At 58.9% G+C, this 54,652-nt stretch carries 67 protein-coding genes, 1 tRNA gene and 2 pseudogenes; 51 read left to right on the top strand and 19 right to left on the bottom strand.

What is annotated here, in order from left to right:
* The first annotated feature begins 234 nt into the window (after positions 1-234).
* A complete protein-coding gene (locus tag CJU94_RS19670) occupies positions 235-453 on the top strand; it encodes a hypothetical protein (RefSeq protein ID WP_095420124.1) in 219 nt (72 codons plus the stop codon).
* Positions 454-1,465: 1,012 nt separating this feature from the next.
* Here the strand turns inward: CJU94_RS19670 and CJU94_RS19655 are convergent.
* The 5 genes from CJU94_RS19655 to CJU94_RS19640 form a co-directional block, all read right to left on the bottom strand.
* The gene (locus CJU94_RS19655; protein WP_095420122.1) at positions 1,466-1,744 is read right to left on the bottom strand and encodes a hypothetical protein; all 279 of its coding nucleotides are present in this window, start codon (positions 1,742-1,744) and stop codon (positions 1,466-1,468) included.
* Positions 1,745-2,769: 1,025 nt separating this feature from the next.
* On the bottom strand, positions 2,770-3,153 hold the full coding sequence (locus CJU94_RS40945) for a hypothetical protein (protein ID WP_157763783.1): 384 nt from the start codon (positions 3,151-3,153) through the stop codon (positions 2,770-2,772).
* Positions 3,150-3,923 carry a hypothetical protein gene (locus tag CJU94_RS19650; protein ID WP_095420121.1) on the bottom strand — a complete coding sequence of 258 codons (774 nt, stop codon included), beginning with the start codon at positions 3,921-3,923 and terminating at the stop codon, positions 3,150-3,152. The genes CJU94_RS40945 and CJU94_RS19650 overlap by 4 nt, the downstream gene beginning before the upstream one ends.
* Positions 3,924-4,621: 698 nt before the next feature.
* Entirely contained in the window at positions 4,622-5,290 is a 669-nt protein-coding gene (locus CJU94_RS19645) for a hypothetical protein (protein ID WP_095420120.1), read from the bottom strand.
* Between the two features lie 89 nt (positions 5,291-5,379).
* Entirely contained in the window at positions 5,380-5,658 is a 279-nt protein-coding gene (locus CJU94_RS19640; RefSeq protein ID WP_095420119.1) for a hypothetical protein, read from the bottom strand.
* A gap of 102 nt (positions 5,659-5,760) precedes the next feature.
* Here CJU94_RS19640 and CJU94_RS19635 point away from each other — a divergent pair, with 102 nt between their 5' ends.
* The 4 genes from CJU94_RS19635 (at position 5,761) to CJU94_RS19620 (ending at position 7,307) form a co-directional block, all read left to right on the top strand.
* A complete protein-coding gene (locus CJU94_RS19635; RefSeq protein WP_095420118.1) occupies positions 5,761-5,958 on the top strand; it encodes an excisionase in 198 nt (65 codons plus the stop codon).
* Positions 5,959-5,975: 17 nt separating this feature from the next.
* The gene (locus tag CJU94_RS19630; RefSeq protein ID WP_095420117.1) at positions 5,976-6,188 is read left to right on the top strand and encodes a helix-turn-helix domain-containing protein; all 213 of its coding nucleotides are present in this window, start codon (positions 5,976-5,978) and stop codon (positions 6,186-6,188) included.
* A gap of 13 nt (positions 6,189-6,201) precedes the next feature.
* Positions 6,202-6,462: a DUF4224 domain-containing protein gene (locus CJU94_RS19625; RefSeq protein ID WP_095420116.1), complete on the top strand. Its 261-nt coding sequence runs from the start codon at positions 6,202-6,204 to the stop codon at positions 6,460-6,462.
* Between the two features lie 68 nt (positions 6,463-6,530).
* Positions 6,531-7,307, top strand: a complete 777-nt coding sequence (locus tag CJU94_RS19620) for a hypothetical protein (protein WP_157763782.1) — start codon at positions 6,531-6,533, stop codon at positions 7,305-7,307.
* 6 nt (positions 7,308-7,313) lie between these two features.
* Here the strand turns inward: CJU94_RS19620 and CJU94_RS41825 are convergent, their stop codons facing one another.
* Positions 7,314-7,862, bottom strand: coding sequence for an excisionase (locus tag CJU94_RS41825; protein ID WP_244220884.1), 549 nt, complete (start codon positions 7,860-7,862; stop codon positions 7,314-7,316).
* A 65-nt stretch (positions 7,863-7,927) separates the two neighbouring features.
* Here CJU94_RS41825 and CJU94_RS19610 point away from each other — a divergent pair, with 65 nt between their 5' ends.
* The 4 genes from CJU94_RS19610 to CJU94_RS19600 all read left to right on the top strand — a co-directional run bounded on the left by CJU94_RS19610 (position 7,928) and on the right by CJU94_RS19600 (position 9,462).
* A complete protein-coding gene (locus tag CJU94_RS19610; protein WP_095420114.1) occupies positions 7,928-8,263 on the top strand; it encodes a helix-turn-helix transcriptional regulator in 336 nt (111 codons plus the stop codon).
* A gap of 294 nt (positions 8,264-8,557) precedes the next feature.
* Entirely contained in the window at positions 8,558-8,731 is a 174-nt protein-coding gene (locus tag CJU94_RS40940; RefSeq protein ID WP_157763781.1) for a hypothetical protein, read from the top strand.
* A complete protein-coding gene (locus CJU94_RS19605; protein ID WP_095420113.1) occupies positions 8,718-9,224 on the top strand; it encodes a hypothetical protein in 507 nt (168 codons plus the stop codon). Before CJU94_RS40940 ends, CJU94_RS19605 begins: the two co-directional genes overlap by 14 nt.
* Entirely contained in the window at positions 9,217-9,462 is a 246-nt protein-coding gene (locus CJU94_RS19600; protein ID WP_095420112.1) for a hypothetical protein, read from the top strand. The genes CJU94_RS19605 and CJU94_RS19600 overlap by 8 nt, the downstream gene beginning before the upstream one ends.
* Before the next feature lie 215 nt (positions 9,463-9,677).
* On the opposite strand, the gene CJU94_RS19595 is transcribed toward CJU94_RS19600, so the two are convergent.
* Positions 9,678-10,058 carry an Arc family DNA-binding protein gene (locus CJU94_RS19595; protein WP_208645336.1) on the bottom strand — a complete coding sequence of 127 codons (381 nt, stop codon included), beginning with the start codon at positions 10,056-10,058 and terminating at the stop codon, positions 9,678-9,680.
* A 251-nt stretch (positions 10,059-10,309) separates the two neighbouring features.
* Between CJU94_RS19595 and CJU94_RS19590 the strand changes: the two genes are divergently transcribed.
* The 8 genes and pseudogenes from CJU94_RS19590 to CJU94_RS41585 all read left to right on the top strand — a co-directional run bounded on the left by CJU94_RS19590 (position 10,310) and on the right by CJU94_RS41585 (position 17,351).
* Positions 10,310-10,516 carry a helix-turn-helix transcriptional regulator gene (locus CJU94_RS19590; protein WP_244220883.1) on the top strand — a complete coding sequence of 69 codons (207 nt, stop codon included), beginning with the start codon at positions 10,310-10,312 and terminating at the stop codon, positions 10,514-10,516.
* 29 nt (positions 10,517-10,545) lie between these two features.
* Positions 10,546-11,123, top strand: a pseudogene (locus tag CJU94_RS19585) (MFS transporter); the annotation flags it as partial.
* A gap of 616 nt (positions 11,124-11,739) precedes the next feature.
* Positions 11,740-12,645 (top strand): replication protein, encoded by a 906-nt coding sequence (locus CJU94_RS19580; protein WP_095420109.1) that lies wholly within the window; start codon positions 11,740-11,742, stop codon positions 12,643-12,645.
* Positions 12,642-14,429: a toprim domain-containing protein gene (locus CJU94_RS19575; protein ID WP_095420108.1), complete on the top strand. Its 1,788-nt coding sequence runs from the start codon at positions 12,642-12,644 to the stop codon at positions 14,427-14,429. The genes CJU94_RS19580 and CJU94_RS19575 overlap by 4 nt, the downstream gene beginning before the upstream one ends.
* Positions 14,426-15,028, top strand: coding sequence for a hypothetical protein (locus CJU94_RS19570; RefSeq protein ID WP_095420107.1), 603 nt, complete (start codon positions 14,426-14,428; stop codon positions 15,026-15,028). The genes CJU94_RS19575 and CJU94_RS19570 overlap by 4 nt, the downstream gene beginning before the upstream one ends.
* Positions 15,029-15,042: 14 nt before the next feature.
* Positions 15,043-15,495 carry a hypothetical protein gene (locus CJU94_RS19565; protein WP_208645335.1) on the top strand — a complete coding sequence of 151 codons (453 nt, stop codon included), beginning with the start codon at positions 15,043-15,045 and terminating at the stop codon, positions 15,493-15,495.
* Positions 15,468-16,472 (top strand): hypothetical protein, encoded by a 1,005-nt coding sequence (locus CJU94_RS19560; RefSeq protein WP_157763780.1) that lies wholly within the window; start codon positions 15,468-15,470, stop codon positions 16,470-16,472. The genes CJU94_RS19565 and CJU94_RS19560 overlap by 28 nt, the downstream gene beginning before the upstream one ends.
* Before the next feature lie 615 nt (positions 16,473-17,087).
* On the top strand, positions 17,088-17,351 hold the full coding sequence (locus CJU94_RS41585; RefSeq protein WP_208645334.1) for a hypothetical protein: 264 nt from the start codon (positions 17,088-17,090) through the stop codon (positions 17,349-17,351).
* An 86-nt stretch (positions 17,352-17,437) separates the two neighbouring features.
* On the opposite strand, the gene CJU94_RS19550 is transcribed toward CJU94_RS41585, so the two are convergent.
* Positions 17,438-18,034, bottom strand: coding sequence for a hypothetical protein (locus CJU94_RS19550; RefSeq protein ID WP_157763779.1), 597 nt, complete (start codon positions 18,032-18,034; stop codon positions 17,438-17,440).
* A gap of 107 nt (positions 18,035-18,141) precedes the next feature.
* Here CJU94_RS19550 and CJU94_RS19545 point away from each other — a divergent pair, with 107 nt between their 5' ends.
* The 24 genes from CJU94_RS19545 to CJU94_RS19430 all read left to right on the top strand — a co-directional run bounded on the left by CJU94_RS19545 (position 18,142) and on the right by CJU94_RS19430 (position 38,832).
* Positions 18,142-18,762 carry a hypothetical protein gene (locus CJU94_RS19545; RefSeq protein ID WP_095420103.1) on the top strand — a complete coding sequence of 207 codons (621 nt, stop codon included), beginning with the start codon at positions 18,142-18,144 and terminating at the stop codon, positions 18,760-18,762.
* 112 nt (positions 18,763-18,874) lie between these two features.
* Positions 18,875-19,453 (top strand): hypothetical protein, encoded by a 579-nt coding sequence (locus CJU94_RS19540; protein WP_095420102.1) that lies wholly within the window; start codon positions 18,875-18,877, stop codon positions 19,451-19,453.
* Positions 19,454-19,571: 118 nt separating this feature from the next.
* Positions 19,572-21,419 carry a phage terminase large subunit family protein gene (locus CJU94_RS19535; RefSeq protein WP_208645333.1) on the top strand — a complete coding sequence of 616 codons (1,848 nt, stop codon included), beginning with the start codon at positions 19,572-19,574 and terminating at the stop codon, positions 21,417-21,419.
* A gap of 8 nt (positions 21,420-21,427) precedes the next feature.
* Complete coding sequence (gene gpW, locus CJU94_RS19530; RefSeq protein ID WP_244220882.1) at positions 21,428-21,697, top strand: gpW family protein; 270 nt, start codon at positions 21,428-21,430, stop codon at positions 21,695-21,697.
* Between the two features lie 11 nt (positions 21,698-21,708).
* Positions 21,709-23,331 carry a phage portal protein gene (locus tag CJU94_RS19525; RefSeq protein ID WP_244220881.1) on the top strand — a complete coding sequence of 541 codons (1,623 nt, stop codon included), beginning with the start codon at positions 21,709-21,711 and terminating at the stop codon, positions 23,329-23,331.
* The gene (locus CJU94_RS19520; RefSeq protein ID WP_095420101.1) at positions 23,328-24,215 is read left to right on the top strand and encodes a S49 family peptidase; all 888 of its coding nucleotides are present in this window, start codon (positions 23,328-23,330) and stop codon (positions 24,213-24,215) included. The genes CJU94_RS19525 and CJU94_RS19520 overlap by 4 nt, the downstream gene beginning before the upstream one ends.
* A gap of 24 nt (positions 24,216-24,239) precedes the next feature.
* Positions 24,240-24,881, top strand: coding sequence for a hypothetical protein (locus tag CJU94_RS19515; RefSeq protein ID WP_095420100.1), 642 nt, complete (start codon positions 24,240-24,242; stop codon positions 24,879-24,881).
* Between the two features lie 29 nt (positions 24,882-24,910).
* On the top strand, positions 24,911-25,597 hold the full coding sequence (locus CJU94_RS19510) for a head decoration protein (RefSeq protein WP_095420099.1): 687 nt from the start codon (positions 24,911-24,913) through the stop codon (positions 25,595-25,597).
* Between the two features lie 77 nt (positions 25,598-25,674).
* Positions 25,675-26,733 carry a major capsid protein gene (locus CJU94_RS19505; RefSeq protein ID WP_095420098.1) on the top strand — a complete coding sequence of 353 codons (1,059 nt, stop codon included), beginning with the start codon at positions 25,675-25,677 and terminating at the stop codon, positions 26,731-26,733.
* Complete coding sequence (locus CJU94_RS19500) at positions 26,733-27,014, top strand: hypothetical protein (RefSeq protein ID WP_095420097.1); 282 nt, start codon at positions 26,733-26,735, stop codon at positions 27,012-27,014. The genes CJU94_RS19505 and CJU94_RS19500 overlap by 1 nt, the downstream gene beginning before the upstream one ends.
* Entirely contained in the window at positions 27,015-27,347 is a 333-nt protein-coding gene (locus CJU94_RS19495; protein ID WP_095420096.1) for a head-tail joining protein, read from the top strand. It begins immediately after the preceding gene.
* Positions 27,348-27,376: 29 nt separating this feature from the next.
* On the top strand, positions 27,377-27,916 hold the full coding sequence (locus CJU94_RS19490) for an ABC transporter permease (RefSeq protein WP_244220880.1): 540 nt from the start codon (positions 27,377-27,379) through the stop codon (positions 27,914-27,916).
* Between the two features lie 9 nt (positions 27,917-27,925).
* Positions 27,926-28,105, top strand: a complete 180-nt coding sequence (locus CJU94_RS19485; protein WP_095420094.1) for a DUF2635 domain-containing protein — start codon at positions 27,926-27,928, stop codon at positions 28,103-28,105.
* On the top strand, positions 28,102-29,586 hold the full coding sequence (locus CJU94_RS19480) for a phage tail sheath subtilisin-like domain-containing protein (protein WP_095420093.1): 1,485 nt from the start codon (positions 28,102-28,104) through the stop codon (positions 29,584-29,586). Before CJU94_RS19485 ends, CJU94_RS19480 begins: the two co-directional genes overlap by 4 nt.
* 62 nt (positions 29,587-29,648) lie before the next feature.
* Complete coding sequence (locus tag CJU94_RS19475) at positions 29,649-30,026, top strand: phage tail tube protein (protein ID WP_095420092.1); 378 nt, start codon at positions 29,649-29,651, stop codon at positions 30,024-30,026.
* Positions 30,027-30,029: 3 nt separating this feature from the next.
* On the top strand, positions 30,030-30,374 hold the full coding sequence (locus CJU94_RS19470) for a phage tail assembly protein (protein WP_095420091.1): 345 nt from the start codon (positions 30,030-30,032) through the stop codon (positions 30,372-30,374).
* Positions 30,375-30,504: 130 nt separating this feature from the next.
* A complete protein-coding gene (locus CJU94_RS19465; RefSeq protein WP_095420090.1) occupies positions 30,505-32,430 on the top strand; it encodes a hypothetical protein in 1,926 nt (641 codons plus the stop codon).
* A gap of 134 nt (positions 32,431-32,564) precedes the next feature.
* Positions 32,565-33,863 (top strand): DNA circularization protein, encoded by a 1,299-nt coding sequence (locus tag CJU94_RS19460; protein WP_157763778.1) that lies wholly within the window; start codon positions 32,565-32,567, stop codon positions 33,861-33,863.
* Positions 33,863-34,981 carry a phage baseplate assembly protein gene (locus tag CJU94_RS19455; protein ID WP_341868354.1) on the top strand — a complete coding sequence of 373 codons (1,119 nt, stop codon included), beginning with the start codon at positions 33,863-33,865 and terminating at the stop codon, positions 34,979-34,981. The genes CJU94_RS19460 and CJU94_RS19455 overlap by 1 nt, the downstream gene beginning before the upstream one ends.
* Positions 34,981-35,598, top strand: coding sequence for a phage baseplate assembly protein V (locus CJU94_RS19450; protein WP_208645330.1), 618 nt, complete (start codon positions 34,981-34,983; stop codon positions 35,596-35,598). The genes CJU94_RS19455 and CJU94_RS19450 overlap by 1 nt, the downstream gene beginning before the upstream one ends.
* 57 nt (positions 35,599-35,655) lie before the next feature.
* Positions 35,656-36,099, top strand: coding sequence for a phage GP46 family protein (locus CJU94_RS19445; RefSeq protein WP_095420087.1), 444 nt, complete (start codon positions 35,656-35,658; stop codon positions 36,097-36,099).
* Positions 36,100-36,130: 31 nt separating this feature from the next.
* On the top strand, positions 36,131-37,258 hold the full coding sequence (locus tag CJU94_RS19440) for a baseplate J/gp47 family protein (protein WP_244220879.1): 1,128 nt from the start codon (positions 36,131-36,133) through the stop codon (positions 37,256-37,258).
* On the top strand, positions 37,259-37,861 hold the full coding sequence (locus CJU94_RS19435; protein ID WP_095420085.1) for a YmfQ family protein: 603 nt from the start codon (positions 37,259-37,261) through the stop codon (positions 37,859-37,861). It abuts the gene before it with no gap.
* A gap of 8 nt (positions 37,862-37,869) precedes the next feature.
* Positions 37,870-38,832: a hypothetical protein gene (locus tag CJU94_RS19430; protein WP_095420084.1), complete on the top strand. Its 963-nt coding sequence runs from the start codon at positions 37,870-37,872 to the stop codon at positions 38,830-38,832.
* A 198-nt stretch (positions 38,833-39,030) separates the two neighbouring features.
* On the opposite strand, the gene CJU94_RS19420 is transcribed toward CJU94_RS19430, so the two are convergent.
* The 4 genes from CJU94_RS19420 to CJU94_RS19405 all read right to left on the bottom strand — a co-directional run bounded on the left by CJU94_RS19420 (position 39,031) and on the right by CJU94_RS19405 (position 42,341).
* Complete coding sequence (locus CJU94_RS19420; protein ID WP_095420082.1) at positions 39,031-39,744, bottom strand: SGNH/GDSL hydrolase family protein; 714 nt, start codon at positions 39,742-39,744, stop codon at positions 39,031-39,033.
* Between the two features lie 53 nt (positions 39,745-39,797).
* Complete coding sequence (locus CJU94_RS19415; protein WP_095420081.1) at positions 39,798-40,103, bottom strand: transcriptional regulator; 306 nt, start codon at positions 40,101-40,103, stop codon at positions 39,798-39,800.
* 176 nt (positions 40,104-40,279) lie between these two features.
* Positions 40,280-41,371 (bottom strand): acyltransferase family protein, encoded by a 1,092-nt coding sequence (locus CJU94_RS19410; protein WP_095420080.1) that lies wholly within the window; start codon positions 41,369-41,371, stop codon positions 40,280-40,282.
* 158 nt (positions 41,372-41,529) lie between these two features.
* Positions 41,530-42,341 (bottom strand): IS5 family transposase gene (locus tag CJU94_RS19405; RefSeq protein WP_095417314.1). Its coding sequence is split into 2 segments (ribosomal slippage): positions 41,530-42,002 and positions 42,002-42,341, totalling 813 coding nucleotides; the frame shifts between segments, so codons are not numbered across the junction.
* 573 nt (positions 42,342-42,914) lie between these two features.
* Between CJU94_RS19405 and CJU94_RS19400 the strand changes: the two genes are divergently transcribed.
* From CJU94_RS19400 to CJU94_RS19375, 7 genes are all read left to right on the top strand, one after another.
* Positions 42,915-44,315: a transposase gene (locus CJU94_RS19400; protein ID WP_095417514.1), complete on the top strand. Its 1,401-nt coding sequence runs from the start codon at positions 42,915-42,917 to the stop codon at positions 44,313-44,315.
* A 126-nt stretch (positions 44,316-44,441) separates the two neighbouring features.
* Positions 44,442-44,771 (top strand): hypothetical protein, encoded by a 330-nt coding sequence (locus CJU94_RS19395; RefSeq protein ID WP_157763776.1) that lies wholly within the window; start codon positions 44,442-44,444, stop codon positions 44,769-44,771.
* Entirely contained in the window at positions 44,768-45,340 is a 573-nt protein-coding gene (locus CJU94_RS19390; protein WP_095420078.1) for a glycoside hydrolase family 19 protein, read from the top strand. Before CJU94_RS19395 ends, CJU94_RS19390 begins: the two co-directional genes overlap by 4 nt.
* A gap of 56 nt (positions 45,341-45,396) precedes the next feature.
* Positions 45,397-45,882 carry an HNH endonuclease gene (locus tag CJU94_RS19385; RefSeq protein WP_095420077.1) on the top strand — a complete coding sequence of 162 codons (486 nt, stop codon included), beginning with the start codon at positions 45,397-45,399 and terminating at the stop codon, positions 45,880-45,882.
* Positions 45,883-45,890: 8 nt separating this feature from the next.
* The gene (locus CJU94_RS19380; RefSeq protein WP_095420076.1) at positions 45,891-46,109 is read left to right on the top strand and encodes a hypothetical protein; all 219 of its coding nucleotides are present in this window, start codon (positions 45,891-45,893) and stop codon (positions 46,107-46,109) included.
* A 40-nt stretch (positions 46,110-46,149) separates the two neighbouring features.
* Positions 46,150-46,647: a hypothetical protein gene (locus CJU94_RS41580; RefSeq protein ID WP_208645329.1), complete on the top strand. Its 498-nt coding sequence runs from the start codon at positions 46,150-46,152 to the stop codon at positions 46,645-46,647.
* Positions 46,644-47,033: a DUF1353 domain-containing protein gene (locus tag CJU94_RS19375; RefSeq protein WP_208645328.1), complete on the top strand. Its 390-nt coding sequence runs from the start codon at positions 46,644-46,646 to the stop codon at positions 47,031-47,033. Before CJU94_RS41580 ends, CJU94_RS19375 begins: the two co-directional genes overlap by 4 nt.
* A 73-nt stretch (positions 47,034-47,106) precedes the next feature.
* Here CJU94_RS19375 and CJU94_RS19370 read toward each other — a convergent pair whose 3' ends face one another.
* Together CJU94_RS19370 and CJU94_RS19365 are read right to left on the bottom strand one after the other, a co-directional pair.
* Complete coding sequence (locus tag CJU94_RS19370) at positions 47,107-47,523, bottom strand: type II toxin-antitoxin system HicB family antitoxin (protein WP_095420074.1); 417 nt, start codon at positions 47,521-47,523, stop codon at positions 47,107-47,109.
* A gap of 57 nt (positions 47,524-47,580) precedes the next feature.
* Entirely contained in the window at positions 47,581-47,760 is a 180-nt protein-coding gene (locus CJU94_RS19365) for a type II toxin-antitoxin system HicA family toxin (RefSeq protein ID WP_425272160.1), read from the bottom strand.
* A gap of 164 nt (positions 47,761-47,924) precedes the next feature.
* On the opposite strand from CJU94_RS19365, the pseudogene CJU94_RS41820 reads away from it, so the two are divergent.
* The 3 genes and pseudogenes from CJU94_RS41820 to CJU94_RS19355 all read left to right on the top strand — a co-directional run.
* Positions 47,925-47,978, top strand: a pseudogene (locus tag CJU94_RS41820) (hypothetical protein); the annotation flags it as partial.
* 26 nt (positions 47,979-48,004) lie between these two features.
* Complete coding sequence (locus tag CJU94_RS19360; RefSeq protein ID WP_244220982.1) at positions 48,005-48,382, top strand: SOS response-associated peptidase family protein; 378 nt, start codon at positions 48,005-48,007, stop codon at positions 48,380-48,382.
* Positions 48,383-48,462: 80 nt separating this feature from the next.
* Positions 48,463-49,638: an acyltransferase family protein gene (locus CJU94_RS19355; RefSeq protein WP_157763775.1), complete on the top strand. Its 1,176-nt coding sequence runs from the start codon at positions 48,463-48,465 to the stop codon at positions 49,636-49,638.
* Here the strand turns inward: CJU94_RS19355 and CJU94_RS19350 are convergent.
* The 5 genes from CJU94_RS19350 to CJU94_RS19330 form a co-directional block, all read right to left on the bottom strand.
* Positions 49,607-49,960, bottom strand: a complete 354-nt coding sequence (locus CJU94_RS19350; protein ID WP_095420071.1) for a phage protein NinX family protein — start codon at positions 49,958-49,960, stop codon at positions 49,607-49,609. The two genes, CJU94_RS19355 and CJU94_RS19350, sit on opposite strands and share 32 nt — an antisense overlap.
* 129 nt (positions 49,961-50,089) lie before the next feature.
* Positions 50,090-51,067 carry a helix-turn-helix domain-containing protein gene (locus CJU94_RS19345; RefSeq protein WP_244220976.1) on the bottom strand — a complete coding sequence of 326 codons (978 nt, stop codon included), beginning with the start codon at positions 51,065-51,067 and terminating at the stop codon, positions 50,090-50,092.
* Between the two features lie 344 nt (positions 51,068-51,411).
* A complete protein-coding gene (locus CJU94_RS19340) occupies positions 51,412-52,542 on the bottom strand; it encodes an IS110 family RNA-guided transposase (RefSeq protein ID WP_095420069.1) in 1,131 nt (376 codons plus the stop codon).
* A gap of 524 nt (positions 52,543-53,066) precedes the next feature.
* Positions 53,067-54,266 (bottom strand): tyrosine-type recombinase/integrase, encoded by a 1,200-nt coding sequence (locus CJU94_RS19335; protein ID WP_095420068.1) that lies wholly within the window; start codon positions 54,264-54,266, stop codon positions 53,067-53,069.
* Positions 54,267-54,433: 167 nt separating this feature from the next.
* Positions 54,434-54,508, bottom strand: a tRNA-Arg gene (locus tag CJU94_RS19330).
* Between the last annotated feature and the right edge of the window lie 144 nt (positions 54,509-54,652).

The raw sequence follows: 54,652 nt of genomic DNA, 5'->3' as shown, positions 1-54,652 counted from the left end.
TGCGCCCGTTCATTCGACCGCAATATGCCGATCGCCACGCGCGTGAGAGTGTCTGACGACGGCGGCTGTCGGCGCCCAGCACGCGGCCTTGCATCTCCCTTCAGCATCATTAGGCAGACAGTGCTCGCGCAGGGCCTCACGCTGGGCTTTTTCATATCTGCGCCGTGGCCAACGCGCGCAGGCCGCTGTTCTGTATGATATTCAGCGCGACGTCCTTCATTTGTCGGAGATGCCATGCAGCCGATCAAATTGCGTGTGCCGCGCGAAGAAGCCGGCGATCTCCCTGACGACCTGACAGCTTGGGCGAGTGTTTCTGGCATCGATCCGAGTATGACGATCGTCAATGAACCTGGCGCGGCGACGCATACCAGCTCGCCGGTTGTGTACCTCGTTTATGTCAGCGAAAGCTTCTTCGAGCAGTTTCCCAAGTGGCGGATGTATATCGAACAATAGTGGGTCACCGTCGATGCGCCGGGGGCGCGATCGACCGCTGTACGATGGGTGCCGACTCAGTGCCGGTTGTCAGCGCTCACCGAAACATCGTACGAAATCCCTGGTTATATTCGTCGACAGGTGTCTGTAACATAACCGCGTCAGCGCCCCGAACGCGGCGTGTGTTTAAGCCGCAGCGTTGCCTGCGGTTTTTTTGTCAGCTTCTTTGAGCCGGGATGGTTGTTTCGCTGGCGGTTGAGTTCGGGGCATGGCGGTTGCGCATGCTAGTTACATGCGCGCACTATCGCGTCAGGAGGGTGATCATGGCTTGCCAATCCTATGCTCCGTATCGCGGCTTCAAAATCGACGTTCAGGTCACGACCGGGAAGACGTTGTGTCTGCACAATGTCGGGCGCCGGTACAGGGTGTCGTGGGCTATCAGCTCGTCTAGTTTACCGGCACAAAAGGTTGCAAGTTTTCCAGAGCAATTGGAATTCATCTCTGAGCAGGATGCGTTCAGATACGCCGAGAAACGAGCGCACACGTTTATCGACTGCATGCACTCGGGGAACTCCACCATTCACTCCCTTCGTGATGGTGCGGGCGGTCGCGAGGGCGTGCCTCGTCCGTAAAGAATGGTGGCTGGGGTGATGCCCGCTTGGCCCGCACCGCCCAGCGCGGCATTGCATCCATCGGCTTGTGGTGAGTGGACGATTCGCCTTGGCAGGCGCGTGCGTCGTCAAAAGTTCGCACCTTCATGATTCGTCGAGAGGGACGTCGAACTGGCTTCCGCAGCTAGCGCATGCCACGGGTTCGACGTTGCCCCGAGTCGGCAATGCGGCAAGCGGCTGTTCTTTGCCCGCGAGAAAGCAGACGGGGCAGGGGAACGCCTCGTGCGATCGCAGACGGTGCCAGCGGTCGACGAATCGCTGGATCTCCATCGGCGGGGCGTCGATTGCGTCTAGATGATCCAGCAAGACGTGGAAAAGGGGGGCATTGTGCATGTCGCCTCCGTGGGCGGTATGCGACTATGTTACCCAGACGCGCACGAGAACGTGAGTTCCGCCTCCTGCGGCGTCCATCCTCGGACGCCGTGCGTCTGCATGTCGACCTGATGCATTTGCTTGCCTTGGTGAGTGCAGTACTCGTCGGCACGCTTCAGGCTTGACGCTTTCACTTCGCCCCAGGGCGTCATGCCGCCGCGGACTTGGGTCGTGACGGTGTAGCGCCCATCACCCGCGGGTGTGACCTCCGAGATGGTCGTGCACGCAGCGAGCACGATCAGTACCGCCACAGCTATTTTTGTTCTCATTGAGCCCCCGAATTTTCGGCAATTCTGCTGGCACCTGCGCCGAACTGCAAGGCCCTTTCGGATGACGCCGTTCACGCTTTCAGACAATTGCCTTCGGACTCAAGCCGGTCCCACTTCTGGCCGCCTTAAGCGGCGCGGGCGAGTCTGTTCGGGTTCTCGCCGTCTTCAACGACAGTCGACTGCTTTCAACACATGCCTCATCTTCGAGCCAGACGCCAACGCGCTTCGACTTGACTTCGGATGGCCGACTTGATGGAGTCACGTGTGGCATCGACAAGTGAGACAAACATCACATCCGGCGCGCCATCAGTCTCGGTAATTCGTGATGCCAAAGTATCGCGTAAAGGACAGATAGAACTACTAGCGGAAGGAGCGTGTAGAAGACCTGGGCAATGCCCACGCGGCAGATTTGCCGGAGAGTTCGAGTGTGGAAGAATTCATGGACGGCAGATCGACGCCAGTCCGTGATATTGGCATTAGAGCGCCCCTTTCAGGTAGACGCCGAATGATGCGAGTTTCTCTTTTCCGTCGAAGCGGCACTTCATGCGCCATTAGCGCTAACCGTTGGGCATCACTTGGAGATAGGGTCCCTTGTGATCGGCGAGGCGACACGGCTGTTCGGCCGGCTTGGCCTTGCGGACTTAAAGCTCGCTCAGATGTGCGATTTGTTTGGGCATGATATTGAGGGTATTGAATCTCTGGATATTCGGCGAAATCCCCACCGATACCCCCAACGAATCTGGCTTGCGTTGGGCAAACGTAGGCAATGATGGCAGCAAAAAGCCCCGCAGCGCAAGGCATACGGGGCTTTTCTAGGCGAACTTGGATGTTGCTGGGAAGCTAGTTGGTCCCCTGACAGAACTCATACTCCATGTCTGGTAGGGCATTGCTGGCGGATTTTGATTTTCTATGCCCCCACTAGTGCCCCTAAAAACCATCTCCTGAGGAAATACGGGTGCGATTTCTGATATTGCAGAGATGCATCTTCTCGCTGATTGCTTGCGGCCGCACTGGCTAAAATTTGTTTACTTCGCTGCGTCGACCACAACACGGGCGCCGGCAGTGGTCTTGGTCGCCAATGCCTGATCCACGTCAAGTTGGATCTCGTAGTCTGCCCTCACGCGAGCCAAAATGAGAGGCATCAAACTTTTTCCTAAGGCACGAGATACCAGATACCGCTTGTTTTTTTGACTTATCTGAGGATTCAGCAACTGCGATATGAGCTGCTGATGACGGCCACTGGCATTCCCGACGGTACCCGGCGTCGATAAATTATTATGGAAGGCATTCGCGGCATTGAATGCTGCGTAGTATGCACGGCTGCAAACTGACCGATATTGTGTCTCATCGCTGGCGCTGGGTAGCAACGCTTCCGCGCAAACCATCAATTCTTCCGGAGTGGAACTCATGCCGCCGCTGCCTCGAAAACGACCTCGAAACCGGGTGTCGGCTCGATGCCGGCTTGATCCTCGGCTTCTGACAATTCCATGTTCATCTCAAATGCTTCGCGCGCACTAACTGGCACGCTAAACAGATAAGTCACTCCCTCGAAGACGCCTGGTAAAGAGGTGACCATCGGCTCGATGCGCGGGCGGATCTTGTGACGAACGAGAATGTTCCCGGCCACGTCCAAATGACGTGCAATCATCGCGTCGTCAATGCCTGCCTGCTGTAACAGCGCAACTGCCCGCCGGAATTCTTCAGCCATTTCTTCGCTGCCATCCCATTCGATGCCCATTTCGCGCGCCCTCCCGGCAAACTGAGCCGCTTGGAAGATTGCCCCGGCAACATAGCCGTCTCGGATCATCATCGTAAAATTCCCGCCTTCTGGCGAGCCTACTTGACTGTACACCTGCTGAGACTCACTAAACAATCCGAGATTCAAGCGGTTAACCATTAGGTTCAAATGGTTACTTTCTGAAATGCCAAGGGCTAAACTCTTTTGGAAAGCACTTTCCATGCCCTCGCGGTCGCAACACAGCGACTGCAATATGCCAGTCAGTTCCCAGCCTGAGCGAGCATCGACCTTAAACACGTCGTCCACTTCCCTCCTCAAGACTCGCCACTCGCGGCTCTCGGCGCTCAAGCTCGAAACGTCAGTGAAGTAGGGGGATGACAGCTGCAGGTCGTTGATGCGCTGAATAATTCCAACGGTCTTTTCCCGTGGCTTAGCTTGCATGTTGCCTTCGTGTCTTAGCGCGGCCATTGCCGCCTAGGTATTTTTTACCTTCTTCGTACAACCACCCGTTCATGGCACGAGCGTACCATGGCTTTGTGTTCCTGACATTGTGGCCAAGCGCACACTCTAAGTTATCGGTAGTTGTACGGAAAAATTTAGACTGCGTCCGCGGCGCAGTCTAACAACACTCTTGTCGCCTTCAGCGTTCGTGATCGGAAGGATTCGGATCTTACGACAAGATGCGTTTTGAGAAAAACCTGTTATTTTACGCGGAACCATGAGCCGGAGTCAACCATCAAACGAGTCGCGCATACATCGTAGATACCGCAAACCACTGGCGACTCATAGCCGAGCATCCAACCGTCGCGACATAGTGGCACCAACGAACGCTCCCTCGTCAGCCCAAACGCCGCCCTAACCTGCGGCGCTAGGTCGGCCGCTATCTGTCCGAGCGAGACGCGGTCTTGCCAATCTAAGCGTGCGCCGTTTGCGTTGCACCAGATGCGTCCTGATTCAACCAGGTGATCGGTGCGCAGCCATTCGCCAGTGCGAGCCATCGTTGCCAAGCCAGTGTCCTATCCGGCGCGACGGTAGTCGAAATTACGGTAATGGTCGCCGGTCGCCCCCCACGTTGACGCTGATTTCAAGCCGGTTGATGTCGGCTCATTATCTGTGTTCGAGATATATTCTGCGGATTTTTACGGATGTTCACGCGAGTCTGCTTGGACGACGACTCCCGCGATCGAGACGAACACTTTCTTTGTGGCGGGGTCGTAGCCGCACACGTATAGTGTTTCACAGTCAAGTGACAGAATTTGATGTTGGTCTAATAATCCGCGAAGCTTGGAGATAATTTCAATCGTCTCAGCGGTGTCCCATTGCAGATTTTCTCCGGGTTTTAGTAGTCTCTTGAGATTTCCTTTATGCAAAACGTCGCCGCATTTTCCATAGAGTCGGATGAGCTCGTCTCGCGAAAAAAATCCGGACTTCAGTGGTTCGAGGTGGATTTTCCGGGGACCCGGCACCGACGGATCGGTAAGTAATTTCTGTCGCACTGGACGAGGGTAAAAGTTCGTATGTATTTTTCCCAGTTCGGCCATGATGACATCGGCTTTCCAAGCCTTTTGCAACCTACCTTCGCGCGTCGCCGGTATGTCTCCGTGCATGACAAGGCAACCGGAGGCGACTAGTTCGCAGATCATGCGGATTTGAAGAAAGCAAAACTCCCGCGTCAGCATGGGTGAGAGGGGAAGCTTTCCACTGAGCGCATCTTCGATGCTACTGAGCCTAATTTGGATTTCTTCCAGCAAATGGGTATAGAGTTTCGCGGCTTGCTCACGCTGTTTTGTTTTTGCTTTGTTATTCAAAACTACGATTCCTTGCGTACCAATGCCAAAAGAACAGACCGCGAGATGGCGAGTGCGGTCGGCCCACTCCGTAAGCGCTATGCGACATGTTACCCGGAGGTGCACGAGAACGTCAGTTCAGCCTCCTGCGGAGTCCATCCGCGGACCCCATGCGTCTGCATGTCGACCTGATGCATCTGCTTGCCTTGGTGAGTGCAGTACTCGTCGGCACGCTTCAGGCTTGACGCTTTCACCTCGCCCCATGGTGTCATGCCGCCGCGGACTTGGGTCGTGACGGTGTAATGCCCGTCGCCGGCCGGCGTGACTTCGGAAATGGTCGTGCATGCGGCGAGCGTGGTCAGTGCTGCCAAAGCGAGAATTGTTTTCATTGTGGTCCCCCGTTGAAGGCCGCATTTTGCCGCTGTGGGGTGCTGGCCGCAAGCGCGCGCTATCATCGGCGTTCGTGAACGTTTCTCGGAGCAACTGCGCTGATGAAAATCCGACTTGATAAGTGGCTAGAAAAGGAATTCGACCCGCCGCCCAAAATTCGCACGGCGCGGCTGTGGATCAAGGCCGGCAAGATCTATCCGCCGCCAGTGAAGGTTGGGCGGTCGTGCTACGTCGAAGACAACGCCACATTTGCAGATTCGACGATCCGGCCGCGGCTCGTGGATCGGATTCCAGGCTAACCAAAGGACGCGATTGAATGGATGACGACCTCCGAGTAGCGATTCGCGCGGTCCAGCTCTACGCGGAGCGCCACCCGCGTCCCTCTCAGGTTAACCAGAAACAGGCCGCCGAGATGCTGGGCGTTAGCGCGCGTACCGTGCATAACATGTTGAAGGCCGGAATATTCCGGCTCAACCGATGCGGCATGATTCCGATCGAGCAGATAGACCGCGCTTTGCAACCGGTCTAGGGCAACTCAAGCGATGACATACAAGCTTCTCTCCCCCGAGGATCTTCTGTCGATCACTGGCGCGAAGCGATACTCGCTGCAGGCGAAATGGTTCGAAGAGAACTTCCGCATCAAGGTCGTCTGTCGTGCGGACGGATCGATCGTGCTGACTCAAGAGGTCTTCGAAGCGCTACTGGCGAAACGCTTAGGGCTTGCTCCAAAAGCTACAACACCATCAGAGGTTGAACGACCATTGCTCCGGTCAGAAAGGCTCCGCAGATTGGAGGAAAGATGAGGCGCAGGGTCTTAAGAACAGACGCTTCCGGTCGAGACGAGTCGGCGTGGAACGGCGTCGTCTGGAAGATGAAGTTACGATTTGATGGCTTACTTAGCGGCAAAATTTCGGGCTATCCCGCGTGGGAAGAGTTCTTTCCGGCAGAGGCCGGATCCGGGGAGCGCCGAGCTGACGCGGCGAAGGCAATCAGATGTACCCGAGCTACGTATGAACGAGGTTTGCAGATAGCGAACGAGATTTGCCGCTGTGTGGAGGGCGCCGGGTTCGATGTTGCCATGGGGCGTCACTGCACCCACATTGCCCTGCGAAAAGACGGCGCAGAGTCAGCATTACGCGTTATTGAGCCGTGCTTCCGTGCCGACACCGATCTCGTCTCGAAAGAAGATCGAGCGTCTGTTTACACTCATGGGCTTGTCGGTACTGGCTGGCTGGAAGTGCTTGTCAATGAGCATTCGACCAGTAAGCCGGTGTTCAAGGAGAAAGCGGGTATTGATCTAGCTGAGAGTCTTCCGGAAATCCTTGCGGAAATTGAACGACGCCACGCCGGCATAGTTGCCGCGGTAGAAAAGGTAAACAGGACTGAGCTGGCGGTCGAGCGCGCGCGCGCTGAGCGAAAAGTTGCCGACCAGCGGCTCGCGGAAGACCGGAAGCGGCGCGATGCATTGATCGCGTGTGCTCAACAGTGGCACACCAGCCAAATGATCAGGATCTACGCGGTTGCGATGGCCGGCCAGGTTACTGAAGGACGAGTGTCTGCGGACGTATACGCAAAATGGCGTGCATGGGCTCTTGGCGTCGCTGGGGAACTGGAGCGCGATGCGGCCGTCGTCGCTCAATTCAGCTGAGGTCAGTCAGTACCTTCCTATCGACCGCCGAAATCTCTGCACGAGTGGGTCGACATATTCGGCATCGGGCTTCACATAGTAAGAGCGTCCGATCTTTACTGGCATGGGATAAATTTTCCCCGCCCTAATCCAGCTTCGAATCGTGCGCACCGGCGGAGCGTAATCGCCGAAAGTTTCCTCTGCCCAGACCGCGATAGGAATCAGTTTGGGGCGGCGCTTTGCCGATTCTGGTAGAACTGGCACAGAAAGCTCTCGTTCACGCGGAGCCTTAGTGCGCGTTTCGTCCACCGCGTCCATAAGTTTCTGGTTTCCTTCTTCAATGCCGAGGCGCACGCGTTCGATGAACGGAAGTTTCCGGCGCTCCTTCTGCTCGTCTAGCCATTCCAAATACTTGGTGATGTTCAGTTCAAACTGGGCATCACCAACTTTCCGGAAGTGGTGATCGCGCCGGATCCGGCCGTTGCGCATCTGGCTTTTGATTATTCTCAGACTGCGGTTCATTACCGCTGCCGCCTCCTCAAGCGGTAGCCAACGGTCAACCTTGTTGTCGGCCATCCTAGCCTCCTACGTGACAATTTGGGCATGCTACAACATCCGTATTGTCCGAACGGAGGATGACGATGAGTACGGTTGGTAAGAAGCGCATCAGCGCAAAGGAGTCCGCCGAATTCCTTGGCGTGCCGTACGCGACGATAAGTAGAATTGATAGGCAAGGTGAGATCATCAAGCGCTACAGGCTTGGCCACAAGACGCACGTCTATGATCTTGAGTCGCTGGAGGCATTTCTTGATGCCAAACTGGTTAAGCCGATTCCACTTCCGCCAGCGCAGCCACGCTCCCGACGATCTGACGTTGCGGTTAAGGTGCCGGGTGAGCAGAAGGAGTCGTTGCGAGATTTTTTGAGAAGGAGCGTGGAGGAGGCCCGCGAACGCGAGCGCCTGTCGGAAAAGAAATAGCGTTTACAAATTCGCACTTGACGAACTCATGCTGGATAACTAACCTTTACATATCGCTGAGACAACAGCGATCGGGTTTGGCGACCTGATGTTTCTAGGCGGACGAACCGCCTCTAGGCGGTATTTTTTCGTCCGTAGTATCATCGCGTACCCAGTTTATGGGTGGGCCTTGATGGGGATGCGCTCGCGCGCATGCCGGTTTCCTAGAACGCCGGTTCGCCAACCTCGTCAAGTGCCTGCCCACCTCATTTGGCGATGAGAGGCAGGCTCCTACCAGTTCTAGGAGTGCCAATCATGCCGCAAATCCATCAGACCCAGTCCGGGCAAAGTAACGAAGTACAAGAACTCAAGGATAAGATCGAGCAAGCGATTGTCTGCTTGAACGCTGCGCTCTACGTCCTGCTGCAACGTACCGACACGGAAAAACGGAAGGCTTCCGAAGCGGAGGTCGGCCATGACCACGCTTGATTCCGCTGCTCGTCCCGAGCAAAGCAAACAACAACCGATTAATCTCGCATCGCTTCCGCTCGACGAAGCGCTTCAGCGCGCATACGTTGCCGGCGAGAAAATCCTCATCGACACTGACGCGATCGCCGCGGTGTCTCAAGACCTGTGGACCAACTGGATGAACGCGAACGTTCCGAATGCATGCGGGCAGTCGGAAGATGAGTACGGGGCTCTCCTCAACTTGATGATGACCCACTTCTTCCATGGGCTAACTGAGGGCGTGAAGCGTATCGCCGAGGACGCCCGCACGATGGAGCGGGTGGAGAGAGATCTCAGTGACCACTCCCGATGGGCCTGGAAGGTCTATAACGTTCTCGCCTTCATGTCCGAAGCGATCGACGACGACCGGCAGGGAGAACTACCGGTGCGTTGCACCGTGGTTGATCTGCGCCAGGATGTGGAGAAACTGGCGACGGATCTGATGGACCTCGTGTGGAGGGCGCGCCATGGCTGATATCCATATCCTACCGGTCCAGCGCAAGCGCGGGCGTCGCCGTACCAACCCGGTTGCTGGCGCCGCCACCGCCTCGATCTTGAATTTCGACGCCGGTAACCGGCTTGAAACACCTGAACAGAGGCTCGCAAGAATCGACGAAGCTATGAACAGGATGGCGCGCGCTCTGCTCACCGCAGTGAGGGTGACCCGCGAGGTAGCGAAGATCGCTAATCCGGATTCTTCGTTGGCGGAGTAAACTTTTGCAACCGCGCCTAGCTCGACGGGGCGAAAGCAGGGCTCCCTTACCCTGTTGGCGCGGTTCACTATCAAGGGCACGCGAGAGCGCAGTGTCAGAGCAACGGCGTCTACAGGCGGTTAATCGTGCAGAAAGAGCGATAGCTTTCACCGCCGCCGTTCTCGGCCAACATTCGCAGCCAATTGACGGTTGCTGAAATTAGTTTCACCATCAATTCACTTTCTCGCCCCCGGTGAGAATGCGTCTAAAGCCAAGATGGCGCGGGCGATTTCTCCGCGAAGTCGCTGCAGATGTTCCGGTGTCGCATTCATCTGCTCGGCATTCTGCAAGGCTTCCTTGAGCACCTCGATCGTCTGCTGGAACATCGTCAAGATCCAATCACGACTATTCCGATTTTCCTCACGGTCTAACTGCATCGTTTGTGTGAGCTGCTCAATCACCCGATGAAGATGAACTAGATCCGAACTCTTTGCGAGTCGATCAATGATTTCTGCGTTCATCGACCGGCCGGCATTTTCGGCGCTTACGGATATGTCGGCATGTAGATGCCTTGGCAACCGCAATGCTGTCTTGATGTACTCGTCCTGAATAGCCACTTTCCCTCCGTGCCGCCAATTTGCCTCCAAAATGAAGTTGCCTTCAATTTGGAGGCGCTTTATACTCGGCCTTATGCCTTCGATATGAAGGCACTATAGCGGCAAGTAGGTGAGTTTGGTAGCAAAATTAGGTTGGGCAGTCAGGGATTTCCCGGATAAACCATGGCGGACTGCCTCTGCGAGTGGCCATTTTAGGGGGGTGTATGGGATCGAGTCGCTGCAAGAGTGGGGACGCGGGAGTGTCTCTTCCGATGATCGGATTGTCAAAATGGTCGCAGATTGCGCCGTTCTTGCCGGTAGGCCGTGAGACTTGGCGGAAGCTGTGCCTCGCCGGCAAGGCACCGCGCCCGATCCGCCTTTCGGAGAAGTGCACGGTCTATAAAAACGAAGAAATTCACAAATATCTCCAAAGTCCCCTGGATTACGTTGCCAATCCCGAAGTTGAATCAGTTGCCTGAGGCTCGCCATGACGATTGCCCACGCTCGTGTGCGCGCGCCGTTCGCCGAAGCGCTTCACAACGTCAAATTGCTGCGTCTGAATTTTGGCATGCTCGTGCTGCACGCGACGCAAACCGCCTTGTTCCTCGTCGTGCCGCGCATTCTCAAAGTCGGCGGCCTGCCGGTCGCGTCGCACTGGAAAGTGTATTTGCCGGTCATGGGCCTCTCGTTCGTGATGATGGTGCCGGCGATCATTGCCACGGAAAAGCGCGGCAAAATGAAAATCGTGCTGCTGTCGGCGATCGCTCTTATCCTGATCGGACAGTTGTTAAAGGGCGTCGCGCCACATACGATTCTGAGCGTGGTGGTGATCCTTTTTGTGTACTTCCTCGGCTTCAATATTCCCGAAGCTTCGCGGCCTTCGCTGGTGTCGAAACTGGCGCCCGGAACCGCAAGGGCGCGGCCGCGGGCGTGTACAACACCACCCAGTCGATCGGTCTTGCGCTGGGCGGCGTGGTCGGTGGCTGGTTGCTGAAGGCGGATGGCCAGAGCGCCGTATTCTTCACTTGTTCGGGGCTCGTCTTTTGCTGGCTTATACTCGTCAGCAAGAAAATATTCGATCACTGATCACCACATTAAACATCGACTGGTCATCGATGCAATAGGGTTGCCCCGCCTTTGTGGGGAGTGAGGTAAGCCGAACCCTACGGCAAACCGATCCGACTGACTATCGGCACTCCCCAGAACGGCGGGGCTTTTTCATGTCCACTTAGTAATCCTTATTGGATTTTGGACAAGGACGATAAGTATGAAACGCGAACACCTTGGTGTTGTTGTGGCACCCCCGCCATGTCGGAGTTTCTCATCCGTTCGCCGGCACCGGCGGTTCGCTGGTCCGGAACTCCGGATCTGGTCAGTTCGGCAGCCTGAACCTGTAGAGATCACCGGGCAGCCTCGCTCCGACTACGAGCGCGAACTGCGCATCTCAGCCCTCGGCAATCTGATGTGCTCCGACTGCGCTACGCGGCTCTGGCGGCGCGTGTGCTGCTACGAGATGTGTCGCGAGATCCGTGCGCGTAGCGAGGCACAGTTGAACCTTCTGGAAGGCGCGCGGGGGCTGCAGGCATGAGAACCATCGTTAAACGGTTTGCGATGGGCCTGCATTGCCGCGGTCTTCTGCCGGCCGCCGCCGTCACTGGGCTTTTCCGCTGGCTGGATCTGGCGCGTCATTGAGGCTATCGACATGGCGGCATCCCCACAGGTCGAAGACGGACACATCAAGCTCGCAAACGAGCTCTTCGATGCAATCCTGCGTTTCCCCTTTACAGCGCGACAGCTAAAAGTCGTGCTTGCGATCGCACGCAAAACGTATGGCTTCAACAAAAAGCGAGACGACGTTTCGGCATCTCAGATCGGTGAAATCTGCGGCATGGCGCGCACGCACGTGACCAGCACGCTGAACGAACTAGCGCGGAAAAACGTGATCTCGAAAGTCAAGGGCGAGTACGGATCAATGGTCGAAATCACGAAGGATTACACGCGGTGGACTAGTACCGATTCGGTACGGGGGGTATCTAACTCATTGAATTCTAAGGAGGGGTGTACCGATCGGGTACAGGGGTACCAAAACGGTACTAGTACCGAATCGGTACAGGTCGCTAGTACCAAATCGGTACACACAAAAGACAACCTTCCAAAAGACATAAAACACTCTCGTGCGAAAAAATCTGCGGAGAGCGTCGACGAGGAGTTCGAAGAGGCGTGGCGGCTGTATCCGAAACGCGATGGCGGCAATTCGAAATCCGCAGCCCGCAAGGCATGGGATGCACGTCGCCGTGAAGGCATCTCGGGAGCTTCGATGATTGCTGGCGTGAAGAGGTACGCAAAGCAGGTCGCCGACGCCGGCAACACTGGAACGCGATTCGTGAAAATGGCTTCGACGTTCTTCGGGCCTGACCATCACTTCGAGTCAGAGTCTGACTTCGGATCGCAGCCGGCAGATGCGGCAATTGCGAGTTGGTGGCACCGCGCCGGCTTCGACAAGGAGTGGCAGGCAACGAACGAAGGTTGCAGCGAGCGATACGCGCACCTGTGGCGTGACGGTAAACGCGTGCCGAACGAAGTCCTGGCTGCAGAGGCTCAGCTATGAATGCGAAAGAACTGGCCGCACTGATGGCCGAGAACGTCACGACGATCGTCGAATACCTGTTGCCGCAGGGCAAGAAGTCAGGCAGGGAATGGAAGGCGGGCAGCGTAGGCGGCGAAGCTGGCGGCAGCCTGTCGGTTCGCCTGAGCGGTGCGAAGCGCGGTGTCTGGCGCGACTTTAACGCGGGTGAAGGTGGCGACCTCCTCGACCTGTGGAGCCAATGCCGCGCGTTGTCCGTGGTTGAGGCCATGAAAGACGCCAAGCGGTTCCTGGGTGTGCGAGACGAGATGCCTGCGCGTCAAGCTCCGGCGTACAAGCGGCCATCGCGCCCAGCGTGTTCCAAACCGACAAGCGTTCTCGGTGAATGGCTCGGTGCCCGCGGCATAACCGAGGAGACGATCACCGCGTTCAAGCTGGCGGAGCAGTCACGAGGTAGCGCGACGTACGCTGTTTTCCCGTACCTGCGCGACGGCGAACTGATCAATGCCAAGTACCGCAACGTTGCCGACAAGAAGGACATGCGGCAAGAAGCCGGCGCAGAGCCCTGTCTTTTCGGTTGGCACCTGATCGACCCGTCGCAGCGGGTCATTGCGATAGCCGAAGGCGAGATAGATGCGATGTCATTGCACCAGGTCGGGATTCCCGCGCTGTCGGTAAACGCCGGCGCCGGCAATCACCAGTGGATCGATAGCGACTGGTCGAGGCTTGAGCGTTTTAGCGAAATCTACCTCTGCTACGACAACGACGAAGCGGGGCAGAAGGGGGCGAAGGAAGTTGCAAATCGCCTGGGACTGGATCGTTGCAAGTTGGTCGTGTTCGAAAAATCGAAGGACGCCAACGAGTTTTTGCAGAGCGGTGCCGGCGCCGAAAAGTTTCACAACTGTCTTGCGACGGCGAGGACGTTCGATCCGGATGAACTTCGTTCCATTTCCGATTTCTGGCCTGGGGTTAAAGCGTTGTTCTATCCGTCGCACGACGTCGACGAGAACCCATCGTTGAGCTTTTGCGGACAGAAACAATTCTGGTTTGAATTTCGGCCGGGCGAAGTAACCGTTTGGACGGGTTACAACGGACATGGAAAGTCGTTGCTGCTGAATCAGGTGTTGCTGGGTCTCATGCTGGCAGGCGAACGTGCCTGCGTCTTTTCTGGGGAGATGACCCCCCAGCGGCAGGGCAAACGCATCGCGAAACAAATCGGCGGACTCGATCGTCCAGCGCCGGGGCATCTCGACTTCATCGGCGAGTGGTTACGCGACCGTATGTGGCTATTTGCGCTTGTCGGTACGGCTTCGATCGATCGATTGTTGACCGTCTTTGCCTATGCCTATAAGCGGTATGGAATCCGGCACTGCGTCATCGACAGTCTCATGATGACCGACGTTCAGGCGGATGGCCCTGGATCGATTACGTCGCAAAAGGATGCCATGCGCAAGCTTGCCAATTGGGCCCGGGCAAACGACACGCATGTTCATCTGGTCGCGCATCCGCGCAAGGGCGTCGACGAAAAGCGAGCGCCCGGAAAGCAGGATGTGTCAGGCGCAGGCGTTATCACGGATGCTGCCGACAATGTCTTTTCCGTCTGGTCGGCACAGAAGGAGGACGCAGACGCCGGAGACGACGAGCCGGACGCTTTTCTTGAACTTCATAAACAGCGAAACGGCGATACGCAGCATCGCAAGCTGGCGTTGTTCTTCAATCGTGAATCGCAGCAGTTCAGCACATCGAGCGCGCGTCGCCCGTTTGTGCATCTTCCTTTCAGCCAGACGACACAGGAGCAGTTCGCATGAGCCATCAGACATCGGTGAAAAACGGGATCGTCCAATTTTCGGACCTTCGCGAAGGTTTGCTTAAGCGTTTCAATGCAGCTCAGGCGATGCCTTTTGAAAGCGTCTCGGGTGGCTTGCTGCCCGACGAGCAATCGGCAGCTATTCGACGCAACTATGCGACGTTTGAGCGCCGTGTTGCCGCGGGCGTCGATGATTGGACGGGTTTTTGCCCTTACGACATCGCCGATTGGGCCTTGGTGCTGACGCCTGTCGAGTTCGGTGCGTGGCAAGACATACGTTCGGAAGGGTTGCCGCTATGGCCTCGGTTGCCTGTCGGCGACCTGGTCGTGAGCTTCGGAAATCCAGCGGCGAAGGTCGCGCTGCAATGCGGTGACGATGAAGAGTCGGCGCGCGTCGCTCATTGGCTATCGCAAACCGGATGGCGCGTGTTCCGGGCAACTGCGGCACAGTGCACCCGGGTCATGGAGACGCCTGCTGACGTTCGCGAGCGGACCGGAAATGTCAGCGATGCGTACCGAGCTCGGTATCTGACCGCGGCGCTAGCCGGGACGATTCAGGACGTGCGGCACGCACTGATCGCTGCAGGGACGCGGCTTTGACTGAGGGGGAAACTATGGACTTTCGCACACTCGATCTGAGACTTGAAAACTGGGCCAAGGCACAGCGGTACAGTTCGGCCGCTGGCTCTGTAATCGGATCAGCTGAGGGACGTTACCGAGTGGGCAATCCGGAGCCGCGGTCGATAGACGCGATGCTATTGGACCCAACCGACGCGGAGATCGTTGAACGCGCTTGGGGGCGGCTGATGCCCTTCGATAAAGATGTCCTGCGCATGCACTACATCCTGTGTATGAGCCCACCAGTCATCTGCCGGAAATTGAAGCTGCCGCGCAGGAGCGATGGCACGTTCCTGATGGCGTTAGCTCATGCCAAGCGGGAGATCGCCAAGGTGCTCGAAAAGATGGCCGAAACCCAACGTGCCCAAAAAGATCTGCAACGCAGTTATGATCTTGCGGCTGGCCACTCTCGGGGACAAGGATGGACATTAACGAGCAAGCGAGGTTAGTCAAGGCACCTACCGATCTTAGAAACTTGCCGGGTTACGTCGACCGGGTGAACCCAAGCTCCGTAGGATTGAAGCGTATTCTCTGGCCATATGGATTCCGTGAGGAAATTCCTTGCGCCCTGACAAATTGTCGTACGCCGCACAAAGAGGGTTACGTCGTCGAATTGGAAGATGGGTCGATTTCCAACATTGGGAACGTTTGCGGGGCAGACGAGGACAAGTTCTCAACCAAGTTCTTAGATGAGAAACAAAAATTTTCGGACGCCGAGCGCCGCGCTGAACTTTTGCCTCGTTTGCTAGATCGTCGCGGGCTGCAGGAAATCGAGCGGGAAGTGCGCGCCGCATACTCCTTGGCTCAAGCGTGGATCCGTCGATGCGAAGCCTTCGCTGCCCTATTTCCCGAAGCGTATAGAGAGATAAGGCGCCGCAGCGCTAGCGGAGAGTCACTTTCTATAATGGAAGTTGTCGAGCGCACTCAGGCGGAGATTACAGATATGGTGAGTTCGGGGCTGGCGCGCAACAGGGCTGGAGCGAGATACAAAGAAGTGGAAAAGGGCGTGTTGCAGGGCGTCAACGTGCTTGATCTCAATGAAAAGCAGATGTCGACACTGTGGCGTCGGGCCGATGCGCTACTTGCCTCGGATCCTCAAGGCGCAGAAGTGGCAGAGCTTCAAGAACTGTTTCAAGAAACTCACTATCTGCCAACCGACGCCCGGCGTACTATCGCGGCGTGCGAAGCGGGCAGGCTGTTTTTTTCCCCGACAAACTTTCGGTTGATGACCTTCTTGCCTATGTCTTCGAACGCTAAAAGCATGCTGGCAAAGTTGACCGTGGCAACGCTCGATTCGCACATTCCCAAGCATTCGAGCCAGGGACCTGCGGACGGTGCTACGGCCGGCAAAACGTCGAGACGAGAGCGAGACGCGCTCAAGAAGCTGGCGGCAATCAAACGTGATGCAGAAAGGCTTAAGAGATAATCGAACGGACTGTTGTAAACCAGTAAATTCTGTTGTATTCTAGATGCCAGATGACCGATACCGCTTAAGTGCGAGACTTCTCCCTGCGGGGAGAGGTTCGCCGAGTGGAAATAGAGCCCGCCAGGTGAATACCTCGCGGGCTTTTTGTTCGCGGCTATGCGAGTTCTAGTCCGCTCCATGAACTGTCCATTGCCTCGCACGTGAAGACGGCACAACTGTTCCAGACGGAGAACGCGGCGTTCGCAGCCTGCTGCCGAACCTGCTCGGGAGTCAGCAATCCCTCTCCGTAGTAGGTCGCCGTTGGGAGCTTATAGACGGTTCCGTTATCTCCCCGGATAGTTCTGGCAAATCCTCTCACTTCCATAGCTGCATGCAAGTTGTCATAGTCCTGCCGGCTCGGCGTGCCATATAGCTCGACTCTAGTAATAAAGCGAGACATTCCAAATCCTCTTTGCATGCAGTTGGCAGCGTCCGGCCCCGAACGCCTCGTGTTCAGGTGCGGTCGCCTACAGTGTATTCAATCCAGTCGTAAACCCTGGATCACCTATTACGAGCCACCCTCGCGGTGTCTTTGCTTTTCCCCATATGCCACGCACATCTGTCCTCGAGTCGCACATGTATGGCGATCCGCTGGCCGCATTGGAGAGAAAGCGGGTCGAGCAGTCTGGAAAGAAGCTATCAAAGCGCGAGTGGCTGGATATGGGCAATCGTCCATTACCTGAGTTTCCACGTCGCTCGCCAACCTCGGATGCCGATGAATGGAGCCCAGCCCGTAAGGCTGCTGAAGCCCTATTCGCTGGCGAAGCCCGAATTGAACCACGGCGCATAAGCTCAGTCCGTCAGGCCGCGGAAGACTTGTTCGAATTGCCACTTCCATGAGCGTGCGATGCGCGGGTGCCGCGTCGAAGCCGACATTTCAGGTCGGCCGAATATCTATCGGAGCCATTCGGCGACCGATTCCGCCTTTAAAGCAAGGGCGTAGAAGATTCGATGCCTTCGTTCATTTGCAATGGCAGGAAATTGCAACTGCCGTCAGGCATTCCGTTGACGCTGCGGGCAATGCAGATCTGTGCGCGAAGGTCGTGCGGCAGGCGAATCTGTCGAGCTTGGCCAAGGGGGATCGTTGCCTCGCGGGCCTGAGAAAACTGGTCTGTAATGACGGGCACGCCGTTATCAACAGATCGTGTCGTCTCCATCGTTGAGACCGGCGTTTGTGATTTCAGAGTTTGGCTTGCGCCAATGTCACCACGCACTGTGACTTGCACTTTCGCTTTATGCTGATCGACGTGTTCAACGGCTACCACGACAGTCGTTTTGACTGCCCCCTCCGCGCATTGAACACCGTTGCACTCCCGGATCACAAAAAGGTCGGGAACGATGATCTTTGTGTTGCCGGCGACCGTCGATTCAGAAAATGAAGTGCTCAAACGCTTGGTACCCGCAACTCCTGAAGGAGCGGACAAAAGGCCACTTACGTAGATCGGCGTCAGTGGAGTAGAGGCGCAGCCCGTCAGAATCGAAAGGGCGATCGACGTCAAGGCTACAAGTTTTGCGACACGCATGCAGGACTCTCCTCGTATTGAATACGGGATATCGGCATGTGACAAAGAGCTCTTTAATGCGTGCTGCATATAATCGTTTGCGCAGTCTTTGTTAAAGCGGATCGAGAATGTTCACGTTATCCGTCCGATCTGACATTCGAAGCGTTTCTCGCGCGCTAAGTGATCTTGCCCGAAAGCAGTTGCCATTCGCGACGGCGCAAGCCATCAACGCGACTGCGGCGAGGGTCAAGGAAGCTGAGCAAGAAAACATGCGAAAGGTGCTCGATGCGCCAACACCGTTCACAGTCAATTCGGTTGCAGTGAAGAAGGCAACGAGGGCCAACCCGGTGGCGCTGGTATATGTCAAGCCAGTCGCTGCGGCATACCTTCTACCTTACGAGATCGGTGGCACGAATAAGCTGAACAGCCACGCGCTGCTGAAGCCCATCAGTGCCAAGGTCAACCAGTACGGCAACCTGCCGCGCAATCTGGTCAAACGGTTGACTGGCAAGCCGAACGTCTTCGTCGGCAAGATTCAAACGAAAGCCGGACTTGTGGATGGTGTGTGGCAACGCACCAAGAAAACGCGCGGCAAGCGTGCAGGCCTGAAGCTGATGGTCAAGTTCGAAGACGCGCACGTCGTCAAGCAGCGCCTCGACTACCGCGGCGTCGGCAAGCGGGTGTTGGCTGCGACATTCCGCGCCGAGCTCGACCGGGCTGTCGCGAAGGCTCTGGCGAGCGCGCGGTGACTCGCCCCCATGCCCGGCGGGGTCCCTCCCAGGGCCCGGAGGGTCGAGGGCAATTGCGCACCGCGATCTACGTCTAGGTATGAAACTTTGAAATTTGGGTAACACGTCGCACATGAACCAAAGTGCATTTGCCGAACTTCACTGCGTCAGCCGGAAGACCGTGACGAAGTGGAAGGAGCGCGGCTGGCTTGTGTTTGCGGGCGATGAGATCGACGTCGATGCATCGAACGCGAACCTGAAACGGTACCGGCGCGACGGTGCGCCGGCTGTTACCCAAGGTGTTACCCAAGCTCAGAAGGGTAACAAACGCAAAACTGTTACCCAGGCGGGGAGCGAGGTAACGCTCGCGCCCGGTGAGAGCGCCGACGATGCCGCTGGCAGGATTCTGACCGGCGCCGTTGAGCTGCTCAATTTCGACGCGGCTCGCTGCTTCAAAGAGAATTATCTCGGGCTGAAGGCTCAGCTCGAATACGACCGCGAATCCGGACTGGTGATTGACGTTGCCGAGGTGGCGAAAGCTGTCGGGAACGAATACGCCAAGGTCAGAACGCGCCTGTTGTCGATCCCTGCGGAACAGGCGCCGCGTCTACATCGGTGCAAGACGCCGGCTGAATTGCAGGACATGCTGCAGGAGGTCATCACCGAAGCCCTGGAAGAATTAACCCGTGACGGAGCTGGCAACCCAAAATAACACGCGTCGGTATGCGCGGGGTTTTGATGCGCTCCATGCCGGTCTTCTGGCGGCCCGCCGCGAGAACCTGCTTCCCCCTCCGAAATTGACGCTCAGCCAGTGGGCCGAGCGCTACGCAGTGCTTTCGCGCGAGACCAGCGCCCAGACGGGCCGCTTCCGCGCGTTCGGGTATCAGACCGGCATGTTGGACGCCGTGACAGACCCGTCGGTCGAGAAGATCAGCGTAATGAAGTCGGCGCGAGTGGGTTACACGAAGCTGATGGACCATGCTGTCGGCTTCTACCTGCATCAGGATCCGTCACCCGTCCTGGTCGTTCAGCCCCGCGTCGAGGATGCTGAAAGCTATTCGAAGACGGAAATCGCGCCAATGCTGCGCGATACGCCGGTGCTCGCAGCTATCGCTGGCGACCAGAAAGCGAAGAACAGCGACCAGACGATTCTGGCGAAGACGTTCCGGAACGGCTCGAGCCTGACACTGGTCGGCGCGAACAGTCCGGCCGGCTTCCGCCGCATCACGTCGCGCGTCGTCATGTTCGACGAAGTGGACGCCTATCCGGTCGATGGCGCGGGGAATGAAGGTGACCAGATTGCGCTCGGCACGAAGCGCACAGAAACCTTCTGGAACCGAAAGATCGTGCTCGGCTCGACGCCCACGGTCAAAGGTTATAGCCGGATCGAGAAGAGCTTCGCCGAAAGCGATCAACGCTATTTCCATGTGCCGTGCCCGCACTGTGGCGAATTCCAGGTGCTCGAATGGGGTGGTCCAGATACGCCCCACGGCATGAAGTGGGACAAGGACGAAAACGGCCACGGCATTCCTGAGTCGACGTATTACGTCTGCAAGCACAACGGTTGCATCGTCTACGAGGTCGACAAAGCCGAAATGGTGGCGGCCGGCGAGTGGCGCGCGTCGAAGCCGTTCACCGGGCATGCCGGATTCCACATCTGGGCCGGTTACTCCCTTTTCCCGAACGCGGCGTGGCCTAACCTCGTTGCCGAGTGGCTGCGAGTCAAAGACGATCCGCTCGCGCGGCAGACGTTCATTAACCTCGTGCTGGGTGAGCCGTACGAGGACCGCGGCGAGCGCGCGTTGAATGAGGCGAAGCTGGCCTCGCGCACGGAGGTATGGTCAGCAGAAGTGCCCGACGGCGTCGCTGTCCTCACAGCCGCCGGCGACGTTCAGAATGACCGCGTCGAAGTGGAAACGGTTGGATGGGGCCGTAATGAAGAACGCTGGTCTCTCGATCACGCTGTCTTCGAAGGTGATCCGGAAAGCGATGAACTGTGGGCGCGCGTGGACGCATATCTGAAGCGCCTTTGGGTTCGCGCGGATGGGCGTCGGTTTGAAGTGATGGCCGCGTGTATCGACTCCGGCGGCCACCATACGCAAAAGGTCTACGAGTTCTGCAAGGCGCGTCTCGGTCGTCGCATCTGGGCGATCAAGGGCGAGTCTGCGCGCGGCGGTGCGCGTTCGCCGGTATGGCCAACGAAGAAACCGACGTCGCGTACGAAAGCATCGTTCCGACCCGTGATCATCGGCGTGAATGCCGCGAAGGACGTAATTCGTGCGCGGTTGCATGTTGAGGAGCCGGGGCCGGGTTACATGCATTTTCCGTCAGATCGCGACATCAACTACTTCGCGCAGCTCGTTTCGGAGCGCTCCGTCGCAAAGCTGGTGAACGGGCAACGGTTCCGTGTGTGGGAATTGCCGCCAGGCCGCGCGAACGAAGCGCTTGACCTTGCTGTGTACAGCTACGCGGCGCTGTGCGGGCTGATGCATTTCGGCCTGAAACTGAATAAGCGGGCCGATGAGGTCGCGATCGCACCGACGTTCATAGATCCGCTACCCGAAACCGAAGTTGTCGCGGCGGCGGAGGAGCAGCCGGCGTGGGTGCCGGGCCTGGTGAAAGAGCCGAAAGTCATAACGCAACCTGTCAAGAAAACGCTGGCCAGTCGGCTTGCGTAGGAGCTTCCGTGTCCCTTTACAACCCGAATACCAGCATCTTCGCTGGCATGTCGACGACCGCGCTACAAACGGCTCTCGCCAATGCGCAGCAGGCGTATCTCGACCTGTCGACCGGTACGAAGGTTCAGGCGGCGGTGTATGGACAGGGCGATGGAACGAAGTCTGTCACGTACACGCAGGCGAACATTCAGGGGCTCGTCGCCCTCATCAAACAATTGCAGGCCCAGCTCGGCATCATCTCGCGCGGGCGCCGACCCATCCAGTTCAGGTACCGCTAATGGACGCTCCCGTGCAGATCCTTGATTCGGCTGGCAAGCCGATCGAGATGAAGCCCAGTCGCGCGTCCATGCTGGTAGGCGGTGGCAATGTGCCGTATGACGCTGCCGACATCTACGGCGCTCACATGGCCGAATGGCGCCCGTACTTGTGGTCGCCTGACGGCGAGCTCAACATGTACCGCGACCGGATCGTGTCGCGCGTACGGGATCTGGTTCGCAACGATGGTTGGGCATCAGCAGCCGTAACGCGGACGGTCGATACGGTCATCGGCGCGGACTTTCGGCCGATCTCGAAGCCCGATTACGCGGCGCTGCGCGCGACAACGGGCATCAAAGCATTCGATCACGTTTGGGCGGAGGAATTTGGGCAGGCGGCCGAGGCTCACTGGCGCACCTGGTCGAATGATCCGGGGCGCTATTGCGATGCTCAGCGCAACCTGACCGTGGCGCAGATGATGCGGCTCGCGTTTCGCCACAAGATTGTCGATGGTGATGCACTCGCGATGCTGCTCTGGTTGCCGGAGCGGGTCGGTGCGGGGCGCGCTCAGTATGCGACAACGCTCCAGATCATCGATCCTGACCGCTTGTCGAACCCGCAATTGCGGTTCGATCAACAGGTGATGCGCGGCGGCGTCGAAGTCGACGAGTACGGCGCGGCCGTGGCGTATCACATCCGGCGCGCGCATGGCGGCGACTGGTTCAGCGCGGCGCAAGCTGTCCATTGGGATCGCATCCCGCGCGAGACAGATTGGGGCCGGCCGGTAATCGTCCATGACTTCGATCATGATCGCGCGGCGCAGCACCGTGGCGGCGCCGGCATTCTCGCGCCCGTTCTACAGCGTCTGAAGATGCTGATCAAGTACGACGGGACAGAACTGGACGCGGCGATCGTCAACGCGATTTTCGGCGCCTATATACAGAGTCCGTTCGATCCGGATCTCGTCGAAGAAGCGTTCGGCGATTCTGAAAAGCTGAATGCGTATCAGCAGGAGCGGGTGGACTTCCACGACCGGAAGAAGCTTTCGCTCGGCGACGTGAGAATGCCCATCCTGTTCCCAGGCGAAAGCATCAACACGGTTTCGGCGCAGCGGCCGAACAGCAATTTCGGGGAGTTCGAGGCTGCGATGTTGCGCAATGTCGCGGCCGGCACCGGGGTTTCGACGCAGCAGATCAGCCAGGACTGGTCGGATGTGAATTACAGCTCGTACCGCGCGGCGATGCTCGAGGCGTGGAAGACGTTTTCCAGGCGCCGCAGTGACTTCGCCCACGGCTTCGGTCAGCCAATTTTCGGTGCTTTCCTCGAGGAATCGATGGAGGTAGATGATCTGCCGCTGCCCGCCGGCGCGCCAAGCTATATGGAATGCCGCGTCGCGTACGCGCGCACGAAGTGGATGGGTCCGGGCAAGGGATTTACGGATCCGGTAAAGGAAAAACAGGGTGCGATTCTTGGCCTCGACGGCGGTCTTTCGACTCTGGAAGACGAATGCGCGGACCTGATGGGCACCGACTGGCGCGAAGTCGCCGAGCGGCGCGCGATCGAGGCTGCGCGCTACAAGGAACTTGGACTGCCACAACCTAAGTGGATGTCCGGTGCTGACGCAACCGAAACCATTTCTGAACCGAGCGCTGCATGAATAACCTTTTGCCTCGCCTCGGTCAGCGGATGTTCAACACGCCGCTGGCCATCCATCCGCGCAAGGCCGAGGTCGTCATCGCCGCACTGTCTGACCGCCTCGGCGTGACACAGATGTTGCGCATGGACGGCTCGGCCGTCACACCAATGGCGATGGAGGATGATGAGTACGGCTTTGCCGAGCCGGGTCGCGTATCGCGTACCGGTTATGACAATGTCGGTGGTGTGGCGCTGATCGAAGTGCAGGGCACTCTCGTTCAGAAGCTCGGCTCGCTGCGGCCGTACAGCGGCATGTCCGGCTATGACGGGATCCGTCAAAACTTCCTGACCGCACTCAGCGATCCGGAGGTGAAGGCGATCGCTCTCGACATCGAATCGCCCGGCGGTGAAGTGGCGGGGTGCTTCGATCTCGTCGACACCATCTACAACGCGCGCGGCGCGAAGCCGATCTGGTCGATTCTCAATGAGTCGGCATACAGCGCGGCATACGCGATCGCGAGCGCAGCCGATCGCATCGTCGTGCCGCGTACGGGCGGCGTCGGCAGCATCGGCGTTATCTGTGCGCACGTCGATCTGTCGAAGGCGCTGTCTGCCGCTGGCGTGAAGGTGACTTTCATCACGTACGGCGAGACGAAGGCTGACGGCCATCCGGAGATTCCGCTGTCCGAAGAGGCGCTCGCGCGCTTCCAGGCTGACATCAACACGATGGGCGAACTGTTCGTTGATACGGTCGCCCGCAACAAGAATATCTCGGCCGCCACGGTTCGAGGTACGCAGGCCGCTACGTTCATGGGCGACAAGGGTGTCGCGCTTGGGCTTGCGGACGAAGTGGCGGCGCCTGATGCCGCGTTTCGGGCCCTGATCAAGCAGATCAGCAAAGCCTAAACCAACCCCCAAAGGACGTTACACATGAAGCTCTCGAAGCTCGCGAGCGCGATGCCGTTCGCCCATCTCCTCGGCTTTGAGGTCGCGGCCGCGCGCGCAGAAGAAGACGATGACCGCAAGCGGCTCGACGGCGAGTCCGACGACGACTATGCGAAGCGCATGGAAGAAAAGGACAAGGAAGACGAGGCGCGCAAGGCCGAAGAGGGAAAAGAGAAGGAAGATGCGCGCAAGGCTGCGGAAGAGAAGGACAAGGGAAATGCCAAGCAAGTCGACGATGACGACGAAGAGGGCGACGCCAAAGCTGACGACGAGGACGACGACGAAACCGGCAAGCGTGCCGGTCGCGCGAAGGGCGCACGTCAGCGCGAGCGCGTGCGCTGTGCTCGCATCATGGCAGCTGGCATCAAGGCTGGCCGCGTAAATCAGGCCGGCATGTTCGCGTTCGATACGAACCTGTCTGCGTCGCAAGCCATCGCCGCGCTCAACGCGTCCGGTCTGGACCAGGCGCCGGCACCGCGCACGAGCGGCTTGCGTGAGCGGATGTCGGGTGTCCGCCTGCCGATCGTCGGCACCGATGCAGGCGCTGCAGCGCTCGACCCGAACGACCCCAAGGCGAAGGCTGCCGCAATCGTTGCTGCCGGCAAGAAGCGCCGCGGCGAAGCTTAACTATCCCCAATCCATAAAGGATTCACACCATGACTCTGACAGTCAATCAGATTGGGGATAACCCCCAACAGCCCGGCATTTATGCCGAGACGTACATCCCGGATCAGTTGATCGCGGGGAACATGAAGCTGGTGACGTCGAACGGCATCCTCGGATCCGGCACGTTGCAGCGCGGCGCGATTCTCGGTCAGCAGACCGGTACGGTCGTTTCGGCGGCGGGCACGAACACCGGCAACGGCACGATCGGTTCGATCACGAAGGGCGCGGCCGTGCAGGCCGGCCTGTACACGCTGACCGCGACGAGCGCGACCAACTTCACGGTCGCCGGCCCCGATGGTTTGGCGCTGCCCAACGCGACGGTGGGCACTGCGTATGTCGGCGCCGACCTGAACTTCACGATCACGGCTGGCGGTACTGCATTCGTGGCCGGCGACGAGTTCACGCTGAATGTCCCCTCGGGCAACTACGTGCTTTCGAAAGCGACCGCACAGGACGGCAGCCAGATCCCGTGCGCGATTCTTGCCGACTTCTCGGATGCGAGCGGCGGCGCTGTCGCGTGCGGCGTGTACGTGATGGGCGAGTTCAACGTCAACGCGATCCTGCCTGATGCAAGCTGGGGTGCGAACGCTGCCGCCTGGGGCCCGACGCTGACGCAGATGTTCCGTCAGTTCGGAATTTTCCTGAAATCGGTTCAGACCGCAACCGACCCCACCTAACCGGAACTCCTCCATAGAGAACCCCGCCTCGGCGGGGTTTTTCTTTTGGTGGGTATCGATCGCACTCGGAGCCCCGAATGACTGCCACGAACAACACGTTCATTTACGACACCAACACCCTGATTCAGACGGTTCCCAATCTGAAGCGGGCCCAGAAGTTCCTGCTCGACAAGTTCTTTCCGAACATCGTCATGTCGGATTCCGAGTACGTCTCGATTGACGTCGATGTCGGTATCCGCCGCATGGCTCCGTTCGTCTCGCCGCTGGTCGAAGGCAAGCTCGTCGAGCAGCGCCGCATCCAGACGAACGTATTCAAGCCGGCATACATCAAAGACAAGCGCGCTCCGGATCTGCGCAAGCCGGTCCGACGCATGATCGGCGAACGCATCGGCGGCGACATGACTGGCGCCGAGCGCGAAATGGCCAACCTTGAATTCGAGATGAGCGACCAGATCGACATGATCGACCGTCGCCTCGAGTGGATGGCTGCCAATGCGCTGAACGGCGGCACCGTCACGATCACCGGCGACGGTTTCCCGACCGTGGTCGTCGACTTCGGTCGCGATCCCTCGCTGTCGATCGCCCTCACCGGTGGCAACCAGTGGGGCCAGTCTGGCGTCATTCCGTCGGCGAGCATCGAGACGTGGGGCCACCTGATGCTGAAAAAGTCGGGCGGCGTCGCGACGGACCTCGTGTTCACGACGACCCCGTGGGAACTGTTCATTCAGGACCCGGTGGTCAAGCAAACCATCTGGTACCCGGGGAACGGCGGTGCGGGCAACACGATCAACGTCGGCGCCCAGATCCAGCGCGGCGCGCAATACAAGGGCCGCTGGGGTCAGTACGACCTGTGGGTCTACAACGACTGGTATGTCGATCCGGTCACGAACGTCGAAACGCCGATGATCGCTGACGGCACCGTTCTGATGAGCGGTGACGACTTGATGGGCACGCGCGCGTTCGGTCAGATCCTGGATCCGGCGTTCAACTACGAATCGCTGCCGTACGCACCGAAGACCTGGGTCGAGAACGATCCGGCACAACGCATCATCTTGATGCAGTCGTCGCCGATCGTGATCCCGAGCCGGGTCAACGCATCGCTGTCGGCGAGCGTCTGCGCGGCGGTGGTGAACTGATGGCCGGCCCGAAGCTGGTTGCGGCCGTCGTGGCGCCGGGGCGGACGATCTACACCGAAGCCCCGGCCGCGAAGGCATGGGATGCCGATCAGAAGCGCGAGGTCGACATCGTCAAGGCGGGCGGCGCCAAGGGGCCCGGCGAGACTGTCTCGCTGCCCGAGCTGGAAGTGAAGCGCCTCCGCAGTTTGGGCTTTCTGCTGGCGGAAGGCGCGGTGCCGGTCGTCACGGCGCCGGGTCCGTCGTTCGACTCTGCAGAGGGTCCGCAAATCAAGGTGGCGTAAATGCCGGTGAATTGGGACACACTTGTGATCGGGCCTCTGCAGGCGGTGTTTGGTGAGCCGGTCACATACCGGCCGCTCGCTGGCGGCTCGCTGCAGATCACCGGGGTGTTCGACGATGCATACCTCAAGGAGGTGATGTTCGAGGATGCATCGTCAGGCGTCACGACGGTGTCGGCAGTCCTCGGCGTCCAGCTGTCGCAGTTTCCGTCTCTTCCCGTTCAGAACGATCAGCTTTATGTCTCGAGCGTCAATTCGACGTTTCTCGTGCGCGAGGTTCGCGTCGATAGCCGCGGCGGTGCAAAGCTGATGCTCAGCAAAATGAGTTCGCCATGACGACGTCAGCAGAGCTTCGCACGCTGTTCGTGGATGCGCTCACCGGCGCGACCGACGCGGGCACAGCGGTGTATTCGCCGTTCACGTGGCCAACTGCATCCAATTCGTTCCCGTTGATGCTCGTGCGCGCGCCAAAGGAACGAAAAGAATCGCTGGGGCGCAATGCGCCGTTGTTCACAGTGACGACCACGATCGAGATCATCGCTCGTACGAAGTCGCCGGCGCTCGTTGGCGACGCGGGATCCGCGGTAGCGCTCGCTGCAGCCGAGGCTCTGAAGTTGCAGATCGAGGTCGCGTTGATCAACAACCCGGCTATCTGGGCCGATCCAAACGGTGGCCAGCGCATCCAGCAATTTACCTCCGTTGAGTCCGAGATTTCGGCGAGTTCGGAGGGCGATATGCCGATGGCAGAGTTGCTGATGCACGTCGAGGTCGAGTTTGCGCAAGGCCCCGAGGACTTCTTCCCGTTACCGAGTACGCCCCTCGACGGTTTCGACGTCACCGTTCAAGAGCCATCGGGGACGACCGAGCCGTATTTCACGATCGAACTTCCCCAACCTATTTCGTAGGAGCGCCGAATGCGCATTAAACCTGCACCGGGCCTGTCGGTACGCGACCCGGAGACGAAGCAATTGCTGCCGGCCGATGGCATCGACGTGCCCGACGACAGCATCCTCTGGACCAAAATTCTCAACGATGGCGACGTCGTGCTGGTGACCGCGAAGCCGGCCCCCGCAAAGGAAGGTGACAAGGCATGAGCACGATCCCGTTCAAAGTCATTCCGTCTGGTCTGCGGCTGCCTGGCTCGTTCTTCGAACTCGACAATTCGCAGGCCAACACCGCGCAGGGGAACCAGCGCGCGCTGATCATCGGCCAGATCACGGCTTCCGGCATCGCGACACCGAATGTCCCGATCATCTCGGGTGGCACCGGCGATGCGAACCTGCAGGGCGGGGCGAGTTCGATGCTCGCCAACATGCTGGCGGCGTATCGTCTCAATGACAGTTTCGGCGAAGTCTGGTATCTGCCGCTGGCGGATGCTGCCGGCGCCACGGCTGCGACCGGCAGCATTGCATTCACTGCTGCGCCTACCGCCAACGGTACGATCGCACTGTATATCGCCGGTCAGGTGGTGAATGTGCCGGTAACGTCGGGCATGACCACCGCGCAGATTGCCACGGCAGTCTCGGCTGCAATCAATCTGATCCCGGCAATGCCGGTCACGGCGTCTGTCTCGACCAGCACGGTTACGCTGACGGCCGACAACAAGGGTCTGTGCGGCAACGAGATCAGCATTCTCTTCAACTACTACGGCACGGCCGGTGGTGAAACGACGCCGACGGGTCTCACGTACACGATCACGGCGATGTCCGGTGGCGCGACGAACCCGACGCTGACGACGGCGCTCGGTAACCTCGGCAACATGACGTTCGACTTCATCGCGTCGCCGTACACCGACACGGCATCGCTGGATGCCGTGAAGCAGTTTCTGAACGATCAGACCGGTCGTTGGAGCTGGACGCAGCAGTTGTACGGGCACGCGTTCGGCGCGTATGCCGGCACGTTCGCCGCTCAGACCACTCTCGGCCTGGCCCGCAACAATCAGCACGAAACGATCATGGGCTTCAACGGAAGCCCGACGCCGAGCTGGTTGTGGGCTGCTGCGCTGTGCGGGCAGGCGGCCGTGAGCGTTCGCGCCGACCCGGGTGTCCCGCTGCAGTATCTGCCGCTGCTTGGTGTCCTGGCGCCTCCGAACCAATCGCAGTTCCTGCCTAGCCAGCGCGAGACGTTGCTGTATGACGGCATCTCGACTTTCACCGTGCAGCAGGACGGCACGGTGCTAACCGAGAACGTCATCACGACGTACCAGCTGAATACGCAAGGTGTTCCCGACAACAGCTACCTCGAAGTGGAAACGATGTTCCAACTGATGCTGGAGATTCGGACGCTTCAGACGATGCTGTCGTCGAAGTACGCGCGCTGCAAGCTCGCCGACAACAACACGCGGCCGGCAGCCAATTCGGGTCTTGTTACGCCGAACCTGATCAAGTCGGACATCATCGCGCTCTATCAGGAGCGTGCGGATGCTGGTTTCGTTCAGAACGCCGATGCGTTTGCTGCAGCGCTGGTGGTGAACAAAAACACAGTCAATCCGAACCGCGTCGATATTCTCTGGCCGGGCACGCCCGTGAACCAGATGCGCACGTTCGCGACGCTCGTGCAATTCCGCCTGCAGTAATCGACTGACCGCAACAGCAAAGCCGCCTGAAGGCGGCTTTGTCACATTCTGGAGGGCCAACAATGGCCAGCAATCTTCTCGCCGGGATCGCAAAGGTTTCGATCGATGGCGTAACGCGTCAGCTCGAAGGCGGTGCCAAATACAGTCCGGCCACGGTGAAGCGCGAACCACTTACGGGTCCGGATGGATTTCACGGTTGGAAAGAGACGCCTGTCCCCGGCTCTATCACGATGTCGCTGCGCGACGCCGGCGACATGACCGTTGGCGACTTCAATAAGCTGCGCAATTCAACCGTGGTGCTCGAACTGGCCAACGGAAAGATCGTCACCGGCCGGAACATGGGCACGACCGAAGCGCAGGAAGTCGACACCGAGGACGCCAAGTTCGAAGTCAAGTTCGAGGGCCCGCAAGTGTCCGAACAAACCGTGTCGGTGAGCTAAGCCATGAGCGACGAACAAAAGAAGAAGCCGCGCAAGGTTGTGCCAGACAGCATCACGATCGAGCTTTCGAAGCCGATCATCCTGAAGGGCACCGAGGAGACGGAAATCTCGGAAATCGAGCTGAAAGAGCCCACGCTTGGCCAGCTTCAGGCCTTCATCAAGCGCACGGCCAAAGAGCATGCCGTCGAATGCATGAAGTGGCTGATCAGTGAGATCTCTGGCGTTCCTATGCTCGCGCTGACCAACATCGGTGTCCGCGACTATTACAAGGCGCAGGACTATCTGACGGCATTCCTGACGCCTCCAGATGAGGACGACCCCGAGGGAAACGGGGAGGGCTCCCAGTAGATTGGGAGCACATTGTCCGCATCACCGAGCGGTTCTGGCGCTGGCAACCCAGCGAAACAAAGCAATTGACGTGGAGTGAGGTGCGCAACTATGCACATCACGCAGCGCGCATGTTGAAAAAGGACTGAGCGTGGCACAAGATTTTGTTATCCGCATCCGTGCCGATGATGCGGCGACGGCGACGGTCAACAAGATCAAGGATGCGCTCAGCAAAATCACCGATCCGGTCGATAAGGCCCAGAAGCGCGTTGGCCAGTTGGGCAATGTCGGCCAAGTGGGTCTTTCGAAACTGACAAAGAGCCTCGGTGGCGTCGAGCGCGCGGCGTCTGGCGTCGTCGACAAGATCGTCGAGATTATTCCCGGATTGACGGCGATCGGCGGCGCAGCATCGCTCGCTGGGCTCACTGCGCTAGCGACCAAGTTTGGGACGTTCGGGTTCAACCTGAACAAGTCTTCGAAGCTGCTCGGCATGAACGCGCAAGATCTGGCGTCGTGGCACGTTGCCGCAAAGCGTGCAGGGGTCTCGGCTGATCAGTTCGATTCGGCGATGAGTGGCTCCCAGATGACGATTCGGGCGGCGGCGTTCGGCGCCGATCCGCACGCGATGATGCTGCTGCAAAAGATGGGCGTCCAGATCCAACGCAACAAGGATGGCACCATCGATTACTACTCGACCCAGATGCGTCTCATGAAGGCCATCGAGGGGCAGAAGTCGGTCGAAGCGCAGCGCGATGTCGCCGGCACGTTCGGTATGGGCAGCCTCCTCCCGATGCTGCAACAAGGCACATACGATACCGACAAGGCGCGCGCGTTCCGCAAGGGGCTCGTTCCGACGGCGGAAGAGGTAGAGCGCGCGGCGCAGTTTCATCGCGACATCAATGATCTCGAAGACTCGGTTACCGGACTCGGGAATAGTATCGGCTCGCGCCTGATCCCGATCCTTGACCCGCTCGTCAATGGTTTCGCGAAATGGCTCGATACGCACCGCGCTCAGATTGCAGATCAGATAGCAACGGCAGTTCAAAAGCTCGCTGACTGGGTTTCGAAGATTGATTGGAGCAGCGTCGCAGCAAAGGCCAAGCTGCTCTGGGATAACCTGGGCGGCATCAAGGGCGTCGCGATCGCGATCGCTGCCATCAAGTTCGCCGGCCCTATCGGTGGCGTGGCAAACCTGATTGCGAGCTTGATCACACTGACGTCTACGACGATTCCAGCCGCAGTGACCGCGCTCGGAACCCTCGGCGTGGCTGGGATTGCTGCGTGGGGTGCGCTGAAAGTGGTGAAGCTCGCTGGCCTTCCGGACGTTGACAACAAGCAGGGCATTGAAGATGTGCGTAACGGTGATTGGCTTGCCGCTTCGACGCATCTGCCCGCAGGCGACTTCATGCGGGCGATGGCCGCACACGCGGCGGGTCGCCCTGATACCGAAATTGCATCGTCGCTACAAGGTGGCGCGAATCCGGCAGATTCATCGAAGCGTGCGCCACTCGGCATCCGTAGCAACAACCCGCTGAACATGCTGGACCACAATAGGGAGATCGAATACGACACTCCAGAACGTGGTATCACAGCTGCGGTTTCCAACCTCGAGCGCAACTATCGAGGTCTGACGCTTGCCCAGATTCAGGACAAGTGGACTGGCGGTGCGCGGACCGGCAATACGCCGGAGCAGATCGCCAACTACACGAAGATAATCTCGGCCTCGACTGGGTTGGGCGCGAATGACAGGCCTGACTTGGGGGATCCGCGGCAGGTGGCATCGTTGATTGCAGGGATGATCCGCGCGGAAAACGGTCAGCAGCCTTATTCGCCTGAGCAACTCGGTAATGCGACGGTCGCTGGAATGCAGCAGGGCGGCATCGCCTTCAGCGGTAAGACGAAACCGGCTGCTGATGACGGGCATGATGCGCGCGTCGCGCAACTTCAGCAGGCTGCGCTGCACGTGACGTTCAGCAATGTTCCGGCAGGCACACGTGTGGAAGCGAAAACGGCGGACGGCGGCTATCTGCCGACGAAAGTCAACTACGCCATGGGTGGCGATGGAGCATTGCCTTGAGTACCTCAACGAACGCACTGAATGTCGCCGGCAGCATCGGCGGCGTTGCGTCCGCCGTTGGAAATCTGGCCAGTCTCGTCGGCTTCCAGACGGGCACCTGGCTGGATTCGCTCAAGCAGGCTAGTTACGGCGGGGTGCCATTCGGAATCGAATCTGTTCGGACCTCGGTCGGCAGAAAGCAGGCTATCCACAATTACCCGTTTCGCGATGATGTATGGGTCGAGGATCTGGGTAAAAAGGGGAGGCAGTTCGAGGTTCTTGGCTTCCTGGTCGAAGACGATCTGATCACCAAGGCTGGCCCGGTCATCGCGCAGCGCAACCAGTTGCTGCAAATCTGCGAGGCACCTGGGAACTGGACCCTCGTGCACCCGACGCTGGGCACGATCAAGAACGTCGCGTGCCTGAGCGTGGAGACGATGGAGCGCGTCGACCTCGGTCGCGTGTTCGAGATCCGGCTGACGCTGATCGTTTCCGGTGATCGGATATTCCCGAAGGCGACCATCTCGACCGGCGACGCAAGCATCAACAACGCTTCGTTGAACGGCATCGCAGCGCTGGTCGATTTCGTAAGGACTACGGCGAGCGCAATTCAGGCCGGCGCCGCAATCGTGCGGCAGGCGGTTTCGACGGTAGTCGGCTGGTATCAACTGGGTGTGACCGCCATCAACGATGTAAAGCGCGTGATCGGCACGGTCTCGACGCTGTTTGGCAACTTCGGGCGACTGTTCGGGGGGGGCAATAACGGCTATGCCGGCGCGAACGTGAGGGCGTCTCCGAGTACGACAGCCGACGATTTGCTGTCGGCCGCGACTGCAGCGCGCGCTTCGGTTGTTGCCGCCGGGGCAGCTCTGCAAGCCGCGGCGTCGAATCCGTCAGATTCAGCAGCACTCGGTGCTGCGGCGCAGTCGTTCATTTCGACAGTTGCCGCTGCTGCGACTGATCCGGCTGACGCCGTGCGCATGATCAGTTCGCTGGCGCAATATTCACCGTCGCCCGTGACCACGCCCGGCCAGATCGGATCGTCCATGAGCGTTATGCAGGTGGCGCTCGCCGCGCTGTTGCGGCGGTATGCGCTCGCGCAACTCGCCGTGACGCTGACGACATACCAACCTGCCTCGCAGGATGACGCGAACACTACGCTAGCCAACACTGTGAGCCTGCTCGATGCGGAGATCGCGACGGCGGGCGACGCAGGCGATGATGGTACGTATCAGGCGTTGCGAACCCTGCGGCAGTCGGTCATTGCTGATCTCGCTGCGCGCGGCGCCGATTTAGCCTCGATCGCGACGTTCAAGTTTCAGGCGCCACTTCCATCGCTGGTGCTTGCGAACCGAATCTATCGTGATCCGACGCGTGAGCCTGGACTCGTACAGCAGATTGACCCACGACACCCGGCATTTTGCCCAACGACATTTCAGGCCCTTGCTAGCTGATGAGTGATGACATCACCCTTAGGGTGTCGACGTGTACGCGGAACCCTAATTCAGTGCCGGGACAACCCACGTACACGATCTCGAACACCCGAAACATCACGGGGTGGCTTGGGATCCGTCTGTCTCGCGGCATCGAGCGGTGCCCGTCCGATTTCGATGTGTCGTTCACCGAGCCTTACCCGGGCGTGTCGGAAGTGATCGTGCAGGAAGGCGATCAGGTCGATGTGCTCCTCGGCGCCGACGTTGTGCTGTCCGGCTTCGTCGATCGCTACCTGCCGAGCTACAACGCGCGCGAGCATACGATCCGGATCACCGGCCGGAGCAAGTGCCAGGACCTCGTCGACTGCTCGGCAAAGTGGACTGGCGGCCAGCTTCTGAATATGCCGCTGCTGAAGATTGCGCAAAACCTCTGCAGCGTCTACGGCATTCCAGTTTCGCTTGCCGACGGCGCGAATCAGGGAGACCCGATTCCGCAGCTGAACATCATGGTCGGCGAGCCGATCTATGACGTGCTCGAGCGGCTCTGCCGGTTCCGCGCGCTGTTGCTGTACGACCAGCCAGACGGAAGCCTGCTGCTTTCCGGAATCGGCACCCAGCAAGCCGCGTGCGGATTCGAGGAGGGCGTCAATGTTCAGGCAGCCAGCGCGATGTTCGGCATGGACGGACGGTTTTCGGACTACGACGCAGTGCGCCAGAGCCTAGACACGTGCGAGGACGTGGGCGACGGCGGCAACCTGATCGCAAGCGTGCAGGATCCGACGGTGCCGCGGCTCCGGTACCGCGCGATCGTGGCTGAGTCGGTGTTTGGCGGGCAGGACGTCGCGGCACAGCGCGCGCAGTGGGAAAAGGCGCGTCGCTACGGCCGCTCTTATGCGGTGCGCGTGTCAACGGATAGCTGGCGGGATTCAGCCGGCAAGCTGTGGACGCCAAACACGCTGGTGCCGATCAATCTGCCGGGGCTGAAGCTGAAACCTCAAACGTGGCTGATCGCGGACGTGACTTATAAGCGCGATGCGAGCGGGACGAATGCCGATGTGGTGATCATGCCGCCGGAAGCCTTCTATCAGGAGCCGATCATCCTCAATCCGATCGCGCCCGACGTGAACATGGTGAATTGATGGACTCCATCTCGATCGAGCGGCTCTTCATGCGGCTGCGCGGATTGTTTGGGCGCGGCCGTGTGACCTACGTCGACGACTCAGGGCCGATTCAGAAAATGCAGGTTCGAGCGAATGGGCTAGTAACCTCGGATAACCGCTTTCGGTTTGCTGATTTCGGCTTCACGTCCTATCCGCCCTACGGTTCGGACGTCGCTTACGGCGCCATAGCTGGTGATCCGGGAAACGTTGCGGTGATTGCAACGAACCACCAGCAGTCACGCCCGACGGGCTTGTCCGCTGGCGAATCGATGCTGTACAGCCAGGACGGCAAGTACGTCTATATGACCGCGAGCGGTGGAATCGTCGTCGAGGCCAAAGGGCAGGACGTCGTAGTCAACGACGCGCGGAATGTGACGTGGAACCTGAGTGGGAAGCTCAAGATCGTCGCACCTGGCGGAGTCGAGATTGATACGCCAGAAATCACGACGCCCGGCGACATCATCGACAACTCAGCAACAAACCTGCACACGATGGCCCAGATGAGGTCGATCTACAACAGTCATACCCATCCGGTTCCTAATGTTCAGCTCGGAGGACCGGGCACCACAACGAGCGGCCCGAACCAAACCGAATAGCGCTTAGCGCTCAACGTCTCAGCCCGCCACGCGCGGGCTTTTTTATGCCCGAGCGAAATGGCCGACGCAACGATTTCTTGGGACGCCGCGAACAACCGCGGGGATTGGTCCATGTCCGGCCCCTTGCTGACGACCGGCAACGATCTCCAGACGGCAATCATCATAAGCATCTTTTCCGATCGCATGGCACAGCCCGGCGACGTGATTCCGGATGGTTCAGGCGATCCGCGCGGCTGGTGGGCGGATGACACGGTTCCTATTGGCTCGCGTCTCTGGTTGCTGCGGCGCGCGAAGCAGACGAAGGAAACGCTGCAGAAAGCCTACGACTACCTGGCCGAGGCCCTGCAGTGGATGGTGGATGACGGTGTCGTAGGCCGCTTCGACATCAGCACGCAGTGGGTGCGCACCAGCGTTCTCGGCGCGCAGATCACCGCATACAAACCCGACGGCACTTTATTGACGACGGGCCGCTATACGTGGGCCTGGGAAGGAATCAACTGATATGCCGTACGCACGACCAACACTCACGCAATTGCGCGCGCAGGTGGCCGCTGACATTCAGTCCGGTCTTCCGGGATCGGATCCGCTGCTACGCTTTTCCAGCCTCAACATCCTAGGCACGGCTCTCGCAGGACTCGCTCAGCTCCAATACGGATACACGGACTGGGTAGCAAAGCAGTCGAATCCTTTCACCGCTGAGGAAGAGTTCCTCGAAGCGTGGGCTGCCCTCAAGAATGTGTTTCGCGAGGCGGCGACGCAGGCTGGCTCGACGGTGCCAGGACAGATCACGTTCGCGGGCACGAACGGAACTCCTCTGCCGATCGGTACGCCGATCGCGCGCGGCGACGGTGTCGGCTTCACGACGACCTCAGCCGGTGTCTGGTCCGGCAGCAACGTGACCGTCAATGCAGTCGCGAATGCGGATCCGTCCGGCCTGACCGGCGCGTTTGGCAATTGCGCCATCGGCACGGTCATGACGTTGGGCACGGCGATCGCCGGCATCAACTCGACCGGCTCCGTGTCTGTGGCATTTACCGGCGGAGCGGACGTCGAGAAGGACGACAGCCTTCGCGCCCGGATGCTTCAGGCTTATCAGAACACACCGCAGGGCGGGGCGCAAAACGACTACGTGACGTGGGCGCTGCAGGTCAACGGCGTTACGCGCGCTTGGTGCAATCCGAACGGTTTCGGCGCAGGCACCGTCGTCGTGTACACGATGTTCGACGTGACCGAGGCGGCCAACAACGGATTCCCCCAAGGCGTTTCTGGGGTGGCCGCGCTCGAGCCGCGCGGCACGCCGGCGACGCTCGATCTGCTGACGGTTGCGAACTGGATTTTCCCGCTGCGGCCGGCGACAGCGCTCGTGTACAGCGTGGCACCGACGCAGCAGGTAGTCAATTTCACGATTACCGGCACCAGCAGCTTCACGACGGCGATGAAGTCGGCGATCGCGTCGGCGATTTCTGGTGTGTTCGTTCTGTATGGCTCTCCACTCAGCACGGCGGCCGGCCAGAACGGGGTAATCGATCTCTCTTATATCGAGTCGGCAATCGCTGCGATCTCGGGAACGCAGGGCTTTGTAATTACGTCGCCAACCGCAAACATCGTCGGGACCACTGGCCAGCTTCCAGTGCTCGGAACGATCACATGGCTCCCATAAATGGCTGCTCCGAACTATCAGGCATCAGATTTCCTGAAGGCGATTCAGGCGCTCATGCCGCGCGGTCTCGCGTGGCCTCGGGACCCGACGTCAGTGATGGCGCAGGCAATGTCCGGCCTTTCGCCGACATGGGCGAGACATACTGCCAGAAATAACAACTTGCTGGTAGATGCATTTCCGAAAACTGCCGTCGAGTTGCTTCCCGAATGGGAATCGGCACTGGGTCTGCCAGACCCATGCGCAGGACCGGCACCCACGGTGGCTCAGCGGCAGGCCCAAGTCGTCGCGCGCTTCGCGGGGTCAGGCGGCCAGTCGGTTCCGTACTTCATCCAGTATGCCGCGCTGCTTGGCTACACCGTGACGGTGACCGAATACGTGTCGGCGCGAGTAGGGCAGAGCCGGGTCGGACAACCAGTCTTCCGGCTCGGCCCCCAATGGTCCTTCGTCTGGCAGATCAATGCGCCGCTCAACACGATTACGCAGTCGAAAGTTGGGACGGCACGCGCAGGCGATCCGCTCGCGAGCTGGGGAAACGCCGTCTTGCAGTGCGAGCTGAATGAAGTAATTCCGGCCCACACGATTCTTATTTTTGCCTACACCTAAGAGGCTCTATGTTTCGAATTGATGATCCGTCGGCAGCCACGAGCCTTCCCGCTCCCGAGGCAGCTGGAACAGAAGGGTATTGGACCGAAGGCAACCCGGCGAGCGGGACGCCCGCGACGCTCGAGCGCGCGTCGTGGTTCAACATGATCCAGGAAGAATTGTGCTCTATTCTGGCGGCGGCCGGCATCACCCGTGCAAAGACCAGCTACAACCAGGTCAACGCAGCGCTGCAGAAGATGTATGCGCCGATTGCCGGGGCGGCACGGAATCTTTCTGCATTGCTGGCGGCGCAAGGTGCAAGCGTTGCGTTTACAGCAGACGAGTTGGTGATCAAGACGGCGCTGGGCGGGCAGTCTTTTGTCGTTGGCTCATTCAACAAGACAGTCAATCTCAGCGGCTCCGGCATTGGTGGTGTTGTCGGCACGACTCCAGCGGTGAACGGGTTCGCGGCGATCTATGCTGCTTATGGCTTGGTTGCTGGCGCTGGAATTTTCGCCACCGATGCGAGCGCTGCAAAAGCGCCCGAGATTTATGCTGGTTCACTCCCGAGCGGCTATACCGCGAGTCAGCTGATTGGCATTGCCCCGATGAGCGCGACTGCTGGACAGTTTGCTCCGTTCTCGCAGACGGACCGGCGCGTCGGGGTAATTACAAGCAACATCGTAACGGGCTCAACGTTCACCGGATCGGGATATTTCTCGTCCACCCTGATCCCATTCAACGCGCGCTTTGTTGGCGGTGGTGTTCAGCTTGGAAATGCATCTGGATCTGCCGTATCTTCAATCAGCGTTACTATGGCCGATGGCCCGATTGGCGGGCAAACTCCGGTTTCTCAGACGGTTCCTATAGCATCTTCGATTGCGGCTGGATTCCGTGTTGCAGTAACGTTGGCGCAAAATCTCTACCGTATTGTCTCGGCGAGCGGTGGCACTCCGTCACATAACATCACCATCTCCTATTTCGAGTTCTGATCATGGTCATGTACGCTGTTTTTAATGATGAGGCAAAGACTACGATCGCAGGCCTATATGATTGCCCTCAGTCAGACGATTGGGCTCCGTATCAGGACGAAGTTACTGCGGCAGATCCCCGATACAAGTTGTTTTACGACGGGTTGCTGCCGCAATATCGAGAGATGATCCCCAGCCCGGTGGCATCCGACTAATGCTCTATTGAAGCAACTTTGCGACGATCGGCTGAAGCATGGCGTACTCGCGCTGTGTCTTGATTTGATACAGCGAGTCGTAGGGATGCACGCAGTCGGTCAGCATTGCCTGCCAATTTGGGAGCGACTTGATGTAGTCGTACTGCGCGATGAGCGTTACACCTTGCTGCGCGGCTACGTCCCGCAATACAGAAAGGTATGCCTCGACATTGGGATACGTCGGACTGCACACCGGATTGGGCTCTTCAAGAACTGGCAACTTGCCCATATTCCGCACCCTCGTGATCCACGACAAAAGGCCGGCTCGATAGTCATCTTGCGAGAGCCTCAAGGAATCGTTGATCTCAAAATTGGATAGAACAAGCGCCGAATTGTTGGTTGCAAGCCGGCTAGCGAGTGGCGTCGTATAACGTGGGGCGAGTCCATTCAGGGCGTCTAGCACCGTAGCGCCGCCCGCTGCGCTGTTAATCACGGTCACGTTCGCACCGAGCATGCCTTGCAGTAGCGCCGGAGGATTGTTCGCCGTTCTCGACACTACGCCGTTAATGACTTGCGTTCCGTAGAACGTCGAATCTCCTTCTGCATCGATCACGACGGTCTTAGGTACCGATTGCGTCGTCTGGGCAACCGGCGGAGTCGATCCACCACCTCCGCCACCGGAGCCGCTGCACGCCATGACAAGCATGCCTAGAACCGATACGCATAACCCTTTTGCCATAACCCCACTCGCGTTTTTTTTATTCCAGCGCGAGATGATACATGGCGTGCGGTTTAGGGCTTCTGCTCTCCATCGGGCGCCGGGGAGTCGGGGTTCAAATCGATCGTTGCTCCGACTCGGCGCATGCGTTGTAGTACTCGCTCGATGGTCTGGGCGTCCAGTTCCAAGCGCGCCATCGCAAAGAACAGCATGTGCGCGCCGAGCTCGCGCTTGTTCTTGGTGTCGTCGGATTTGGATGTGTACCGGCGAAATGCGCGATTCCCAGCGACGCCAAACAGTTCCGCCATCTGCGCGCCGTCTAGACCGAGTTCCTTCTTGAGGCGCTCGATGTCTTCCGGCTGAGGGGGCTTGTAATGCATGTCCGGAGATTCCAAGTGCGCGAAAAGGCGCACGAAAGCAGGCTTTCATGATCGTTTCTATCGGGATGTCGGACCGCGCGGAAAGCGAGGTGCCAGTACGATCAGAATAGGACCAAAGGTCCTACCAGTCAAGCGGAATCATCACAACACAGCCCTTGAATTTCGTCGTCAATGAGCTAGGCCATTACGCCACGCCGGGGTGTAAATCGCGACAAGATTACTCTCTGGGCGGGAATCTCTATCAGATGGTGGGCTGCTGCAGCGACCGCGATTGCCGCCAACCAGTACAACGCGGCCTTGGCTGCAACCGGATAGTCCGGCGCCATATAACCGTGGTCCTCCGCGTACCGCAAGACGAGTTGGTGCATCATGTATAGAGCAAAACTGATCTTGCCAAGGTAAATGAGAAGCCGGGCTTGGAGAAGGCGAGACAGGGCGCCTCCTTCCAGTGCGAACACGGCTATCAATAGGGTAAAAAGAACGCCCACACCGCAATTTGAAAGCCAGATTGCAACGGGCTTGATCGGATGGAACGGTAAGTCCGAGACGAATTTGAGGTCTGCCACCCAGATTGCGGACGCGACAATCAGAGCGGTGCCAATCTCGAGCGCGCTCGCGCGCCAACCACCTTCGATGACGCTCCGAAGCTTGCCTCGCAATTGATAGGCTGCAATGCCCATCATGAATTCACTCAGCCTTGTGATGGGCGAAATGTATGCGGACCACAGCATCAACGGGCGTCCCATGTTCTTAAAGGCAAGCAACATTGCAGCCGTGACGAGGACGGTTGCTGCTAGTTTGACTACCCAAGTGGCGTTCACACGCCAAATCAGTAATGGGAAAACTGCATAGAAAAAGGCCTCATCGGACAAGCTCCACGAGACGCCGTTCAACGAGAAATACGTGGTGATGTCCGATGACCAAGCATGCAACAGCAGCACGTTAAGGATCGCGTCTTCGCCGCGCACTGAGCCGCCTTCAAAATGGATTAGCCACAACGCCGCGGCAGCGCCAGCGAGGTGAAGCGGCCAAATCCGGGCAAACCTCTTGAGATAGAAGATGAAGAGATCCGACCTTGAAGTGATCGTTCGATGAGTGTGGGCGAGAATGTACCCTGATAGAACGAAGAAGAGGGATACGGCTTGCGTGAGCGCCAGGTGATCGGCGAGGCCGAAATAACCGAACTCACGTCGTGTGTGAAAAACGACCACCATTGCTGCAGCGAAAAACCGCAACGACGTCAGTGAATTGATTTGTTTAGCTGGCACTGGCAAGGCTCCAAAAGATTTAGAGATATTACCAGTGTCGTAGCGGCCACCCTGATAGCCGATATTTCACCATCGGCACGTCGACTCGGGATCGACTAGCTGATTAGCGGTCCGCATCGTAGCGGGTTGGAAGCCATTTTTTAGAAGCTGTTGCGAAATTAGTTAAACATTGGCTTGAGACGTGTCCAGCAAATTAAGGCACAAGCCAGAGACAGGAAGGCTTCATGGATATGGGCATAACGTTCGTAGCGAATTTTCAGGCGTCGAAACGAGTGAAGCCATGCAATCGAACGCTCGACTGGCCAGCGCGTTTTGCCGAGACCACTTCCATGGGGCGAGCCAATTTTTGCGAGCACCGGCGTGATGCCGCGTTCTCTCAAACGTTGCCGATGTGGTTCGGAACTGTAGCCCCGGTCGCCCTGAACGATTTGTGGTTTATGCAAGGGGTGCCCCCGCTTGCCTCTGATGTGCGGAATTGCCTCAACCAGCGCATCGAGTTGGGTAATGTCGTGGCGGTTCGCTGCACTCAGGATGACCGCGAGCGGGATGCCTTGCGCGTCGACGATGAGGTGGTGTTTGCTGCCGAGCTTGCGCCGGTCCGTGGGATTCGGGCCGGTTTTTTTCCCGCCAGCACGGCGCGAATCGATGAACTGTCCACGAGCGCGCGCGACAAATCGATTTCGCCACGACGACGCAGTTCGGCCAGCAGCGTTTCGTGGATGCGTTGCCAGACGCCTGCTTCCTGCCATGCGACGAGCCGTCGCCAACAGGCAGTGCCTGAGCCGCACCCCATCTCCTGCGGCAGGAGATTCCACGCAATGCCTGAGCGCAGTACGAACACGATGCCCGTCAGTACAGCGCGGTCGGGTGTTGGCTTGCGCCCGGCATATTGCCGATTGCGAGGTGCTCGCGCAGGCAGAAGTGGTTCGATGAGTGACCACAGTTCGTCGTCTATGAGTTCTTTAGACATCGCTTCCTGTCAGGCAAAACAAGACAGAAAGTTAACACCAAGCCAGAAAAGTTAACAGCCCCAGAACTTAATTTCGCAACAGCTTCTTAGACCTCGAGAGTGCCGACTTCTCGCTTGTTTTTTCTCGGACTCGCTCCGGCCTCGGCGCTTTTCATCTGAACACCGATCCATTTCCTGGTGATGTGATCCGGCGTGGCCGGTTGCCTTCGTGCACCAGATTCATCGTCAGGCGGCAGTGATCAAACTCACGTTGCTCTATTCCTCAATCAATGCCTTGTTGATGCTCTCGTAGTTGACTTGCAGGGGCTCACATCGCTCAGCGCATCGCCCACGAAGGACTCAGTGCGGATCTTCCTGTCCCGCGTATCGCTCGTCTGTCAGTATGCCCCGAACTGGTTCGGGAGGGCCTTGCAATGGGGGGGGGGTGAGTGACCCCGCGCGTCTTTCATCTATCGCGGCGAGCATCGCCTTGATCGTCTCAATGAGTCTTTCGATTTGAAGGAGCCGTTTGTGCTGCCTATATTGCATATTCTATGCGATACTTCGTAGTGCAAAATAATGTAGAGAACAACAATGAAACTCTGGACGGCTTGGTGGGACGCGATCTGGCTGCTACGCCCAGCGTTTTCTCGCCTGCGCAGCTTCATGTGGTTCGCAACTGTCGTCGCTGGCTTGACTGTGCGCACCGAGTTGCTGGGCGTGACCAGCATCGTGCGGGCTCTCAAACTGCGGCCAGCCCTGTACAACAAGCTGCGTGACAGCCTGCATAGCGACGCCGTGCAGCTCGATCAGCTTTCAGCGCTGTGGACCCAGACGGTGCTGCGCCTGTTCCCTGACCCGCTACGCGTCAATGGCCGACTGGTTTTGGTCGGCGATGGCATCAAGGTGGCCAAGAGCGGCAGGAAGATGCCCGGCGTCAAGCTGCTGCATCAACAGTCCGACTCCAACACCAAGCCCGAATACATCATGGGGCACTCGATGCAGGCGGTCAGTATGCTTGTGCGGGCCGCCCAGAGCGTCTTCGCCGTACCGCTGGCCGTGCGTATTCACGAAGGTCTGGTGTGGTCCAACCGCGATCGGCGTACCTTGCTCGACAAGATGATCTCGCTGCTTGGCATCGTCTCGGTGCAGCAGCCGTTCTACTTCGTGGCCGATGCCTACTACGCTGCTGGCAAGATCGTCAAAGGCCTGCGCGATCGGGACAACCACCTGGTCACACGCGTGAAGTCCAATGCAGTCGCCTGTGCCCCGTACGTGCAGCAGGGACCGCGCAAACGGGGGCGTCCCAGGCGCTACGGTGAGAAGATCAAACTCAAATCGCTACTGGCTGATCCCCAGGCCTTGCAATCCGCCCCCAGTCCGGTCTATGGCGAGCACAATGTCACCATTCACTATCGGGTCTGCGATCTGCTGTGGCCGGCGTACGGTCAGCTGGTTCGCTTCGTGGCAGTGACTCACCCAAGCAGGGGTTCGTGTCTGCTGATGTGCACCGACCTCAGTCTGGATGCCGTCGAGATCATCCGCCTGTATGGATTGCGCTTCAAGATCGAGTACAGCTTCAAACAGGCGGTGCATCGGATCGGCACATTCGCGTACCACTTCTGGATGCAGGACATGAAGCCGCTCGCCCGCCGAAACGGCGATCAATACCTTCATCGCGAGTCACTCGAGTACCGCAACGCCGTCAAGCGCAAGATCCACGCGTACCACGTCTTTATGCACGCTGGCATCGTCTGTCAGGGACTGCTTCACTATCTGGCAGCGGTGTTCCCTTCACAGGTCTGGAGTTCCTTTGGATCCTGGCTGCGCACTATCCGCCCCGGCATCCCTCCATCGGAGTTGGTCGTCGCCAACGCACTACGTCAATGCCTGCCCGAATTTCTCGTGAATAGCGCCAAAACCCATTTCTTCGCAAAATTCATCGCAGAAAGGCAGGACCCCGACACATTCGAGATGTTCCGCCTGGGCACATAGCCGAAAAACCACGCCTGAATTCGGCACTCTCGAGTTAGACGATCACGTCCGAAAATCGTCAAGCAGCAAAACAACGATTCGACCAACAGCCGCCTCTGGGCGGCTTTTTTCATTTCCGGGGCTTGAATGGATTACACCGCCGTCGTTGAAGTTGGCTGTGCTGGTTTTGCTGTCGTCAGTGGTGTCTTCGGGTGGCTTTGGCAAAGGTCGGAAGGGCAGCGAGACCGGACCATGCAAGAGCACGGCGAAGCAATCAAATCGGTGGGGGATGCCCTCGCAGCTCACAAGCTTTACGTCGCTGAGCACTACGTCACGCAGACCGAATTGACCAAGGCAGTCGGCAGCCTCGAGCGCTCAATCGAGCGACTCATCGAGGCTGTCAATCAGAACTCGAAAGAGACGCGCGAAGGCTTTGCCGAGATCAATCGGCGCATTGACACAAAGGCGGACAAATGAATCTGACTGCTCCCATCGTCGCCGCAGGGTGCGGCTCGACCGCCATGCGCGCATCGCAGTGGGTGCAGCCGCTTCAGGCAGCATGCGACAAATACGCGATTGCCACGCCGCTGAGCGTCGCCGCGTTCCTCGCGACCGTCGGCGTCGAGTCAGCGCGACTGGTCTTCACGAAAGAGATATGGGGGCCGACGCTTGCGCAGACCGCGTACGAGCCGCCGTCGAAGAAGGCGAGCGAGCTGGGCAACACGCAGCCTGGCGACGGCCTCCGATTCTGCGGCCGCGGCTTGGTGCAGATCACGGGGCGTCGGAATTACATGCTTGCGGCGCTCGGCCTCGATCTCGATCTGATCCATCACCCGGAACTGCTCGAGCAACCCGCGAACGCCGCGCTGTCTGCCGCCTGGTACTGGTCCAACCGCAAGCTGAATGCGCTCGCGGATGCGGGCAATTTTCTCGGCGTGTCGCGCACGGTGAACCTCGGCAGTGCGACGTCGAAGGCAACGCCGAACGGCTATTCAGAACGGCTGGCGCTGTATGGCGCGGCGAAGAAGGCCCTCGGCATCATCTGACTTCTGCACCCACTCACTTTCGGGCCCGCTTCGGCGGGTCGCTTTCGTTTACGGATATGACCGACGTTACCAAAATCCACGAAGAGAAAGAGACGTTGACCGTCGACGTCAACATTCCTGGCCACGAGCCGCGCAAGACGACGTCGTTGTTCGAGCGGACGCGCAAAGAATTGATCGCGCGCGACGGTGGTCGCTGCTTCATCTGCAACGCGACGGCTGAGGAGAGCGGTCATCCGCTCGAGGCGCATCACCACCCGATCGAGCGCTCGTTCGCCGAAATGATCGACTGGGAGCGCTTCAAGTTCGACGCGCAGGCCGGCGTGTGGGGTGAAGCGATCAAGGCATTCGACTGGGACCACTTCACCGACTGGACCCAGTTCGTCGACGACATGACCGTCAACGGCATGTTGCTTTGCAAGGCGCATCACATCGGGAAAGACGAAGGCATGCATGCGCTTCCGTTTCCGATCTGGATCGCACAAAAGTACGGCAAGGAGGGCTATCAGTTCTCGGCTGCCGAAGTCATCCACCACGCAGTGTAGGAGCATCCATGGCTCAAAACTCAGCAGTCGTCACCGGCGGCGTCGCTATCTCGACCGCCACCCTCATGCCCGCAGTCGAGTGGGCGCTTGCTTTGGCGTTTCACGTGCCGGTGCCGGCAAGTGTCTCAGCGCTCGTAGCCGGCGTGCTGGCTTCCGGCGCGCACGCCGCGCTCAACTACATTGCCGCGCGCGTCGCCGCGAAGCAGTCCGCCACTTCCGCGCAGTAACCGTCTTGCCGCGATCGCGGCACTATCCGAAGGAAAATCCATGAAGAAGCTCATGCTGCTTGCGGCAGGCCTTGTCCTGTCCGTCGCTTTCGCTGGTTGTGCGGCGCCGAGCGCCGCGCCCCAGACGCCTGCTCAACTCGTCGCCACGCTGCAGGTGAAGGCGCAGAAGGTCTGCACCGTCAGCGTTCCTTTCCTCGCGTCGATGTCGGCCATGAAGTCGCAACTGTCCGTCGATGCACAAGGCTACCTGGCTACGGCCTCGGACAAGGTCAATGCGGCTTGTGCGACGCTGGAGAGTGCCAGCTCGAGCGCGTCCATCCCGCCGATCTCGACGGCCAATATCGGCGCGTTGATCAATGACGGCGTTCCTGCGCTCATCAAGGTGATCGACGCGTCGGGATGGGATCAGAAGACCAAGGATGCTGCCGAGATCGCGCTCACGGCCGCGCAGCTTGCTGTATCGTCCGCGCTTGCGAACTACTCGGCCGTGCCGGCGGCGATCGCGCCCGATCCGGCAAGTGGAGCAGTCGCATCGTGAGCGCATTCCTGACAGAACTGCAGGTCGAGCTGGTAAGCGACTCGACGAACGGCGGGCGAGGGACGTGGCGTCTGGCTGCGCCGCTCGTCTATAAGTCGGATGTGGCAAAGCTGACGTTCACGGTGCCGGCCGGTTTCGAGACGGACTTCGCCTCGGTGCCACGGACGCCGGTCGCGTTCCTGCTGACGGCCGACAGCGCTCATGAGGCATCGGCCGTCCATGACTGGCTGTACTTGGAGCATGCGGTGCCGCGCGATGTTGCGGATGCGGTCTTGCGCGAGGCGTCGCTGGTGAGCGGCGTGCCCGCGTGGCGGGCAGCCTTGATGTATTGGGGCGTTCGCGCGTTCGGCTGGTCGCATTGGGGCAACGGGCCCGCGACCACGTAAGAGATGTTCGAGCGTTACCGGCAGTGGCGTTGCTGGCACTGCCGATATTCCGAGTCGCGCCCAATGGCGCACATTAAATAACAGTGATCTCTAGGCGCTTTCCGAGTGCTGCCAGCGCCTCGGCAATCGTGTCAATCTTCGTAGTGTGTTCGAGGTTGACGATGCGATTCACATCCTGAGGACGCGTATCCAGCCGTCGGGCAAGCTCCGACGGCGTGACCTTCTGCGCCAGCATCTCGTTGAGCAGCAGGATCTTCGCTGACGCGCTGGCGGGCAGCGCGACCAACTCCTCTCCCTTCTTCGCTTTCGACGGCGCAGGAACTGGGCGCTTGTCCTCAAAATAAAAGTCCATCGCCGTGAGCAATGCATCAGCAGCCATAGAGCGAGCCTCTTCGAGGGAATCGCCCTGAGTGATTGCCTCCGGAATATCCCGGAACGTAACGACGAACCCGCCGCTGTCAGGCTCAAATACAGCCGGATAAGACAACATATCGCACTCCATTGCGTATGAGAAACGGTGCGGGAAAGCCCCTTTCGGGGCTACCCCTTACTTCAGTCCAAGTTGTTTGAGAATCGCCCGCCTGGTTCCATCCTTCAGTTCCTTGCCGGGGTGCCTCGGTACGGTGGTCTGCTTTCCGTTGTAGTAGGCCTTCCAGTGCTTCTTGCCGTTCTCTACTACCACGCCTTGCTCTTCCAACCACCGCTTAAACTCTTCCTGTTTCACCATCCCTCCGTGTTGTTGAACAAGTGTTTATATTAAACACTAATGTTTAAACACACAAGAACTTTCTCAACATTTTTGTTTATTAATTCTCCCCGTTCCCGTCCTGGCTCATCGCCTTCGGCCATTTTTTCGCCACTCTTCGAGCATCCGCATCCGCTCTTTCGACGATGAATGCCCGCGCCGAGTCAGTAGGAGAGGAGCGCGGCTACAGCGGCGCCAGGAAGAAGCTGCGGCTCTGTCTGATTCCATGCGCAAGCTTTTACGAGCCGAGCTACGAGACGGGAAAGGCGGTGCGTTGGGCGGCCGGCCTTTCGCCATCGCGGGACTCTGGCGCGCGTGGGAGGATCCGGACGGCGCTTCTCTCTCGTTCACTATGCTGCCGGTCAACGCTGACGGGCATCCGCTCATGAAGCGGTTTCTCCGGCCCGGCGACGAGAAGCGATCGCTCGTGATCCTACGACCGGAAGAGTGCGACGACTGGCTCGGCGCGCGCAGCACCGATGGGGCACGGTCGTTCGTCAATCTATTGCCGGCCGAAGAGATGTTTGCCGAAGCCGCGCCGAAGGCCGCGAAAAATCCTGCGCCAAAGCTGGACGACGATGCTCAAGCGTCGCTGCTTGGCTAGCAAAGTCGCGCTGATGTACGAATGTACAGCGTATATCGTTTGGCGTACCGGAGGCAGGGTCGGTCAGAGGTTGCTGGCGGTTGAAGGTTCGCCCAAGAATCATAATCCTTACTAATGTTACAATCGAAAGAATTCGTAATACTGGCCGGATAACGCCCGGCAATCGGGCGATGACACACCAAAATGCCGGACGCATTGCCGGTCTCGACGGCCTCCGCGCACTCTCTGTTCTGGCGGTCTTTCTGTCTCATACCGGTCTTGCGGGCGTCGATGGTGGCTTCATCGGCGTCGATGTCTTTTTCGTCCTCAGCGGCTTCCTGATTACACGTCTGCTGGCGGCTGAGTATGCGCGCGCACGTCGCATTAGCCTGGCCGCCTTCTACGGTCGACGGGCGCGGCGCCTCTATCCCGCCTTGTTCGGCGTGCTGGCTGCGGTAGCGATTTACTGTTCGATGTTCGAGCCTCGCCTGAGCGGGCCTCTGGAAGTATTGCCGGCGCTTCTCTACGTAATGAACTGGGTTCGCGCCTTCGGCGGGTACGACGCCGTTCTGACCGGGCACACCTGGTCGCTGGCGATCGAAGAGCAGTTTTATCTGCTATGGCCGCTTATTCTGTTGGGGCTGATGACACTTGACCGGCGCCGCGCGCTCATTGGGCTCGTGGCGATCGCGCTGGCGATCTGCGGATGGCGCTACTGGTTGTTTTCCGTTGACCATGTTTCGCTCGCGCGGATCTATTCGGGTTTCGATACCCACACCGACGGTCTTATCTATGGCGCGTTGCTCGCGCTTCTGAGCCATGAGCGCGTGCGGCAGTTGGGCTATCTGTGGCCGGTCGGCGCGGGGTACTTGTGTTTGGCGTTGTTCAATCCGCACGTGGTCGGGTTCGCAGTGAATCCGCATGGCTACGCCGTCACGGCGATTGCCGCCGCGCTGGTGATCGCTCGAGTGGTGACGGCTCAGTCGTCGCTGTTGGTTCGAGGGCTCGACGTGTCGCCGCTTGCAGGGCTCGGTCGCGTCTCGTACGGCTTCTATCTGTGGCATTACCCTGTGATTCACGTGATGCTCTATGCAGGTCACGATCCAATCGCGGGCTTCTTTGGCGGCTTCTCGCACCCGAAACTGGCGATGGTCGCATCGACCTTCGCCGTCTCGCTCGCGTTCACGCTGGCATCATGGTTCGTGATCGAGAAACCGGCTATGCGGCTGCGGTTCCCGCGTCGGCCTAGCCCGGAACGTCGACTCCAAACACATTGACGACGAACGAACGCATCAGCGCGACGAGCGGTGTCGCGCCTGACGCGTGATCTGCCTGGAATCCGTCGTCGAGCGAACCGATAAGGCGTATCCCATTGCGACCTGCGCTCATGCGGTCTATGACAGCACCGGCCGCGCCCCAATCGGTTGAGTAAGGCGGCACGACGCCCGGGCCGCTGCCGACCGGATAGTCTCGTGGGTCGTAATGTGTCTGGGCTCCGGCGCTTACTGGATCGAAACGCTTGCTGCGATCGATGGGCGTTTGCAGCGCACGCGATACCCAGTAGTCGAGCAAGGTGCCTTCCAGTTTCTTTGTTTTCATATTGCCCGCCAGCTTTATGGCGTCATTACTGATCTGAGCGCCTGATTATAAGGAATTGCGGGGTTTGAGTCTCCGGCTACCTGTCAGGTGCAGTCCAGGCTAATACAGATCAATACTAGAACCACTTGATCAGCTACGGCGTGCTGTAAGCAGATCCGCCACCCCCGCACGCATGGCAATTTTTAGGATATATCCACGAGTGTAGTCGACGCCAACCCGCTGACGGATCGCGATGCGCAAACGCGCGTTCGTCCAGTGATCAGCGTCTATGCCGTGTGCTCGCGGCGACTCTTTCAGTGTGGCTGCGACCCATGCCAGCACTTCGTCATTTATCGTCAGCCGCTTCTTCTCCGTGCGCGGCTTTGGCGGACGTATCCTATGCTCCAGCCCAAGCTTTCCGACGATGGTCCTTATATAGCCGTCGGAGTGGTAAATGCCGAACTTTTCCATGATCAGCCTCTTAACATCCCCGGTCCTCCACAGTTCGGTTTCGTAACCGTGCGCGGTAGGTTTGTCTTCCAGTTTGTCACGTAACCAGTCAAGATCGCCGGCGGAAAGTGCCGCCTGCTTCCCGGATGGCTTGAGCTCGTCTACAGCGTCAACCCCACCGGCGTTCACCATGGATCTGTATTTTCGAACCGTGGGCACGCCGATGCCGAGCGTTTTGGCCACGTGCTCGACACTGCTTCCATGCAGCAGCATCTTCGCAGCGCGCGTTCGGCGAGCAGCATAGATGCCGGCCGGAGATTTCTTGGCAGTGCCGGGAGATGCCTTACTTGACGATGAGTAGCCGAGCCGGTAGGCGAGGCCGTAACTCCGCACGAGGTAACCAACGTGCGACGCTGAAAACCGAATGCCAAGGCGCCGAAAGATTACCTCTCTTAGCTGGCTGGTGGTCCAGGTCGGCCCCGGATAGCCGTGAAGACTGGGTGAATGTTTGATTGCGCTGACCAGCCAACTCTGCGATGCGTCATCCAATCGCGGGCCCGGCCCGTGGATGGGAAGAGGAGCCAGGGCCTCAGGGCCGCCTCTCTCGACCAAGTTCTTGTATTTGCTCACGGTCGGACGGCTCAGTTGAGCTTCTCTTGAGACCTCGCAAACCCCCACACCATTCAAAAGGAGCTTGATGGCGAGCGCCCGTCGTTCTGCAAGGGGGAGATCGTCTTCCTGTTGATATGACTCCCCGTGTCAATAGGGTGGGTTTTAAATCTTATTCATAGGCGTTTTTGAATTTCCTGAGGGCGACGTAGCAGTAAATCTCGACGGCGGATCACGCTGATATTCGCGGATTGGGTACCGCATTACAGAGGTCCGTGTCATGAGCCTGCCGCTTTCTTGCCACACAAGTCGGCCTGATGCCGTTGCCAAACAGGAACGCGGATTGCTCAGATACCGGGCTACGCCGCCTTCAGGAAACTCGCAGTGTGTGAGGTGTTGGGTGGAAAAACTCGTTACGCAGGCTGTTCGCTTTGCGGTACCGCCAGGGTCATCCCCATTCGGCCGATGTCCCAGATGAACGCGGCAAGTTCACGGGCCACAGCAATGATTGCAACTTGCCGGCTCTTTCCTCTGGCCACGAGCCTGCGATATCGGCCACACAGGCGTAGCTGGGCATCCCAGGCCCGATCGATAATGGGCTTGGGTATGCCTTCCTGCCGGCTCTGTATGTCTTTGCTCACGCGCGCCGGATGCTGGTAGCTCCAGGCTGATTCAACCAGCAGCTTTCTTGCATAGCTGTTTCCGGCCTTGGTGATACTGCCCTGGCGCCGTTTGCTACCTGATGAATGTTCCGACGGCGTAACGCCCAGCCACGCCATCAACTGCCGCGGGTGTTCAAAGCGCGACAGATCTCCGAGTTCGGACACCAGTCCCACCGCCGAAGTGAACTGGATGCCGCGCATCGCCTGCAACGCCAGTACGACCGGATAGAACCGCCAGCTAACGACAGCTTCGTGCAGCGCTGCCTCCAGTCGGTCACACTGCGCAAGGCGATCTTCGATGGTGCGGCGGTGTTCGTTGAACGCCAGTTGCTGCCACGCACTATCGAACGAAAGGGTACTCAGCCACCGCCGGTGCGCGGGCCCCCAGTTCGCCAGACCGCAGTAACGTACGCCGTGGGAAAGGAGGAAAGACTTCAATCGCTGCCTGGCCTGTTTCAGATCGTCCCGGCCGGACGACCACGCCCTGGCCAGATCGCGAAACGCCTCGTCTTCCACGGTCGGCACATGCACTGCGGATAGATCGCCGGCTCGCAGCGAACGCACCAGTTTGAACGCGTCGCGCCGGTCGGTCTTGACGCGATCACCGGGCTTTCTCGGAATCAGCGATGGCGCACACACCATGCAATCGAAGCCTTTCTCGACGAGCCGGCGATTCAGTCCGTAACCACAAGGACCTGCCTCATAGACAACGTGAACATGCCTGGCCTTGGATTGCAGTCGCTTGCATAGACGATCGACTTCCATGTGTGTCGTGCCGATCTTGCCGAACAGTTCAACTTCGTCCAGGCCCATCGCGTAGGCAACCGTGATCGAGTCTTTGTGAACGTCCAGCCCAACGTATAACGTGCTATCCTGGCTCATGCTGGCCTCCGTGTCGGAAACAAACCGTCGAGTGGTGGCTCCGGCCACACTCTTGCGGCTCTGGCAGCATGCTAACCCGCGATTCACTTCCCCACGGTGGCCAGCCTCGCTGCCCGGGGAGTCATACTGACTTGCCCATTGTCTTGTGCAATGAATGATTGATATGTCGCGTCGCGGTTCCACGGCCAATGATTACGCTTCCGATGGACGGGCGCAACCCCCCATCGGGTGCGCGCGGCCGACGGCTTATAGTGCAACTAACATCCCATCCTCTATTCGAGAAGAGTCAGAGCGACGCCAGGGATCGCGATGTCAACTGACAGCGATCAGCATACCCATTATCGAATGGCCGCCTACCGGAGCACTTCTAACTCTGTGCAAAATACGCTGAGTTCATCGCATTAAAGGATGAATGGCGCGATGGGCTCGTCGTCATAGGGCGCCCAAATTGCCCGGGATCTCTCGCCGGGCGATAGGGACAACCGCCGTTGCATCGTACTAGGTGAGAAGCAGGAACACTGTTTTCATGACCGTGCCTGGTCGGAGAGATAATCCGCCCATTGCTGCATCATCCTTCGACGCTCCGGCAGATACTCGGCATGAACGTAGGCGGCCGTCACCTGATTCCGCTCGGCGTGTGCTAACTGGCGATCGACAACATCGCGGCTGTAGCCCAGCTCGCGCAATACCGTAGCGGCAAGCCCGCGAAAACCGTGGCCGGTCATGCGCGATTTATAGCCCATGCGATATAGGGCGAAGAGCATTGTGTTATTCGAGATCGGCTTCCGGCCTTGCACACTGTAGAAGAGGTGCCGCTCAGCGCCGTTCAACTTCTTCAGTTCGTCAATCACTTCTAGCGCCTGGCGCGACAGCGGCACGATGTGCGGATCGCGCATCTTCATGCGTTCCGCTGGAATTCGCCATTCCCGAGCCTTCTCGTCGATTTCCGTCCACTCGGCGTTGATCATTTCAGTCGTGCGCACGAACGTCAGGGCCATAAACAGAAGCGCGAGTTGCGTCACGCGATCGCCAGAGTAGGCGGCGATGTCCTTCATGAGTTGCGGGATTTCCACCGGCTTCACTCGGGCCATGTGTTTGACGCCGGCGCCTTTCTTCAGCACGGTCTCGGCGTCGATGTCCGCAGCCGGGTTGCGCGAGCATCGGCCTGTCATGATGCCGTACTGGAAAACAGCGCGGGATCGCTGGAGTACCCGCTTGGCCGTCTCGCGTACGCCGCGGGCCTCGATCGCTCGCACGATTTCCAGCATATGCGGCGCTTCGATGTCTCCGATCGGCTTGGCTCCGATCTTTGGGAAGGCATCGACTTCCAACGAATTGATCACTTTGCCGGCGTAGACCTCGGTCCAGCCGGCTTTTTGCGACTCGAACCACTCGCGAGCGACCTTTTCAAACGACGATGCGGCTTCCAGCGCGCGGACACGCTTGATTTCTTGCTTCTGTGCCGATGGATCGATGCCTTCGGAGAGCTGCTTCCTGGCGGCAAGACAGGCTTGGCGCGCGGCGGCGAGTGACACTTCGGGATAGACGCCGAAGGCGGCGCGCTTCTCCTTGCCGTCGAACCGGTATTTCATCCGCCAGTAGCGTGAGCCGTTGGGCATCACTTCAAGGTACAGGCCTTTGCCGTCAGCGAGCCGATAGGATTTGTCCGTCGGCTTGGCCTTGCGAACTTGCATCTCTGTGAGCGGAGCTATTTGCTTGGGCATGGCGTGGGGGCATCGATTTTTGGGGCATAAGGGGATGTCCCCACTGATGCCCCCAACTAATCTGGGTTGTATTGGGCAAGCGTGGGCAATGATGGCAGCAAAAAGCCCCGCAGCGCAAGGCATGTGGGGCTTTTCTAGGCGAACTTGGGTGTTGCTGGGAAGCTAGTTGGTCCCCCTGACAGGAATCGAACCTGTATCTAGCGCTTAGGAGGCACTTGTTCTATCCATTGAACTACAGGGAGAGGACCAAACTGGAATGATCGCCGCAATCCCTCGACCGGACAAGGTCCGCGGGTTTCGGGCGAGACCAGATTCGCCAGCGAGCGCAGAGTATATCAAACACGCCCGGACGCGAGGAGAGCCGCAATCGCGCTGCGGCGCCGTCC

This window comes from Paraburkholderia aromaticivorans (genome assembly GCF_002278075.1).
Taxonomy (GTDB): Bacteria; Pseudomonadota; Gammaproteobacteria; order Burkholderiales; family Burkholderiaceae; genus Paraburkholderia; species Paraburkholderia aromaticivorans.
Note: the sequence above shows the minus strand (reverse complement) of the source record. Positions and strands in the feature narration are given on the sequence as shown.

Coding starts and splice junctions, on each gene's coding strand:
- CJU94_RS19510 (WP_095420099.1), top strand. CDS start 24,911: ATGACTCTGACAGTCAATCAGATTGGGGATAACCCCCAACAGCCCGGC.
- CJU94_RS41585 (WP_208645334.1), top strand. CDS start 17,088: ATGTATGGCGATCCGCTGGCCGCATTGGAGAGAAAGCGGGTCGAGCAG.
- CJU94_RS19605 (WP_095420113.1), top strand. CDS start 8,718: ATGACCACGCTTGATTCCGCTGCTCGTCCCGAGCAAAGCAAACAACAA.
- CJU94_RS19600 (WP_095420112.1), top strand. CDS start 9,217: ATGGCTGATATCCATATCCTACCGGTCCAGCGCAAGCGCGGGCGTCGC.
- CJU94_RS19385 (WP_095420077.1), top strand. CDS start 45,397: ATGACCGACGTTACCAAAATCCACGAAGAGAAAGAGACGTTGACCGTC.
- CJU94_RS19630 (WP_095420117.1), top strand. CDS start 5,976: ATGGATGACGACCTCCGAGTAGCGATTCGCGCGGTCCAGCTCTACGCG.
- CJU94_RS19590 (WP_244220883.1), top strand. CDS start 10,310: ATGATCGGATTGTCAAAATGGTCGCAGATTGCGCCGTTCTTGCCGGTA.
- CJU94_RS19350 (WP_095420071.1), bottom strand. CDS start 49,960: ATGAAAACAAAGAAACTGGAAGGCACCTTGCTCGACTACTGGGTATCG.
- CJU94_RS19395 (WP_157763776.1), top strand. CDS start 44,442: ATGGATTACACCGCCGTCGTTGAAGTTGGCTGTGCTGGTTTTGCTGTC.
- CJU94_RS19365 (WP_425272160.1), bottom strand. CDS start 47,760: ATGGTGAAACAGGAAGAGTTTAAGCGGTGGTTGGAAGAGCAAGGCGTG.
- CJU94_RS19515 (WP_095420100.1), top strand. CDS start 24,240: ATGAAGCTCTCGAAGCTCGCGAGCGCGATGCCGTTCGCCCATCTCCTC.
- CJU94_RS19400 (WP_095417514.1), top strand. CDS start 42,915: ATGAAACTCTGGACGGCTTGGTGGGACGCGATCTGGCTGCTACGCCCA.
- CJU94_RS19640 (WP_095420119.1), bottom strand. CDS start 5,658: ATGAAAACAATTCTCGCTTTGGCAGCACTGACCACGCTCGCCGCATGC.
- CJU94_RS19620 (WP_157763782.1), top strand. CDS start 6,531: ATGAAGTTACGATTTGATGGCTTACTTAGCGGCAAAATTTCGGGCTAT.
- CJU94_RS19655 (WP_095420122.1), bottom strand. CDS start 1,744: ATGAGAACAAAAATAGCTGTGGCGGTACTGATCGTGCTCGCTGCGTGC.
- CJU94_RS19505 (WP_095420098.1), top strand. CDS start 25,675: ATGACTGCCACGAACAACACGTTCATTTACGACACCAACACCCTGATT.
- CJU94_RS19575 (WP_095420108.1), top strand. CDS start 12,642: ATGAATGCGAAAGAACTGGCCGCACTGATGGCCGAGAACGTCACGACG.
- CJU94_RS19500 (WP_095420097.1), top strand. CDS start 26,733: ATGGCCGGCCCGAAGCTGGTTGCGGCCGTCGTGGCGCCGGGGCGGACG.
- CJU94_RS40945 (WP_157763783.1), bottom strand. CDS start 3,153: ATGAGTTCCACTCCGGAAGAATTGATGGTTTGCGCGGAAGCGTTGCTA.
- CJU94_RS19550 (WP_157763779.1), bottom strand. CDS start 18,034: ATGCGTGTCGCAAAACTTGTAGCCTTGACGTCGATCGCCCTTTCGATT.
- CJU94_RS19520 (WP_095420101.1), top strand. CDS start 23,328: ATGAATAACCTTTTGCCTCGCCTCGGTCAGCGGATGTTCAACACGCCG.
- CJU94_RS19370 (WP_095420074.1), bottom strand. CDS start 47,523: ATGTTGTCTTATCCGGCTGTATTTGAGCCTGACAGCGGCGGGTTCGTC.
- CJU94_RS19475 (WP_095420092.1), top strand. CDS start 29,649: ATGGCCAGCAATCTTCTCGCCGGGATCGCAAAGGTTTCGATCGATGGC.
- CJU94_RS19625 (WP_095420116.1), top strand. CDS start 6,202: ATGACATACAAGCTTCTCTCCCCCGAGGATCTTCTGTCGATCACTGGC.
- CJU94_RS19670 (WP_095420124.1), top strand. CDS start 235: ATGCAGCCGATCAAATTGCGTGTGCCGCGCGAAGAAGCCGGCGATCTC.
- CJU94_RS19340 (WP_095420069.1), bottom strand. CDS start 52,542: ATGAGCCAGGATAGCACGTTATACGTTGGGCTGGACGTTCACAAAGAC.
- CJU94_RS19450 (WP_208645330.1), top strand. CDS start 34,981: ATGGACTCCATCTCGATCGAGCGGCTCTTCATGCGGCTGCGCGGATTG.
- CJU94_RS40940 (WP_157763781.1), top strand. CDS start 8,558: ATGCCGCAAATCCATCAGACCCAGTCCGGGCAAAGTAACGAAGTACAA.
- CJU94_RS19390 (WP_095420078.1), top strand. CDS start 44,768: ATGAATCTGACTGCTCCCATCGTCGCCGCAGGGTGCGGCTCGACCGCC.
- CJU94_RS19430 (WP_095420084.1), top strand. CDS start 37,870: ATGTTTCGAATTGATGATCCGTCGGCAGCCACGAGCCTTCCCGCTCCC.
- CJU94_RS19540 (WP_095420102.1), top strand. CDS start 18,875: ATGAACCAAAGTGCATTTGCCGAACTTCACTGCGTCAGCCGGAAGACC.
- CJU94_RS19455 (WP_341868354.1), top strand. CDS start 33,863: ATGAGTGATGACATCACCCTTAGGGTGTCGACGTGTACGCGGAACCCT.
- CJU94_RS19420 (WP_095420082.1), bottom strand. CDS start 39,744: ATGGCAAAAGGGTTATGCGTATCGGTTCTAGGCATGCTTGTCATGGCG.
- CJU94_RS19635 (WP_095420118.1), top strand. CDS start 5,761: ATGAAAATCCGACTTGATAAGTGGCTAGAAAAGGAATTCGACCCGCCG.
- CJU94_RS41580 (WP_208645329.1), top strand. CDS start 46,150: ATGAAGAAGCTCATGCTGCTTGCGGCAGGCCTTGTCCTGTCCGTCGCT.
- CJU94_RS19435 (WP_095420085.1), top strand. CDS start 37,259: ATGGCTGCTCCGAACTATCAGGCATCAGATTTCCTGAAGGCGATTCAG.
- CJU94_RS19560 (WP_157763780.1), top strand. CDS start 15,468: ATGGACATTAACGAGCAAGCGAGGTTAGTCAAGGCACCTACCGATCTT.
- CJU94_RS19495 (WP_095420096.1), top strand. CDS start 27,015: ATGCCGGTGAATTGGGACACACTTGTGATCGGGCCTCTGCAGGCGGTG.
- CJU94_RS19650 (WP_095420121.1), bottom strand. CDS start 3,923: ATGCAAGCTAAGCCACGGGAAAAGACCGTTGGAATTATTCAGCGCATC.
- CJU94_RS19485 (WP_095420094.1), top strand. CDS start 27,926: ATGCGCATTAAACCTGCACCGGGCCTGTCGGTACGCGACCCGGAGACG.
- CJU94_RS19610 (WP_095420114.1), top strand. CDS start 7,928: ATGAGTACGGTTGGTAAGAAGCGCATCAGCGCAAAGGAGTCCGCCGAA.
- CJU94_RS19360 (WP_244220982.1), top strand. CDS start 48,005: ATGCGCAAGCTTTTACGAGCCGAGCTACGAGACGGGAAAGGCGGTGCG.
- CJU94_RS19470 (WP_095420091.1), top strand. CDS start 30,030: ATGAGCGACGAACAAAAGAAGAAGCCGCGCAAGGTTGTGCCAGACAGC.
- CJU94_RS41825 (WP_244220884.1), bottom strand. CDS start 7,862: ATGGCCGACAACAAGGTTGACCGTTGGCTACCGCTTGAGGAGGCGGCA.
- CJU94_RS19565 (WP_208645335.1), top strand. CDS start 15,043: ATGGACTTTCGCACACTCGATCTGAGACTTGAAAACTGGGCCAAGGCA.
- CJU94_RS19480 (WP_095420093.1), top strand. CDS start 28,102: ATGAGCACGATCCCGTTCAAAGTCATTCCGTCTGGTCTGCGGCTGCCT.
- CJU94_RS19570 (WP_095420107.1), top strand. CDS start 14,426: ATGAGCCATCAGACATCGGTGAAAAACGGGATCGTCCAATTTTCGGAC.
- CJU94_RS19545 (WP_095420103.1), top strand. CDS start 18,142: ATGTTCACGTTATCCGTCCGATCTGACATTCGAAGCGTTTCTCGCGCG.
- CJU94_RS19380 (WP_095420076.1), top strand. CDS start 45,891: ATGGCTCAAAACTCAGCAGTCGTCACCGGCGGCGTCGCTATCTCGACC.
- CJU94_RS19415 (WP_095420081.1), bottom strand. CDS start 40,103: ATGCATTACAAGCCCCCTCAGCCGGAAGACATCGAGCGCCTCAAGAAG.
- CJU94_RS19445 (WP_095420087.1), top strand. CDS start 35,656: ATGGCCGACGCAACGATTTCTTGGGACGCCGCGAACAACCGCGGGGAT.
- CJU94_RS19580 (WP_095420109.1), top strand. CDS start 11,740: ATGGCGGCATCCCCACAGGTCGAAGACGGACACATCAAGCTCGCAAAC.
- CJU94_RS19335 (WP_095420068.1), bottom strand. CDS start 54,266: ATGCCCAAGCAAATAGCTCCGCTCACAGAGATGCAAGTTCGCAAGGCC.